This is a genomic window from Rhodococcus huquni, assembly GCF_055231055.1.
Genome location: NZ_JBUYWE010000007.1, coordinates 1 through 56781, shown reverse-complemented (window position 1 = coordinate 56781; position 56781 = coordinate 1). Strand labels below are relative to the sequence as shown.

Genomic DNA, 56781 nt, shown 5'->3' with positions numbered 1-56781 from the left:
CAAGAACCCCAAGACTTCTCAGGCCAGGGCAGCACGCAGTATCGTCGCCGATCATCGAGTCGCCATGACCGGTACACCTGTCGAGAACCGTCTCGACGAATTGCGTTCCATTCTCGATTTCGTCAACCGTGGGATCCTCGGGTCGGACTCGATGTTTCGTAAGCGATTCGTCGTCCCGATCGAGCGGGACAAGGACGAGAACGCGGTGGCGCGACTGCGAGCCGTCACGTCGCCGTTCGTGCTCAGGCGAGTCAAGACCGACCCTGCCGTCATCAGCGATCTGCCCGACAAGATCGAGATGACGATGCGTGCCAACCTCACGGCCGAGCAGGCCGCTCTCTACCGGGCGGTGGTGGACGACATGCTGGCGCAGATCAAGGACAAGAAGGGGATCAAACGAAAAGGTGTGGTGCTGGCGGCACTGACCAAACTCAAGCAGGTATGCAATCACCCCGCGCACTTCCTGCACGACGGCTCGACGGTGTTGAAGCGTGGGAGGCATCGGTCGGGCAAGCTCGGCTTGATAGAAGACATCGTCGACTCGGTGATCGCCGAAGGCGAGAAGGTGCTGCTGTTCACGCAGTTTCGTGAGTTCGGCGACTTGGTCGTGCCCTTCCTGTCGGAGCGTTTCGACACCAGCGTCCCGTTCCTGCACGGAGGAGTGACGAAGAGCGGACGCGACGCCATGGTGGCGAACTTCCAGTCGCCCGAGGGACCGCCCGTGATGGTGCTGTCCCTCAAGGCGGGCGGCACCGGTCTCAATCTGACGGCGGCCAATCACGTCGTGCACATGGACCGTTGGTGGAATCCTGCCGTCGAGAATCAGGCCACGGACCGCGCGTTCCGGATCGGGCAGCGGCGTGACGTGCAGGTGCGCAAACTGGTGTGTGTGGGCACGTTGGAAGAGAAGATCGACTTGATGATCGCCACCAAGCAGGAGTTGGCGGATCTCGCAGTCGGAACAGGCGAGAACTGGGTGACCGAGATGAGCACCGAACAATTGAGCGACCTGTTGCAACTCGGCGACGAGGCGGTGGGGGAGTGAGCCCCGCAGAGCGCGGACCGTACTTCGGGCAGTTCGGTAAGCCCCGAAAGGTGCGCGGCGGACTCGATGCAGTGTCGCGGCGAGGTGGATTCGGGCGCAGTTGGTGGGGTCGCGAATTCGTGGGCACCATCGACTTGATCGCCGACAAGAGTCGGATGGCCCGGGGTCGCACCTACGCGAGGTCGGGGCAGGTGTTGTCCCTCGATATCGCAGCAGGTGTCGTGTCAGGCGAAGTGCAAGGCAGTCAGATTCATCCGTTCACGGCAACGGTGACGATCCCCGTTCTCGACGACGACCGAATCAACGCGCTCACCGAGCAGGTTCGCAGGGCGCCCGGAAGTCTCTCGACGCTCGCGGGTGGAAAGGTGCCGCAGATTCTCGGTCCGGCGCTGTTGCCGAGGGGGCCGTCCGAGTTGCAGTTCGACTGCACCTGCCCGGATGTCGGCTGGCCGTGCAAACACGCTGCCGCCCTCGCCTATCTGACGGCCGAACGGATCGACGAAGATCCGTTGCAGATCCTGCGGCTTCGCGGGGTGGACCTCGACTTGCTCATGGAGGGTGTGGCCGACCCGGGGGGAGTGTCAGGCGAGCCGGGGGAGTTCGACGACGACTGGTTCGGAGACCGGGCGAAGCTGCCCGCGCTGCCGCGGCCGGAGTCGCGGCCGGCAATCGACGATCTCGACCCAGGGTTGCTGCGACGCGCGCTTCGGTCGCTGTGCGAGGACGACCGTGAACTCGAGGGCAAGGTCGGCGAGCTGAAGCGGCTGTACGACCGACTTCGGTGACTCGCGTGCCGAGGGGAGACTACGGCCGTCTGATGAGAATGGCGGCCAGCCCGAGAGCGGCGCCGTCTTCTACCACTGCTGCCTGCCAATCGGGGGCGTGGCGGCCTGCCCATCGTCTCCAGCGGGCGCCGCCGAACGACCCGGCCACGGCTCCGACGGCCCCGAGGCAAAGTGCCGCAGCAGTCGAGGTCTCGTCGCGGAGTGACAGTGCCCGGGCGCCGAGTGCGCCGGCGACCACTCGACCCGAGAGTGCGGGAGGTGACAGGCGCGACGGAATCCTGGGATGCTTGTCGGCAGCAATCTCACCGCTGACCAGCAGCGCGGAGGTAACAACGTTCCGAGTGCGCAGTGGTGTCGCCCTGCGGACCAGAAGTGCGGTGGCGAGCCCTGTCGAACTGCGAAGTCCGCTCGCAAATCCAATGGCGGTGAAACGGAGTGTTGCGGCGGCCGTCACCCGGTGGGGATCGCGGAGGGCGTTCATGACCCAGCAGTACCCGGAGCATCGACGAGCAAACCGGCGTCGCGAGGTATAGACATACATGGACATCCAACTATAGGATGAGCGACATAAATTGCGGGGTGCATCCGTGCTCCCCTGTAACACACTTCCGAGCAGGAAATCCTGAGCAAGGACGGGTCGCAATCATGGTTCGAGAGCTCTCCCACTTCATCGGCGGCAAGCAGGTCCCCGGCGCATCCGATCGGTTCGCGGACGTCTTCGATCCCAACACCGGCCAGGTCCAGGCGCGGGTCCCGTTGGCGAATCAGGAAGAGACCGAGGCCGTCATCGCCAACGCAGCCGAAGCGCAGCTCGAGTGGGCTGCGTTCAATCCGCAGAAGCGCGCCCGCGTTCTCATGAAGTTCGTTCAGTTGGTGCACGACGAGATGGATTCGCTCGCACGGCTGCTGTCGTCCGAGCACGGCAAGACCATCCCCGATGCAAAAGGCGACATCCTGCGCGGTCTCGACGTCATCGAGTTCTCGATGGGCGCCCCGCACCTGCTCAAGGGCGAGTACACCGAGTCGGCAGGTACCGGAATCGACGTCTACTCGATGCGTCAGCCGCTCGGCGTGGTCGCGGGCATCACGCCCTTCAACTTCCCGGCGATGATTCCGCTGTGGAAGGCCGGCCCGGCACTGGCGGCCGGAAATGCGTTCATTCTCAAGCCGTCCGAGCGCGATCCTTCGGTGCCCTTGCGCCTGGCCGAGCTGTTCCTCGAAGCGGGTCTGCCTGCCGGTGTCTTCAACGTCGTCAACGGCGACAAGGAAGTTGTCGACGTGTTGCTCACGGACGAGCGCGTCAAGGCGATCGGATTCGTCGGTTCCACCCCGATCGCGCAGTACATCTACGAGACCGCTGCCGCGCACGGCAAGCGCGCGCAGTGCTTCGGTGGCGCCAAGAATCACGCAATCGTGATGCCGGACGCAGATCTCGACGAGGTGGCGGACGCCCTCATCGGGGCAGGCTACGGCTCGGCTGGCGAACGGTGCATGGCAATCTCCGTGGCCGTGCCCGTCGGTGAGGAGACCGCTGATGCTCTCGTCGCCAAACTGAAGGAGCGAGTCGGCGGCCTCACGATCGGTCGTAGCGACGACGAAGGCGCCGACTTCGGTCCCCTGGTCAGCAAGGCCGCCGCCGACCGCGTGGACGAGTACATCCAGATCGGTATCGAAGAGGGCGCCGAGGCAGTGGTGGACGGTCGCGGCTTCACGCTGGAGGGCCACGAGGACGGCTTCTTCGCGGGCGCCACCCTTTTCGACAAGGTCACCCCCGAGATGCAGGTCTACAAGGAAGAAATCTTCGGCCCGGTGCTGTTGGTGGCCCGCGCCGCAGACTACGAAGAGGCCCTGCGACTTCCGTCCGATCACGAGTACGGCAACGGCGTTGCGATCTTCACCCGTGACGGTGACACGGCACGAGACTTCACCAACCGCGTCAACGTGGGAATGGTCGGAGTCAACGTGCCGATTCCCGTGCCGATCGCCTACCACACGTTCGGCGGGTGGAAGCGGTCCGGCTTCGGCGACCTCAATCAGCACGGACCCGACTCGTTCCGCTTCTACACCAAGACCAAGACGGTGACGCAGCGGTGGCCATCCGGCACGAAGGAACAGGCCGACCACTTCGTCATCCCGACGATGAACTGATCGGACTCGTCATGTTCACCTTGACCGATGACGAGCGGGCGATTCGTGACACGGCCCGCGACTTCGCGGCCGAGCACCTCGCGCCGAATGCAGTCGAATGGGATCAGACCAAGCACTTTCCGGTCGACGTTCTCCGCAAGGCGGCATCCCTCGGAATGGGCGGAATCTACATTCGCGAGGACGTGGGTGGATCCGAACTGACCCGCGTGGATGCGGCGCGGATCTTCGAGGAACTGGCGAAGGGCGACCCGTCGATCGCTGCCTACATCTCCATTCACAACATGGTGGCGTGGATGATCGATCGGTTCGGCAGTGACGAGCAGCGCCACACCTGGCTGCCGGATCTGTGCTCGATGGATCGGTTGGGCAGCTATTGCCTCACCGAGCCGGGCGCGGGAAGCGACGCCGCAGCGCTCAGTACCAAAGCTGTTGCCGACGGGGACGACTACGTTCTCGACGGCGTGAAGCAGTTCATCTCCGGGGCGGGAACTTCGGACGTGTACGTCGTGATGGCCCGCACCGGGGAACCGGGGCCGAAGGGTATCTCGGCGTTCATCGTGCCCAAGGATTCGCCGGGGCTGTCGTTCGGCCCCAACGAGGTGAAGATGGGGTGGAACGCTCAGCCGACGCGCCAGGTGATCTTCGAGGGCGTGCGCGTCCCCGCTGCCAATCTTCTCGGCGAACTCGGCGGCGGATTTCGCATCGCGATGTCCGGGCTGAACGGCGGACGACTCAACATCGCGGCCTGTTCGGTGGGCGGCGCGCAGACGGCACTCGACAAAGCCGCAGCATATCTGGTGGATCGCAAAGCATTCGGATCGTCGCTCATCGATTCTTCGGCGCTGCAATTTCAGCTTGCAGACATGCGAACGGAACTGGAGGCCGCCCGGACCTTGCTGTGGCGGGCGGCGGACGCCTTGCAGGTGGGCGCACCGGACGTCGTCGAACTCTGCGCGATGGCCAAGCGCTTCGGCACCGACACCGGTTTCGACGTCGCCAACAAGGCGCTGCAGATGCACGGTGGATACGGCTATCTTGCGGAGTACGGGATCGAAAAGATCGTCCGGGATCTGCGCGTGCATCAGATCCTCGAAGGCAGTAACGAGATCATGCGGGTGGTGGTCGCCCGTAGCGTGGTCTCGGCAGCGAAGAGCGCCACCGGAAAACAAGGAGCGGCATGACTGGTAACGAGGCCGAGGTTCTCATCGAAAAGCGTGACGGCCTCGGCCTGATCACTCTCAACCGCCCGAAGTCGATCAACGCGCTCAATCATGCGATGGTGCAGCAGATCGCGGCAGCCTTGCTCGAATGGTCGAACGACGACGACGTACGCGCGGTGGTCCTGTCCGGCGCAGGTGAACGCGGCTTGTGCGCGGGCGGCGACATCGTGTCGATCTACCACGACGCGAAGAGCGGTGGCACGGGGTCGCTCGATTTCTGGCGCGACGAGTACATCCTCAACGCCGCGATCGCCAACTACGCCAAGCCCTACATCGCACTGATGGACGGGATCGTGATGGGTGGCGGAGTCGGGGTGTCCGCGCATGGCAGCGTTCGCGTGGTCACCGAGCGCTCCATGATCGGGATGCCCGAGACGGGTATCGGTTTCGTTCCCGATGTGGGGGGTACCTATCTGCTCTCGCGGGCTCCCGGTGAGCTGGGCACGCACATCGCGCTGACCACAGCGCGGCTGAGCGCGGGAGATGCGATCGCGTGCGGCTTCGCCGATCATTTCGTGCCGTCCGAGAAATTGGACGAGTTCGTCGCTGCCGTGGCGAGTACCTCGGTGGAGGACGCTCTCGCTGCCTTCTCCCAGCCCGCGCCCGCTTCGGATCTGATTGCGCAGCAGAGCTGGATCGATGCCGCGTACTCGGCCGAGACGGCGCCGCAGATCGTGGGGCGGCTGCAGAGCAGCGGAGTGGCAGGAGCGGAGAAGGCTGCGGAGCAGATCCTCGCGAAGTCGCCAACCTCGGTGACGGTCACCCTTCGGGCACTGCGGCAGGCTCGCGAACTCGGCAGCCTCGAAGAAGTGCTGGACCAGGAGTTTCGGGTGTCCACAGCGGCCCTTGCTTCGCACGATCTCGTCGAGGGAATCCGTGCGCAGGTCGTGGAGAAGGACCGCAATCCGAAGTGGTCCCCGGCGCAGTTGTCGGATGTCGATGCCGAACAGGTGAATTCGTACTTCGCCCCACTCGGTGATCGTGAACTCGGATTGACACAGACATATGCGGCGCAGATCGGCAGCGCCGGGAATGACAATGCTCGGGAAGGACGATAATGAGTAAGAAAGTTGCGTTCCTCGGTCTCGGCCACATGGGTGGCCCCATGGCCGCGAACCTGGTTGCCGCAGGATTCGATGTGACCGGGTTCGATCTCGCGCCCGCTGCCCTCGAACAAGCCACGGCGGACGGTCTGTCGATTGCAGATTCGGCAGTCTCCGCGGTCGACGGTGCGGACGTGGTGATCACGATGCTGCCCAGCGGCAAGCACGTCCTCGGTTTGTACGACGAGATCGTCCCCGCCGTGAAGCCGGGAACGCTGTTCATCGACAGTTCCACCATCGATGTGGCGGATGCGCAGGCGGCGCACAAGCGTGCGATCGACGCCGGTCACAGCGCGGTGGACGCGCCGGTCTCGGGCGGCGTCGTGGGCGCGACCGCCGGAACTCTGGCATTCATGGTCGGTGGCTCGGTCGAGGAGTTCGAGTCGGCCAAGCCCCTTCTGGACGTGATGGGCCGCAAGGTCGTTCATTGCGGTGATGCGGGCGTCGGACAGGCCGCGAAGCTGTGCAACAACATGATTCTCGGCGTCTCGATGATTGCAGTGAGCGAGGCGTTCGTCCTGGGGGAGAAGCTGGGACTCACCAATCAGGCCCTGTTCGACGTCGCGTCGAACGCATCAGGCCAGTGCTGGGCGCTCACCACCAACTGCCCGGTTCCCGGCCCGGTACCGACGAGCCCGGCGAACAACGACTACCAGCCCGGATTCGCAGTCGCTCTGATGGACAAGGACCTGGGGCTGGCCACCAATGCGTTGCGTGCCAACGGCGTCGATGCCGAGCTGGGATTGCGCGCGGCCGAGCTCTACGGCAAGTTCAACGAGGCCGGATCCGGTGGACGCGACTTCTCCGCGATCATCGACGACATCCGGGATCGATCAGCAAAGAATTCCAGTGAGGTGGACAAGTGACCGAATTCGACAGCATCCTGCTCGAGCGCAAGGGCCGCGTCGGGATCATCACCCTGAACCGGCCCAAGGCACTCAACGCGTTGAACTCGGAGCTGATGCGTGAGGTCGTCGCCGCGACAGAAGAACTCGAGGCGGACGACGGTATCGGTGCAATCCTGATCACCGGCTCGGACCGCGCGTTCGCGGCCGGCGCAGACATCAAGGAGATGGCGCCGAAGACGTACATGGACATGTACCTGAACGACTTCTTCGCAGGCTGGGAACGGTTGGCGAAGGCGCGTAAGCCCACGATCGCGGCGGTTTCCGGCTACGCACTCGGCGGCGGCTGCGAACTTGCCATGCTGTGCGATGTCCTTCTCGCCGCCGACACCGCCAAGTTCGGACAGCCGGAGATCAAGTTGGGTGTCATCCCCGGTATCGGTGGCTCGCAGCGGCTCACTCGTGCGGTAGGCAAGGCGAAGGCCATGGAAATGTGTCTCACCGGCCGCAACATGGATGCCGAGGAGGCGGAGCGTGCCGGCCTGGTTTCACGCATCATCCCGGCAGCCGACCTGCTCGACGAGGCATTGAAGACCGCGACCACCATCGCCGAGATGTCGTTGCCTATCGCGATGATGGCGAAGGAAGCGGTCAATCGCTCGTACGAGACCACCCTCGAAGAGGGAATCCGATTCGAGCGTCGCGTCTTTCACTCGGCATTCGCGACCGAGGATCAGAGCGAGGGTATGGCTGCGTTCGTCGAGAAGCGTTCCCCTGAGTTCAACCACCGCTGAGTGTTCGACCACCGCCGACAGAGTCTGGCGGTCACCATCTTGTCGGCGCATCGCCGGTGTCGAAATCACCGGCGGTGCGCCGCAGTTGTGCCAGGATCCGGATCATCCGCGCGAGCTCGTCGTCTCCCAGTCCGGGCTGCGCAAAGACCTGAGCATTGAGACGTTCGGTCGATTCCACCGCCAGCGTGCGTCCGGCATCGGTGATCTCGACGAGCGTCGTCCTGCGGTCGCTGGGGTGAGGTACGCGCTTGACCAGTTCGGCAGCCTCGAGTCGATCTACGGCGTTGGTCACGCTCGTCGGGTGAACCTGCAGACGCGCACTCGCTTTCGCCATCGGCAGGGCCCCCGTCCGTGTGAACGTGAGAAGGGTCAGTAGCTCGTACCGTGCGAAGGTCAGACCTGCCGGTTTCAGCACCTCTTCGACACGCGCCATGTAGATCTGTTGCGCCCGCATCACCGAGGTGACGGCCGCCATGCCGTCGGCCACATCGCCCCAGCCGTGCGCGATCCACTGCCGGTGGGCCTCTTCGATCGGGTCCAGGGGGAGCGGTGACGGAGCCATGCCCCGATCCTCCCACGACCCTTCGATACGTACCGTCACGGTCGCCGAATTCGTGTCCGCTCGGTTCGCACCCGCAGCTCGAATCAGGCTGAGCAGAACTGTGGTTCCGGATGCTCGGTGTGGGCAGAATAGTGATCGATGACGCAGCAGTCATCGATGCGGGTGTGGCTGAGAGGCAAGGCACCGGCCTGCAAAGCCGTTCACACGGGTTCGAATCCCGTCACTCGCTCACGTCAGGGATCGACTACCTGTTCTGTTCTATTTCACCCTCATTTCCGGTCTATTCGGTCGCGAAGGATGTGCTTTCCGAACGAATTCGTATTCGGTGACTAATAGTGGGTATTCGGGCTCGCACAGGCGAAGAATGTCATTGATGTAACCCGATCTTGGGTCAATAGATGGTGTTGACCTGCGCGGTTGCGTACCTTCCGGCAATTGTATTTTGTGGCCGAAATGTAGTTTCCGTTTTCGAATATCCTGGTTTTCAGGCGGGTAGCGTCCCTTTGGTCCGAACTTCCCGATCTGTCAGGAGACAAATCATGCGTAGGACCCTAGCCGCAACGTTGACCGCAATTGCGCTGTCAATCGGAGGTGCGGGGGTGGCACAAGCTACCTCGTTCGAGCTTCCGGCGACCGCGAGCTCGACCGTCCACACGCAGGACACGCCGGATATCAACGACAACGACAACGACAACGACGACAACGGCAGTGACAAGACCGGGTTGTGGGGCCTACTCGGTCTCCTGGGTCTGCTCGGTTTGGGCGGCTTGAAGCCCAAGAAAGACAAGAACCCCATCCGAACTGCACCCCACACCCCTGATGTGGGTACGCGTCCGGCGAATCCCACGACTCGGACGACGACGACCAACCCCGCCGACCGCACGACGTCGCACCTGACTGACCCGACGAACCCCACCGACCCCAGGTAAGCGTCCAGCTCTGGGCCCCGGATATCTGAGCCCACGGAGCCGATCGGCCGCGTGTGAAACGACGCTTGGCCGATCGGCTCCGACCGGCCACTGCATTCCGGCAAGGCTGACTCCGGCGTCCGAAACGGTTCTCGCCGCGAGGGCTGCGCCGAAGGTGGCGGTCAGCTCACGTTGACGGTCGGCCGGTAGAGGTCGAACCACGCCGAGAAGTTCAGGGCCTGCTCGAGCGGCTGACGACTCATCATGTCGAGCTCCGCGACGTCGCGGGTGGCCGACTGTCGAAGACGGTCGACGTCGAGGAACTCGCGCCCCGGCGCGTTCGGGTCGGCGAGCAGGTCCATGACCTGCCCCTGAATTGCCTTGTTGTAGGACTGATTTTGAGTAGAGGGGTAAGGGCTCTTCACTCGATCGACGACGGATTGCGGAAGCAGATCTGCGGTGGCGGCGCGCAGGATCGACTTCTCACGCCCGTCGAATGTCTTCATCGACCACGGCGTGTTGAACACGTACTCCACGAGTCGGTGATCGCAGAACGGCACGCGCACCTCGAGGCTCGCAGCCATGCTCATTCGATCCTTGCGATCGAGGAGGATGCGCACGAATCGGGTGAGATGCAGGTAGCACAATTCGCGCATGCGCCGTTCGAACGGATCCGCGCTGCTCACATGAGGGACCTCGGCAATTGCCTTGCGGTATTCGTCGGCCGCGAACTGCTCGAGCTTCAACGACGAGACGAGCCCCTTGTCCATGGCGACCGGGGTGGCCCACTCCGCGTCGAGGGTAAGCCAGGGGAATCGATCGCCGTCGCGGACGTCCTTGTCGTAGAACCACTTGTAGCCGCCGAACACCTCGTCGGCGGACTCACCGGACAGTGCGACGGTGGAGCGCTCGCGGACTGCTTTGAAGAGCAGATACAGGGAGGGATCCATGTCCCCGAGCCCGATCGGCAAGTCGCGCGCCGAGACGGCCGCTCGGCGCACGTCGGCATCCGCGAGGTCGTAGGGGTCGAGGACGATGTTCTCGTGGCGCGTGCGTGAGTTCTCGGCGACGTCCCGGGCATACGGCCCGTCCGGTGTCGCCCGCATGTCGTCGGGTGTGAATCCTTCCTCGTGTCCGGTGAAGTCGACCGAGTACGTGTTGACGGTTTCCTTTCCGCGCAGTTGCTCGGCCGCCATCGCGGTCAGTGCGGAGGAATCGAGACCGCCCGACAGAAGCGTGCAGCGCGGGACGTCGGAGACGAGTTGCCGAGCGACGATGTCCTCGAGTAGTTCGCGGACGTGTGCCACGGTGGTCTTCTGGTCGTCGGTGTGCTCGCGTGCCTCGATATGCCAGTAGCGGTGAACGCGGCTACCGGACCGGTCGAGAGTCATGAGAGTGCCGGGCTCCAGTTCGTACATGCCCTTCCAGATGGCCGCACCCGGAGTCTTGACCATGGAGAACATTTCGCGAACACCGTCCGCATCGACCACGCGCGGCACCGACGGGTTCGCGAGAATCGCCTTCGGCTCGGACCCGAACATGAGTCCGTCGGCGGTGGGGTAGTAGTACAGGGGCTTGATGCCCATCCGGTCGCGGGCCAGCAGCAGTGATTCCGTCCGGTCGTCCCAGATGGCGAAAGCCACCATGCCGTTGAGCTTCTCGACGACCTCCGGGCCCCATTCGAGGTAGCCGTGGAGCACGACCTCGGTATCGGAGGACGTGTCGAAGCGATGTCCTCGTCGCGCCAGTTCGCGTTCGAGTTCTTTGAAGTTGTAGGCCTCACCCGAGTAGACGATCGTGACGTCGCCGGTCTCCGTGGACACCGTCATCGGCTGCACGCCGCCTTCCAGATCGATGATGGAGAGTCGGCGGTGGCCCATCTGTGCATGGCGGGCGGTCCATACGCCCCCGTCGTCCGGTCCGCGTTTGATCATCGTGGCCGCCATGGATTCACCGGTGTGTTCGAGGGCCCTGAGGTCACGCTCGAACGACACCCAACCGCTGATCCCGCACATTTCGACTCCATCCCGACGCAGTTCTTATTGTGCAAAGCTAACTACTGTTTACTCGCCGGTAGGTTCTGTCGTCAACAGGTGGATTCGACTGCCCCTCAGTCGTTTACCTTCTCTTGACCGGGGTATGACCCCGGCATTCGAGATCGCGAATCTGCTCTGCGTGAACAGTGCCGCGCACGTCTCCGGGTGGTGCAAGAATTCGAGATATGGACGCGCAACGCAGACTCACCTTGGTGGTCGGCGGTGGCTCGGCCCCGGCCGATTCGCCGGCCCCGCCCTTGCCACTCGTTCGAGAGGTGTACGGGCGAGTGCTGCGCGAGGAGCGCCTCGATCAAGAGCGGAGCCTGGACGACGTGGCGCGCACGGTCGGAATGTCGAAGCAGTACCTGTCGGAGGTCGAGCGCGGGCTGAAGGAGCCCTCGTCGGAGATGCTGCGGTCGGTGTGTGGCGCCCTGGACCTACCGGTCGATCAGCTTCTCTTTCGGTCGGTTCGCCGGATGAACCGCAGTCAGGGCCGGCCCGCTGTCAACGGCCCGACCCTGATGGCGGCGTGATTCCTGCGACGCTGCTAATCGCCGACGATCTGTGGGCGCAGTAGTACCCACACGGCGAATACGAGTGAGATGCCGAGCATGATCAGGCCGACCCACAGGTTCGCGCTGGTTCCCACGCTCATGTCCACGACGTTGTTGGATGGATTCGAGTGGGTGCGCTCACCGAACGCGGAGGGGAACAGACCGGCCAGGGTCAGCAGCAAGCCGTAGATGCCGAGCAGTGCGGCGATGATGCTCCGGATGTCGAGCAGCCGGGCCACCACGCTGGGAGTCTTGTCGGGAGTTGTCATTCTCTGGTCCCTTCGGATCGGAGTGGGTCAGTGGAAGATCACGTTGAGGATGACGACGAGGCCAAGTGTGAACCCGGCCAGCGGAACTGGACGCTTGTACCAGGGATTGGTCGCGTCTTCCGGGTCGTCGAACAGTTCCTGGGGAGTCTCGGAGTACACGAAGCCCACGAGTTCCTTCGCGGGCTTGGGCTGCGTCGTCAAACTGACCACGACGCTCACTGCGATGTCCACGATGAAGGCGGCCGACGCGGCCACGAACGGCATGCCCTGCCCAGGAAGGTTCAGGACACCGACCTCCTGAAGGATGAAGACGAACACCGCCGATCCGGTGCCCGCCACCAGTCCGATCCAGCCTGCCGCAGAAGTCATGCGCTTCCAGAACATACCCAGAATGAACGTCGCGAACAGGGGCGCGTTGAAGAAGCCGAACAGGGTCTGCAGGTAGTCCATGAGGTTGGAGTAACCAGACGCGATCAACGCCGTGAAGATCGCGAGGATCGTCGCCGCGACCGTTGCGACCCGGCCCACCGTGATGTAGTAGCCGTCCTCGCGGTCCTTCACGATGTACTGCTGCCACAGGTCGTAACTGAACACGGTGTTGAAGGCCGAGATGTTTGCGGCCATGCCGGCCATGAAGGCGGCCATCAGACCGGCAATCGCGACTCCGAGCAGTCCGTTGGGCAGGATGTCCCGCATCATCAACAGCATGGCGTCGTTGTAGGTGATGTCTCCGGTGCCGTTCTGCTTCAGGTTGATCATGTCCCCGATCGAGGCGGCCGCGATCATGCCGGGAACCACCACGACGAAGGGCACCAGCATCTTCGGGATCGCACCGATGATCGGTGCGCGGCGGGCGGCCGACATCGAACTCGATGCCATCGCGCGCTGGACCTCGACGAAGTTGGTGGTCCAGTAGCCGAACGACAACACGAAACCGAGGCCGAACACGATGCCGACCACCGAAAGGATCGGGGAGTCGAACCCGCTCAGTGCCTGACCCGGCCACGACGAAAGCTGTTCGCTCGCGGAGGCGGTGACGGTGCCGTCCGTCTCTGTGGGAACCACCTTCTCACGAAGCCCGGACCAGCCGCCGACCTTGATCAGACCGATGACGGTCAAGGGAACGAGCGCCGCGAGGATGACGAAGAACTGCAGCACCTCGTTGTAGATCGCAGCCGAGAGGCCGCCCAGGACCGTGTAGGTCAGCACGATCGCGGCGGCCACGATGAGCGAAACCCATAGTGACCATCCGAGAAGAACTTTCACGACCGTCGCCAGCAGGAAGAGGTTGACTCCGGCGATGAGGATCTGTGCCACCGCGAAGCTGATCGCGTTGACGAGGTGTGCCCGCGAATCGAAGCGTCTGCGCATGAACTCGGGAACGCTGCGGACTTTCGAGCCGTAGTAGAAGGGCATCATGACGATGCCCAGGAAGATCATCGCGGGGATGGCGCCGATCCAGTAGTAGTGCATCGTGGCGAGCCCGAGCTGTGCGCCGTTGGCCGACATGCCCATGATCTCCACGGCACCGAGATTCGCCGAAACGAAGGCGATGCCGGTGACCCACGCCGGCAGGCGGCGGCCCGACAGGAAGAAGTCGAGGCTCGTCGAGAGCTGCCGTCGGGCGACGTACCCGATGCCGAGAACGAAGATGAAGTACACGGCGATGAGTACGTAGTCGAGCGCGTTCGTGTTGAACGACAACACGCCTTCCGCCGCAAGGTTCGACGTCACGCGTCAACCTCCCCTGGTCGAGTGAGCTGGATCACCGATGTGATCGATGTGGGACGTAAAGTAACAGAGTCGAACAAATACTTACACCGTGTGGTGCGGTTGAGGGTGTTGATGTTTGGTAATGTTCGAAATCTGAGGATGGAATCGGAAGTGGGTGAGCATGCTCGCAGCAGAGCGGCATGAACGGATCACGGTTGCCCTGCGGAGCGACGGTGCGGTTCGAGTGGTGGAACTCGCCGAACAACTCGGCGTGTCCGAGATGACCATTCGGCGTGATCTGGACGTTCTGGACGAGCGGGAAGTCCTCAGAAAGGTCCACGGCGGCGCCATCGCTCGCGGCAATCGCGGAGTGGAGCCGCCTTCGACGGACAAGGCAGCGCGCCAGCACGCGGAGAAGGTTGCGATCGCGCGTGCCGCAGTGGGGGTCGTCGAGGACGGAATGACCATCGCGATCAGTGCGGGTACCACCACTCTGGAATTCGCGCGCCTGCTGCGCGGACGAGCGAGTATCACCGTCGTCACCAACTCGATCTCGATCTTCCAGGAACTGACGGCACACGCCGACGGCTCGGATCCGACCGTCTACCTGACAGGAGGTTCGAGGACCCCGTCGGATGCTCTCGTCGGGCCCATCGCGAACGCCACGTTGGACACGTTTCGCGTCGACGCCGTGTTTCAAGGCGTACACGGATTCGACGTCGATTCCGGCCTCACGTCACCGAATATCGCAGAGGCCGAGACGAATCGACGTCTCATCGCGACGGGGCGCCGGCTGTTCGTGCTCGCCGACAACACCAAGCATCGGGAGGTGGGTACCGCGATGTTCGCGAGGATCGCCGCCGTCGACACATTGGTGGTCGACGACGGACTGGACGAGTCGGCGCGCACCGAACTCACTCAGCACGGCATCAAGATCGTCGTGGCCGATACGGAGGCGTCATGACGAACGACCACGACTCCGTGTCCACCACGCTCGCAGACGGGCGTGGCATCACTTTCTACTCATTGCCGGGCAACACGGCACGGCCCGTCCGAGACGTCAGGCCATTGCCGCCGCGCCCAGTGAAGACATCCTCGGAGGTCCGATACGACAGAGCGACCGGTGACTGGGTGGCGATCGCGGCTCTCCGACAGGACCGCACGTACAAGCCGCCCTCCGATCTGTGTCCGCTGTGCCCGTCGCCACACGGCGATTCCAGTGAGGTGCCGGCGGCAGACTACGACGTCGTCGTGTTCGAGAACCGGTTCCCGAGCCTGTCCGGCGCCGGTACAGGCGCTCCGGGACTGCCGGCGCCCTCGCCGACCGAGCCCACGTCGGTTCCGGGTGTCGGCCGTTGCGAGGTCATCTGCTTTTCGAGTGAACACACCATGTCCTTCGCCGAGTTGTCGCACGCGCACGCCCGGCTCGTCGTCGATGTGTGGTCCCAGCGGACCGAGGCCATGCTCGGTATGGACGGAATCGAGCAGGTGTTCTGCTTCGAGAATCGCGGCGAGGAGATCGGTGTGACGCTGTCGCACCCGCACGGTCAGATCTACGGCTACCCGTACGCGACCCCGCGTACCGCGTCGATGCTGCGCCGGGCGGAAGCGTATTCGAACGAGGAGTCGGGGCAGAATCTGTTCGCGCGCATCCTCTCGAGTGAAGTGTCCGACGCGGTTCGGGTGGTCACGTCGAACGACTTCTTCACGGCGTTCGTGCCGTTCGCCGCCCGGTGGCCCGTCGAGGTGCACATCTACCCGAATCGGCACGTGCACAACCTCACTCAACTCACCGATCCCGAGCGCGACGCACTCACTTCGATCTACCTCGACGTTCTCAGGCGGTTCGATCGGTTGTACCCGACGTCGCTGCCGTACATCTCGGCGCTGCACCAGTACCGTCCGGAAGCGATTCAGCGCCACGGCTACTTCCATATCGAACTCATGTCGGTGCGCCGGTCGGCCACGAAGCTCAAGTTCCTCGCCGGTTCGGAATCCGCGATGGACGCGTTCATCACGGATGTCACTCCCGAAGGGATGGCGGCGTCGCTTCGAGCGGTAGGCGATCAGGGAGACGCAGCGTCGTGAGGCGAGTAGTGGCGCGGGCGCCCGGTCGAATCAATCTGATCGGCGAGCACACGGATTACAACCAGGGCTATGCGATGCCGATCGCGTTGACCGAGACGACCACCGTCGACTTCGTCCCGGACGACTCGTCCACCATTCGACTCGAGAGTAGTGAACAGGGCGCCGGGATCACGTTCGATTTACACACCGCGCCGGGAGACGTGGGCGGCTGGTCCGCCTATCCGGCAGGGGCCGTGTGGGCACTCACGTCGGCGGGATATCCGGTCGTGGGTGGAACGATGACGGTGAGCAGTGAGGTGCCGATCGGCGCCGGATTGTCGTCTTCCGCGGCGCTCGAGTGCGCGGTCCTGCTCGCCATGAACGCGGTGACGGGCACGTCTCTGGACCGTCTCGAACTCGCACGTATCGCGCAGCGAGGGGAGAACGACTTCGTGGGCGCACCGACCGGTCTCATGGACCAGCTCGCGTCGTTGTACGGAGAATCGGGCCGGGCCCTGCTGATCGACTTCGACACCTCGGCCGTCTCCCCGGTCAGCTTCGATCCGGGCGCAAAGGGTTTCTCACTGGTGGTGATCAATTCGAATGCTGCGCACCATCATTCGACGGGCGAGTATGCCGCGAGGCGAGAGTCGTGCGCGCGAGCGGCACGGACTTTGGGAGTCGACTCCCTGCGCCGGGTTCAGCACGAGGATCTCGAACGCACGTTGAATCGCATCGACGACGCCACGGATCGTCGACGGGTACGGCACATTCTGACCGAGAACCAGCGGGTTCTCGACTGCGCAACCACGCTGTCGTCCGGCGACTTGGCTGCGGTCGGCGAGCACATGACTCGGTCACACGCATCGATGCGTGACGACTTCGAGATCACGACACCCCACATCGATCTCATCGCCGAATCTGCCGTGCGCCACGGCGCGCTCGGTGCGCGGATGACCGGGGGAGGGTTCGGAGGCTGCGTGATCGCCTTGGTGCGCACCGACGACGTCGCGACCCTCGCCGACGCGGTGCGTCATGACATTCGCGAAGGCGGCTACCCGGCACCCGACGTCTTCCTCGCCCACGCCGGAGACGGCGCCCACACCACCCCCGTGCGCGGTTGAGGAGTCTCGGGACTCGCTAACCACTCACAGGGGCGTTGGGGATGAGGTGGTCGGCGAGTCCGTAATCGATCGCGGCCTGGGCTGTGAAGATGCGGTCCCGATCAGTGTCTTTCCGCAGGTCGGCCGCGCTCTGTCCGGTGTGCTTCTCGAGGATCTGTTCCGTCTGCGCACGTATCCGCAGGATCTCGGCCGCCTGGAGCGCGAGATCGGAAATGGTGCCCTGTCCCTGTGACGAGGGTTGATGCAGCAGTACCCGAGAATGCGGGAGAACGTAACGGTGGCCTGCGGTGCCCGCGGCAAGGAGAACCGCCGCCGCCGACGCTGCCTGTCCCATGCAATACGTGGCAATCGTCGGACGGAGAAACTGAATCGTGTCGTAGATCGCGAGCATTGCCGTCGTCGAACCGCCCGGTGAATTGATGTAGATGCCGATCTCGCGGTCCGGACTCTCGGCCTGCAGATGGAGCAGTTGGGCCATGATCACGTTCGCGACTCCGTCGTCGATCTCGGTTCCGAGAAAGACGATGCGCTCGTTGAGGAGTCGAGAGAAGATGTCGAACGATCGTTCGCCTGTCGGCGTGCGTTCGATGACGTTGGGAATCGTGTATTGAGACATGATCACAGTCCGATCCGGGGTGCTGTGGTGTGTGGCGCGATATCGGCGAGGGACGTGACGACGCGGTCGACGATTCCGTACTCTTCGGCCTGTTCGGGGGTGAACCAGCGGTCACGATCGCTGTCGGCGGCGATCTCCTCCACCGTGTGCCCGGTCTCGTCCGCGAGAATCCGGTTGGACTGCTGCTTCATCACTTCGAGGCTCTCCGCCTGGATCGCGATGTCGACGGCAGTTCCTCCGATGCCGGCCGAAGGCTGATGCATCATGATCCGGCTGTGCGCGAGGCTGATCCGCTTGCCGTGCGTGCCGGAACACAAGAGGACCTGACCCATGCTCGCCGCGAAGCCCATCGCCACGGTCACCACATCGTTGGGAATCAGCTTCATGGTGTCGTAGATCGCAAGGCCTGCGAACACCGATCCGCCGGGGGAATTGATGTAGACGACGATGTCTCGCTTCTCGTCCTCAGAAGCAAGAAGCACGAGTTCGGAACATGCCCGTTCGGCCATCGCATCGTCCACTTCACCTGTGAGGGACACGATGCGCCGCCGAAAAAGCCTGTCTGCCAATACGTCGCGATAGCCGCGGTCGGAAAGTTCTGTCGATGTCATGCCTCATTGGTACCGCCGAATCGTCACGACGAGCCCATATGTCTGCTCAGGGCAGACGGACATGCAGTTCCCGGCTATTGCTCGGGGGCGTCGGTTCTGGCGAGGCCCGCTCTGATGGTTGCTGCGGTGCCCTCGGGGTCGGAGCCTCGACGCAGCAGGAACCCTTTCACGAAGCGCAGTACGTCGCCCTTGTGCCGGGGCACCACATGCAGGTGGGTGTGGCCCACGGTCTGAAACGCAGCCTTGCCGTCGTTCACGACGAGGTTCGCGCCGTCCGCGTGCAGGTCCGATATCCGGGCGGCCCGAGCCAAGGTGTGCCCGACTCGGAACATGCGTGCTGCCGAGTCCGCGGGCGTCGCAGTGAGGTCGTCGTAGTGCAGCTTCGGTATGACGAGGGTGTGGCCGCGGGACACCGGCCGAATGTCGAGAAACGCCAGAACGTGTTCGTCCTCGTACACCCGTCTCGCGGGGCTCGTTCCGGACACGATCTCGCAGAACACACAGTTGGTCATCAGCTCACTCGAGGCCCTTCTCGGGTTGGAAATCTGCCGTTGATCTCACGCTCTTCATACCAGAGGTGACAAAGATCGCGTCGGTGCCGAGCGTCACCGCATCGAACTCGGTGACCAGGCCTTTCCAGGTCCGATCATGTCGATTCGCGGGCCGGGACGTGAACACTTCGTACGTCACGGTGAACGCACGGCGTCGCCGATCCGATCGTGCTGATCAGCAGCAGAATCGGACGAATCGGCCCACTAACGTACGCCGTGTGCACGTCCTGTTCCTCTGTAGCGGCAACGTCTGCCGATCACCGATCGCGGAGCGGCTGACGCATGCCTTCGCGCGGGAGCACGGATTGCGAAATCTGACCGCCGAGAGCGCCGGTACACGCGCGCTGGTCGGATTCCCGATCGAGCCGGTTGCTGCTCGTGTGATCGAGGGACTCGGCGGCGACGTCGACGAGTTCAAGGCGCGCAAGCTACGTCCCGACATGATGGGGCAGGCCGACCTGGTGCTCGCCATGACCGAGCAGATTCGTGATCAAGCGGCAGGGTTGGAGCCGGAGGCTGCGGACCGGGCGTTCACTCTCGGCGAGGCCCACGCCATCGCGAAGCGAACGCGGGCGAGCACTGTTCGGGAGCTTGCCGAAGCCCGACGCGGATACATCCCACACGAGGACCTCAACATCAGCGATCCGGTCGGGCTGAGGGCAGGGGCATACGAACAGGTGGGGGAGCGGATCGCGTCGATCCTGCTACCACTGCTGCGCGGTTTCGATCTCGCTCCTGCCGAGCCGGCCTCGGGCTACCCGGCGCCCTGGAATCGGTAGTCGGAGAACCGTTCGTTCACCTGGTCCGCAGTCAGGCCGAATTCTTCGAGTGTGTACTTGTGGGCGGGCTTGCGGGCGCCGCTTCGGCTCTCGTTGTGCATGGTTTCCATCGCTGTCCGAGCAGACGCCGACAGGTCGAGGTCGAAGGACGAATAGATCCCTTCCACGGTCGCAAGGGGATCGGCCACGAAGTCGTGATAGTCCACGTCCACGAATTGCCTGGGGTCGTATTTCGTGCGCGCCTGGGTGAACCGATCGAGCCCGCGAGCCCACAGGTCGAGTTGCCCGCGGCCGATGACGTCACCATGAAACTTCTCCGACCACCCGCGGGTCGCCTGCTCGGCAAGGCTGCACACGGACGGGATGATCGTGGCGGGCGGCCGGTGCGTCTGGATGATCAGCGCGTCCGGGTACACCGCCATCAGTTCGTCCAACGCGAAGAGGTGACTCGGGTTCTTCAGAACCCAACGCTTGTCTCGGTCGGGGAGACCGATCAACTGCAGGTTCTTCTTGTGGCGCGCATAGGCGTTCGTCCAGTCCTGGCCGTCGAGCCACTGTGAGTAGGTCGGCAGATGCGCCAGGCATTCGTAGGACACCGACTTGAACGTCTGTCGCAGAAGTTGCCAGCATTCCTCGACCTCGCCGGCCGACATGTAGTGCACCCCCATGAATTCGGGATGCTCGATGTGGTGCTTGCCGAACCCCTCCTCGATCTTCTGGAACACGGGGTCGGACTCCCACGTCTCACGCGGCGGCCGGGGCTGCGGCATCTCGGTCAGCCACATCTCGAGTCCCTGGTGTGAGGGGTCCGCGGTGAGGAGCCGGTGGAGTGCGGTGGTGCCCGTACGCGGGAGCCCGGTGACGAAGATCGGCCGGTCGAGAGCTACTTCGGCATGCTCGGGATGTTGCTTCCATGCTGCTTCGCTCAGCAACCGCGCGACGAGGGCGCCACGCAGAAACACTCGGGACACCTTGCTGCCCAGAGGAGTCAGCTGCTCGTCGGTGCTGTACGAATCCAGTAGAACTCCGAGTGCCTCCGTGTAGTCGTCGGCCCCGAAGTCGTCGAGTCCCGTCATGCGAGTGGCAGATGCGTGCAGATCCTCGACCGTTCCGACTGTTGTTCGTTCGCTCATCGTGGTCCGTTCTTCGGTGTCGTCTGGGTCTTCAGTGGTGGAATTCGCCGCAGTTGACGTCGAGGCACTGTCCCGTGATTGCATTCGCCATCGGCGACGCCAGGAAGATCGCCGCGTCCGCGACCTCTTCGGTGTCGGGGAGACGTTTGAGGTCGGTGCTCGCGGCAGTGTGCTCGTAGATCTGGTCGACGGTGGTGCCGTACTTGTCCGCCTGGTGGGCGAAGTACTGCTTCAGTGTCTCGCCCCAGATGTAGCCGGGCGCGACGGAGTTGACTCGAATCCCCTGTGGCCCGAGTTCGGTCGCCAAGGATTGAGACGCCGCCAGCAACGCGGACTTCGCGATCTTGTACGAGCCGTAGCGTTCCTGCGAATGCCGGATGACCATCGAATTGATGTTGACCACGGCACCCTTCGACTCCGCGAGAGCCGGGGTGAACAGCTGCGTGAGGCGTAGGGCACCGAGCACGGTCAGTTCGATGCTGCTCCGAATGTGATCGAAATCTGTTCTGGCGAGTGGCTTCATGGACGGAATCGAGAAGGCGTTGTTGACGAGCGCATCCACCCGTCCGAATGCGGCAAGTGACTCGGTGACCAGATTCTCCGCCGAGGCCTGATCGGTGATGTCGGCCGCGACGGTGACCGAGCGGGCGCCCGTGTCTGCAATCTCCTTCGCCACTTCGTCCAGGCGTGACGAGGTGCGGGCGGCGAGCACCACGGAGGCACCCTGTTCGGCGCAGCGGAGCGCAAGCGTGCGTCCGAGTCCCGGGCCGACCCCCGAGATGACGACTACCTTGTCCTGCAACAGATTTACCATGGCGCTCATCCCAACATTCTGTCGGCTACGGCGGCCTGACGTGCGGCTATGCGTGCCGCGTGCTCGTCGGCCGTGATCTTGTTCATCGCTTGGTGCGGGAGTTTCTCGGCGACCTCGTCGAAACGTACGACCTCCACGCTGGGGCCGTCCTCTGGGGTGAACTCGCGGGAGACACGCTGCCATCGGAACTGCAGGTAGCCGCGGTCGTGTCCGAGGGTCTCTATCCAGTTGGCGACACCCGGATTGCGATCGGAGACCACGAGCCGAATCATTCCGTCCGGATCGACCTGCGCCTGAGTGTTGTTGAGCGACGTCTGATGGTTGATGTAATCGAGCGAGATGTACCACATGCTGCCCAGCTGAAATCCCTGGTACGGGGCATCGGACTTCGGGACCGTCACGATCATCGCCTCGTCGGGTCCGAGTTCGTAGTGTCCGACCGAGGAGTATTGGGTGGCAAGGCCGCCCGGCGTCAGTCGGGGCTCGGTCATCGTGTTCACCGGCAGCTTCAGATAGAACCACTCGGGGAACTGCAGCCACGTCTTCACCCTGGATACGAGGGCCTTTCCGGCCCGCGCATAGCGCTTCTCGACGCTCTCGCGGGTGAGCGGTTCGGGAGCAGTCCCTGCGGTGTCGGCCCGTGCGATTCGGATGGTGCCGCGTTGCTGACTCCAGTCGCTGTACACCTCGCGCACCACGAGCTGCGACGAGTCCGGGGCGAGGGTGAAGTAGTTGCGGACACCTTCGGAAGGCTTCGGTCCGAATCGGATCTCGTACGACCCGTCGGCAGCGATGTCGATGTCCCGGTCGTCGAAAGCGGTGACGCTGCCGGGGACGTTGGCGGACGTGTAGTTGCCGCTCAGGACTTGAAAACTGAGATCCGCGGTGGTGCCTCGGGTCCCGGTGACGATGTACTCGACGTCGTCGCTGATGCGGGCGCCGAAGTACAGCGTGTCGGGATTGTCCAGGCCCATCTTGGTGAACGGCCCCGTCCCGGAAATGAAGAAGGGGTGGGTCTTTTCGGTGGCCCAGGCCGCATGGGTCGTCGCGAGAATGCCACCGGCGAGGTACTGGTACCCCTCGAGAAGGTCCTTCTCGTCGCGGATGTGGGGGGCGCTCTCGATCAACTTCTCGGCCTCGGACAGGGCTTCCGCGAACGGATCGGTCAGCACACCGTGCTCCTCACGACTGAATTTCGACGGTTGAATTTCGGTACTGGTACAAATATGTACCTAACTGGTAGAACTGATATGACAATAGAACGTGTTCTAAGGAGAGGTCAATGGTGGCAGCCGGATCCGCGCGCCGATCGCCGCCCACCGAGCGGGTTGTTCAGGTGTTGGACTTTCTGGTAGCTCGAAAGGGTCAGCAGTTCGGTCTGTCGGAGCTGGCTCGGCAACTCGACATCAGCAAGCCCACGTGCCTGGGGATTGTGTCCGCTCTCGTCGACGGGGGTTACCTGATCCGAGATCCGCTGTCCAAGACCTACGCACTCGGACCGGCTCTCATTGCGGCAGGGCGTGCCGCGCAACAGGGGTTCGCGGCCGGCCCGATCGCCCGTGAGCACCTCGCCGAGTTGGGTGAGCGTTTCGGTACGACGTGTACGGCCTCGGCTGTCGTCGGGGATCGGATCGCCGTGCTCGAGCTGACCAGCCCGCCAGGAGTCCGACCGACCGTGAAGGTGGGTGAGGTGTACCCGTTCGCGCCGCCGGTGGGGCTCATGTACGTGCTGTGGGACGGCGACGATCGGCTCGAGGCATGGCTCAGGCGTGAGCCGACGCTGCCGGTGGAGTTGGATCGTGAACGGCTGCAGCGAGTGGCAACCGAGTGTCGAAGGGATGGCTACCTGGTGGAAACGCTCACTCCGGTCGGGCGGCAACTCCACGCACTGATGGCCGGCGTCGCGGCGCATGCCCTTCCTGCGGATCTGCGGAACGTGCTCGGTGAAATGGTGTCGAGCCTCGGTGAGCGTGTGTACCTGCGCGACGTGGACGCCGATTCGGCAGGCGAGCATCCGGTCAGTCTCATCGCGGCACCCACGTTCGACGCAGAGGGGCACCAGGCGATGGTGCTGACTCTGTATGTGGGCGCCACGATCTCGGACGAGGAGATCCGAGTGCGTGGCGAGGCCCTTGCGGCCGCCGCCGACGTCGTGACCGCGGAAGTCGGTGGACGACGGCCGTAGTGATATTTCGTCGGGATTCGGCCCGGGCATTGACCAATTTCTGAAACGCGTTCTATTGTCGAACCTGTAACCATTTCGACCGCATCGGTTCAAATATGGACCGACTGTTTCGGAACTTCAGGAGTCGCCGGTCATGACGTCCCCACCGCTGTACGAGCTGTCCCACCTCGGTGCCCTGGAGGCGGAGGCGGTCCACATCTTCAGGGAGGTGGCGGCCACCTTCGAACACCCTGTCCTGCTGTTCTCGGGTGGCAAGGACTCGGTCGTGATGCTCCACATCGCGGCTCGGGCGTTCTGGCCCGCTCCGATCCCGTTCACTGTCATGCACGTCGATACCGGGCACAACTTCGACGAAGTGATCGAGTTCCGGGATCGGACGGTGGCCCGTTACGGGCTCCGCATGGTGGTTGCGAGCGTTCAACAAGACATCGACGCCGGCCGATCGGTCGAGGAGTTGGGCGTCGGGGCGAGCCGCAACCGGCTACAGACCTCCACCCTGCTTCGTGGAATTCGTGAGGGTGGATTCGACGCGGTCTTCGGCGGAGCCAGGAGAGACGAGGAGAAGGCCCGCGCGAAGGAGCGGGTGTTCAGCTTTCGGGACGAGTTCGGTCAATGGGACCCACGCGCCCAGCGTCCCGAGCTGTGGAATCTGTACAACGGCCGGCATCGCAAGGGTGAACACATCAGGGTGTTCCCGCTCTCCAACTGGACCGAGCTGGACATCTGGCAGTACATCCGCGACCAGAACGTGGATTTGCCCTCGCTCTACTATGCGCATCGCAGATGCGTGGTTCCTCGCGACGGAATGCTGTTGGCGCACACGCGGTTCCTGCAACTGCGCAGCGACGAGAAACCCACTGAAGCGATGGTGCGGTTCCGGACGGTGGGAGACGCGACCTGCACCGGATGCGTCGAATCGAGCGCTGCGACACCGGACGAAGTCGTCGTGGAGGTCGCAGCCAGTCGGGTCACCGAGCGGGGCGCCACCCGAGCCGACGACCGGATATCCGAAGCCGGCATGGAAGATCGCAAGAAGGAAGGGTACTTCTGATGCCGCGACTGTTACGGATCGCGACCGCGGGCAGTGTGGACGACGGTAAGTCGACTCTGATCGGCCGCCTGCTGTACGACTCCAAAGCGATCTTCGAGGATCAGCTCGAGGCCGTCGAACGCACGTCCAGGGCGCGTGGATCCGATCATGCCGATCTCGCGTTGCTCACCGACGGACTGCGAGCCGAGCGGGAGCAGGGCATCACCATCGACGTCGCGTACCGGTACTTCGCGACCCCGCAGCGCAAGTTCATCATCGCCGATACCCCTGGTCACGAGCAGTACACCCGCAACATGGTGACGGGAGCGTCCACGGCCGATCTCGCATTGATCCTGGTCGATGCACGCAAAGGCGTTCTCGAGCAGACGCGGCGGCACGCCTTCATCTCGAGCCTTCTCGGTATCCCGCACCTCGTGGTGTGCGTGAACAAGATGGACCTGGTCGACTGGTCACAGGAACGCTTCGAGGAAATCCAGGAGGAATTCCGGCGCTTCGCAGTCAAATTGGACGTCCACGACCTCACGTTCGTTCCGGTGTCGGCGCTGCACGGTGACAACGTGGCGCAGCGGACCGTGAACATGGACTGGTACGAGGGTGGTTCGCTGCTGCACGATCTCGAGCAGGTGCACGTGGCGTCCGACCGCAACCTCATCGATGCCCGTCTGCCCGTCCAGTACGTGATCAGGCCGGGAGCGCGAACGGCCCCCGAGTTCCACGACTTCCGCGGTTACGCGGGGACGGTAGCGGGGGGAGTGTTCAAGCCTGGGGACGACGTGGTGGTTCTGCCGTCCGGCTTCACCTCGACGGTGGCGGCGATCTGGGGCCCGGGTGGTACTCCTGTCGAAGAAGCGTTCGCGCCGTCGGCCGTCACCGTTCAACTGACGGACGATCTCGATGTCGCGCGGGGAGACGTCCTGTGTCGCCCCAACAACCGGCCTCAGATGTCCAACGAGGTCGACGCAATGGTGTGTTGGCTGACGGAACGGTCGTCGCTGTCTCCGGACGCCCGATACACCCTCTTGCACACCACCCGGGCAACCAAGGCATCCGTGGTACGTCTCGACTATCGCTTGAACGTCAACACATTGCACCGAGACGAGTCGGCGCAAAGTCTGTCGCTCAACGAGATCGGTCGGGTTCAGCTGAAGACGAGCAACCCGCTCATGTTCGATCCGTACCGGCGCAATCACGGAACCGGAAGCTTCGTCCTCGTCGACGAAACCACCCACGACACGGTCGCGGCCGGAATGATAACGGGGCCGACCCTGTCCGAATCGAAGGTGGTGTGGCACGCGACCGGCGTCTCCCGGGAGGATCGAGCGACCAGGGGAGCGACCGTGTGGCTCACGGGGTTGTCGGCCTCGGGGAAGTCCACGGTGGCTGTCGAGCTCGAGCGACAGCTGGTCGCCGCGGGTGTACCCGCCTATCGGCTGGACGGTGACAACCTTCGGCACGGACTCAACGCAGACCTCGGGTTCTCCGCGCGCGATCGCGGCGAAAACGTGCGCCGAGTCGGTGCCGTAGCGCAGCTGTTCGCGGATTCGGGAGTGATCGCCGTGGCCTCGCTGATCAGTCCCTACCGTGAGGCCAGAAGAGCCGTGCGACAACAGCATGCGGATGCGGGGATTCCCTTCCTGGAGGTTTACGTCGACACCCCGGTGGAGCAATGCGAAGCCCGTGATCCGAAAGGTATGTGGGCAAAGGCTCGAGCAGGAGAGATCACCGGATTCACCGGGGTGGACGACCCCTACGAGGCTCCGGAGAATCCGGAACTCGTACTCCGACCCGAGGACGGCTCTCCGGCGGAACTCGCGGCCAGGATCATGTCGGAGCTCGATCTGTGAGCGAGGATGCGGCCCTCGCAGCCGAACTTGCCAGGGGAGCAGGCGAAGTGCTCCTCGAAGTGCGTGGCGAGGCCCTACGCGGTGAGTCGAGCGGACGCGAGCTGTCTCGGCGCGGCGACGTAGCGGCGAACGAACATCTCATGGCGAGGCTGCGGGCAGTCCGGCCGGACGACGCCGTGCTGTCGGAGGAATCGGCGGACGATCGAACTCGTCTGGACCGGCCGCGAGTGTGGATCATCGATCCGCTCGACGGATCGAAAGAGTACGGGATGCACGGCCGGGACGACTGGGCCGTGCACGTGGCGCTGTGGGAGCGGGGTAGGGGCATCACGGCCGCGGCGGTGGCCCAACCCAGCTTGTCAGTCGTCCATTCGAGTGACGACGAGGCGCCGAGCTTATCCACGAGCGGTACGCGACAGATCGTGGTGAGTGGCAGCCGGCCGCCCGGGTTCGTAAATGCGGTAGCCGCAGACGTCGGTGCCGAGATCGTCACGATGGGGTCGGCGGGCGTGAAGGCGATGGCGGTTCTCCGCGGAGAGGTCGACGCCTACGTCCACGCGGGTGGCCAGTGGGAATGGGATTCCGCCGCGCCTGTGGGAGTGTGCCGGGCTGCGGGGCTTCATTGTTCACGTATAGACGGCAGCGAACTCCGGTACAACGAAGCACATCCCTATCTACCCGACCTGGTGATCTGCCGACCGGAATTTGCCGACGAACTGCTTGCCGCAATCGCCGTGCACGCGCAGGGGACGGTGGACAGCGCACGTGTCGCCATGGCGCGTGAGTACATCGACTCCCTCCTCTCTCACGACGCGACGAAGGTGCGTCTCGCAGCCGATGCCTGGCGAGTGGAGAACGGTCGCCGGACCGGAGAGTCGGGTCGGCAGATCAGCGACGAACTCGAGCACGGCGAGCAGTACACGTCGATTCGTGAGATCCGGGATCTGGAATTTCACGAATGGGGGAGCAGCGTGGTGGCGCGGTATGCCCTCGATGTCGGCGCCGCTTCGACACGGACCATCACAGTGCACGTCACGGAGTACTTCGAAATTCCCGGTGGCGAGATCGAGTCGATCATGGCGATCATAGAACCGGCGGTGCCCACCACGGGCACCGATGAGGTCGCCGAGAACATGCACGCGAAAGCGACGAGAGGTGCTGTGTGACTGCAAGCGAACTCGTGACGGCATTCTGTGCGGAATGGGCCGACGCGGACCCGGAGGCCATCGCCGAGTATTTCACCGAAGACGCCGTCTATCACAACATTCCGATGGATCCGGTGGTCGGGCGTGATGCGATCCGGACGTTCGTCGCGGGGTTCGTCGCAGCTTTCGGAAACATCGACTTCAAGGTACGGCGCCAAGTCGTGGACGGTGATGTCGTGATGAACGAGCGCGTCGACGTCTTCACTCTCGACGGAGCGGAAGTGGAACTGCCGGTCGTCGGTGTGTTCGAGGTACGGGGAACTCGGATCGCCGCATGGCGTGACTATTTCGACATGGCACCGATCACGAGAGCGGCAGAGGAAAAGCGGCCGGGCGACAGAAGCCGGTGAAGACGCGAGATTCTCACGCGAGAATCGTGTGGGGGTAGTCGGGCGCTCGGTGCTGGAACGAGAGGATGGCGGGATTCTGGACCACGCCGTCACGAATCTCGATCGCGCGGCGGATGGTCGCGTTCTCCTCCCAGGCGTCGGTACCCGACAGGACGACGTCCAAGTAGGGCAGCAGCGCTTCGCTGTTCTCCCACGTTGCCGAATTCCAGAGGTAGGAGGGACTGTGATCGACGCCGTAGTAGAGCACATTGTCTCCCACCACGAATGTGGGTGAGTCGAACGTCGTGGGTCGTGCCCAATCGAAACCCATTCCCTCGTCGCACGAGACGTCGACGACGAGGGTTCCGGGCCGGAGCCGATCGAGATCGTCGTCGCCGAGGAATGCGAGTGGCGAATCGGTGTCCTGCAGAACGCAATTGACGATGATGTCGTGGTCGGCGAGGAACCCGGCGAGCGGCACCTTGCCTGCCTCGGTGTTCGCGTAGCTGCGGCGGGGTGTGGCGTCGTCGTGGGCGAACTGCACCATCCGGGCCGAGTGGATCGGTGAAGCCACAGCGCTGATTCCCCGCACCGTGAGTACATCGACATCGTGCACACCGTGCGCGTTCAGAGCAGTGACCGCACCACGAGCAGTGGCGCCGAAGCCGATGACCACAGCACGGAGTCGGCGCCCGTAATCACCCGTCGACCCGGCGAGTTGCATCGCGTGCAGAACGGAGGAGTAACCGGCCATCTCGTTGTTCTTGTGGAAGACGTGCAAGCTGAGCGAACCGCCGGGCGTCCAGTGATTCATTGCTTCGAAGGCGATCACACTGAGCTTCGAGTCGATCGCCTGCTGGGTCAACGCCTGATCCTGTACACAGTGCGGCCAGCCCCAAAGGACCTGTCCGGTGCGCAATTCGGCAACATCGCGTGCGAGGGGCTTGTTCATCAGGATCACGTCGCACTCGGCCACCAGTTCTTCTCTGGTGTGCAAACCGGCGACCAGTTGCGCGAGATGGTCGTCGGACACACCGAAACGCTCGCCGTAGCCGTATTGAACGTGGATGGAACGACGAAGTGCAGGATCGATACGGTCGAAATGGGCCGGATGTATCGGCAGACGGTGCTCGTTCTCCTTGCGGGATTCCGAGATGATGCCGAGCGTGAGCTGGTGCACGAATGCCCCTTACCTCGACCTGGGTCGAGTCTTGACACGGGTCGAGATAGGTTCGAGGTGTCCGTGGAGCAGGCGGCCGCGAGCATGGCCGGCGCTGGTCGAGAACGGGCGCTGGTAGAGAAGCAGTGCGCTGTCGAAGATGAAGCATCGATCGAGAACGAGGCACCTGGTGCGGGTCTGCAACCATCCAGAACAGTTCGACCGTCTCTGATGTTGCGACTGACCGTTGTGGTGCCCCCGGCAGGATTCGAACCTGCGACCTTTCGCTCCGGAGGCGAACGCTCTATCCCCTGAGCTACGGGGGCGCACCGGTTGTCCGGTGTGCCGATTGGGCTGCGTAAGCGTAGCGCATCGGCGGTTCGTTGGACCAAATCGGGGTGTCGCCGCGTTGCGACGACACCCCGGTTCGGGTTCAGTTCATCGGAAGTGGGGCAGCGCCGCGTTCGGCGAGCATGTTCGTCATGAGCGTTGCCTCGTTCTGCTGCGTGTCGACCATCGTCTGCGCCAGCTGGCGCACCACCGACTGCGATGCGTGCTGAGCGCCGTATTCCATCATCGGCAGCCCGCCCTGGTGATGGCGCAGCATCAGCTGCAGGAACTCCACGTCGGCGGCAGGCCCCGTCGCCTGACGTAGTCGAGACATGTCCTCCGAGGACGCCATGCCGGGCATCTTCGCCATCGGACCCGACTCGTGGTCGTCGGACGACATGCCGTGATCGTGGCCACTACCGTGTTCGGCCTCCATCCACCCCATGTATCCGCCCGAAGGCAGGAGGGGCTGATCCCACAGCGACAGCCAGCCCTGCATCTGTCCCAGCTGATTCTGCTGAGTGGTCAAGATGTCGTATGCGAGGCCACGAACAGCGGGGTCGGTGGTGTTCGTCAGGGCGATGGCCGACATTTCCACAGCCTGGCTGTGGTGAACGCTCATGTCCTGGGCGAATCCGACGTCGACGGACCCGGCTTCGGGCGTGTTCTGCGACGAATCCTCGAGCGGTATACGAGCAAGGAATCCGAGCGCGAATCCGAGCACGATCGCACCGATGACGCCGACCACGAGCAGCCCTGTGCGCTGGTTACGGGCCGCGCCGCGAAGGCCCCCGCCCGACGCCGACGAACCGGATTCGTCGGCGTCGGGGACCTCGGGGCGTGCGGACATCACTGGCCTGCGGGCGGAACCTGACCGCCGTCGGCGGGTACCTCGGCGCCGGCCGGGGCCTGCTGCAGGTCGGACGGAAGCTCCATACCCGGCGGGAGCTGCATGCCTGGGGGAAGGCCACCGGCAGCGCCGCCGCCCTGTGTCTCCGACTGGTCGGGGGCGATGCCGTGTCCATCCATCGGAACCGCGTCGGGTCCGGGCGCGGACGGATCGAAGGGCGGCGGGTTCTCGGGATCGAATCCGGAGCCCGGGATGCTCGAGCAGCTCGCGCCGATCTCCGGGTACGTGTTCTTGTTGAGGCGCAGCGCGGTGATGAACTGGTCTACGCGGTCGTCGTCGACGCTGTCGACCTTCAGCTGGTGGCCCCAGGACTGCAGGGCGACCGGAGTGTCGAGTCCGGGGTACGGCGACATCAACGTGTACGCCTCGCCGTCGACCTTGTCCGAGAGAGTGCTGAGGTCGTCACCCGAGACCTCGTCCGGGTTGTATGCGATCCAGATTGCGCCGTGCTCGAGCGAGTGGACGGCGTTCTCGGTACGGATCGCCTGGTCGTAGACGGTGCCGGTGCATGTTGCCCAGATTCCGTCGTGTGGACCACCGAACGGCGGCGACTGGTCGTAGGCGACGCGCTGAGTGGGCTGCACGTGGATGCCGGCGGGGTACTCGACCTTGCTGACGCCCTCGATGTTGTCCGAAGGATCAGGGGTCTGCTCGCTGGGAGCGTACTTCGCGGCCTCTTCCTTGGCCTGGTACTTCGGGAAGAGATTGACAGCCAACACTGCGACCAGGGCAGCGACTGCGGCCACGGCTGCGATCGTCAGCCAGGGGATCTGCCGTGGCGCTTTCGCGCTGCTCGACTTGTTGCCGCCGCTCCGCTGTTTGGCGGCCTTGATGGCCTTGGCCGATTTCGCGCCCGACTTCTTACCGGGACCGCCACTTTCCGTACCGCTTGGCATGTGTTGCGCTCTCTCGTTCTGTGGTTACGTGCGCCGCGCCCCGAGCTCGGGGAAGTCAGGGCGATGCCTACTGTACTTTCCGGGGCCACGCATGGTCGGAAGGAAGGCATCGAACCGAAGGCGAATCACCGTGACACGGGTCCTGCCCATAGGATGAGTACCTGTGACTCCTGCTGACCTTGCCGAATTGTTGCGCGGTACCGCCGCGACCGTGCTCGCCGACCGTGACCTCGACGCATCCGTGCTTCCCGAGACTCTCACGGTGGAGCGTCCGCGTAATCCGGAGCACGGCGATTACGCCACCAACGTCGCGATGCAGGTGGCGAAGAAGGTCGGGGTCAATCCACGTGAGTTGGCGTCCTGGCTGGCCGAGGCGTTGACTGCCACCGAGGGCATCGAGAGCGCCGAGATCGCAGGTCCGGGCTTTCTCAACATTCGTCTTGCTGCCGATGCGCAGGGCGCGATCGTCGCCGACATTCTTGCTGCAGGGGCGGATTACGGAACCGGGTCCGTGCTGGCAGGCACCAAGATCAACCTCGAGTTCGTGTCCGCGAATCCGACGGGGCCGATCCATCTCGGCGGTACGCGGTGGGCTGCGGCCGGCGACGCTCTCGGGCGCATCCTCGGAACCCAGGGCGCCGAGGTCACTCGCGAGTACTACTTCAACGATCACGGTGCTCAGATCGACCGCTTTGCGCGCTCGCTGATCGCAGCGGCGAAGGGTGAGCCTGCTCCGGAGGACGGCTACGCCGGCGCCTACATCTCGGACATCGCCGATCAGGTGCTCGCGAAGCATCCGGACGCACTCGCGTTGCCGGCCGACGACGCCCAGGAGACCTTCCGCGCCGAAGGCGTGGAATTGATGTTCGCGCACATCAAACGCACGCTGCACGAGTTCGGCGTCGACTTCGACGTGTACTTCCACGAGAACTCGCTCTTCGAGTCGGGGGCCGTCGAAAAGGCCGTCGAGACGCTGAAGACGTCGGGCAATCTCTACGAGAAGGACGGCGCGTGGTGGCTCGAGAGCACCAACTACGGGGACGACAAAGATCGGGTCGTCATCAAGAGCGACGGAAACGCGGCGTACATCGCGGGTGACATCGCGTACTTCCAGGACAAGCGTTCGCGTGGATTCGACCTGTGCATCTACATGTTGGGTGCGGACCACCACGGCTACATCGGCCGACTGAAGGCGGCTGCCGCAGCCTTCGGTGACGATCCGGCGACCGTCGAGGTCCTCATCGGACAGATGGTGAACCTTGTACGCGACGGCGTCACGGTCAAGATGAGCAAGCGTGCCGGCACCGTCATCACTCTCGACGACCTGGTCGAGGCGATCGGCGTGGATGCAGCCCGGTACTCGCTGATTCGGTCGTCGGTCGATTCCAGCATCGACATCGACCTCGAAGTGTGGACGAGCGACGGTAACGAGAACCCCGTGTACTACGTGCAGTACGCGCATGCGCGGCTCTCGTCCATCGCGCGTGGGGCCGCCGAACTCGGGATCAGTTCGGAGAACCCGGACTTCTCGCTTCTCACCGGTGAACAAGAGGGTGAGCTCGTACGCACTCTCGGCGAGTATCCCCGGGTCGTGGCCAGTGCCGCCGACCTGCGGGAACCGCACCGGATTGCCCGCTACCTCGAAGAGCTTGCCGGCGCGTACCACCGCTTCTACGGAGCGAACCGAATCCTTCCACAAGGCGACGAGGAGGCCGGGCCGATTCACACCGCGCGACTGGCGCTGTGTGCGGCCAGCCGTCAGGTGCTGGCCAACGGGCTGAGCCTGCTCGGCGTCAGCGCACCGGAGAAGATGTGATGAGCGCACACCCCGCCGGCCCGAAGCACGCCGACCAGATCCATGCACCCGGGCTTCCCGCTCGGCCCGCCTCGTCGGCCGAGTACGCACAATTGCCCGCACACGTGTGGCCGCGTAACGCCGAACGAGGCGACGACGGCATCGTTCGTCTCGCCGGAGTACCCGTCACGGACCTCGCCGAGCAGTACGGAACCCCGCTGTTCGTGATCGACGAGGACGACTTTCGTTCCCGGTGCCGCGACATGCGAGCCGCGTTCGGGCCGGATGCCAAGGTGCACTACGCATCGAAGGCCTTCCTGTGCGGAGAGATCGCACGCTGGGTCGAGGACGAAGGCCTGTCCCTCGACGTGTGCTCCGGTGGAGAACTCGCCATCGCGTTGCACGCAGGCTTTCCTGCGGAACGAATTGCGATGCACGGCAACAACAAATCCGTAGCCGAGCTGGAAGCGGGAGTGGCTGCCGGAGTCGGTCACGTCGTACTCGACTCCGTCTACGAAATCGATCGCCTGAACGCTGTCGCGAGTTCCGCAGGCGTAGTGCAGGACGTGCTGATCCGCGTCACCGTCGGTGTCGAGGCACATACGCACGAGTTCATCTCGACCGCACACGAGGACCAGAAGTTCGGGTTCTCGCTCGCGGGCGGCGCTGCGATGGACGCCGTGCGACGAGTGTTCGAGGCCGACAATCTGCGTCTGGTCGGCTTGCACAGTCATATCGGTTCACAGATCTTCGAGGTCGACGGTTTCGAAGCCGCGGCCCACCGCGTGATCGGTCTGCTCCGCGAGGTGGTCTCCGAGTTCGGCGTCGAGCGGACCGCGCAGATCTCCGTGGTCGACCTCGGTGGTGGCATGGGAATCTCTTACGTCCCCACCGACGATCCGCCCACCGTGACCGATCTGGCGGCCAAGCTCAGAGACATCGTCCGAAACGAGTCCGAGCTGGCAGGGCTTCCCGAGCCGACGCTCGCGGTCGAGCCGGGCCGGGCGATCGCCGGCCCGGGCACGGTGACGCTCTACGAGGTCGGCACGATCAAGGACGTGGCCGTGGACAACGCGTTGACTCGGCGGTACGTCAGTGTCGACGGCGGCATGAGCGACAACATTCGGACTTCGCTCTACCAGGCCGACTACGAAGCCCGCCTCGTCTCGCGTGTCAGCGAGGGGGAGCCGGTGGTGGCCCGTATCGTGGGCAAACATTGCGAATCCGGCGACGTGGTGATCAGGGACACCTGGATTCCGAACGACGTCGACGCCGGAGATCTCATGGCGGTGGCCGCGACCGGTGCATACTGCTATTCGATGTCCAGTAGATACAACTTGCTGGCTCGGCCTGCCGTGGTGGCCGTACGTGACGGACGATCCCGCGTGATCCTGCGCCGGGAAACAGTGCAAGACCTGCTCAGCTTGGAGGCACAACAGTGACGAGCGAATCGACGCAGCGTCCCATCGGCGTGGCCGTACTGGGGTACGGCAACGTGGGCAGCGAAGTCGTTCGAATCCTGCTCAACCAGACGGACGATCTCGAGGCACGGGTGGGAGCACCGCTGGCTCTGCGGGGAGTGGCTCTGCGGAGGATCAGCGCCGATCGTGGCATTCCGGAAGACCTTCAGACGACCGACGCGGAGGCTCTTGTAGCACGCGCGGACGTGGACGTGGTCGTCGAGCTGATCGGCGGAATCGAGATTCCGCGCAAACTCGTCCTCGCTGCGCTGAATTCCGGCAAGTCGGTCGTGACTGCCAACAAGGCGCTTCTCGCCGAGCACACCGGTGAACTGGCAGAGGCGGCGGAAGCGCAGCGCGTGGACCTCAACTTCGAGGCCTCCGTGGCCGGTGCGATCCCCGTGATCCGGCCGCTCACCCAGTCGATGGCAGGTGACCGGATCACCAAGATCGCCGGAATCGTCAACGGCACCACCAACTACATCCTGTCCGCCATGGACGACACGGGCGCCGATTACGACGAGACCCTGGCAGAGGCCGGTCGGCTCGGCTATGCGGAGGCGGACCCGACTGCGGACGTGGAGGGATACGACGCCGCAGCCAAGGCTGCAATTCTCGCGTCGATCGCCTTTCACACGCGCGTCACGGCTGCGGACGTGTACCGCGAAGGTATCTCCGAGATCACTGCGGACGATCTGGCTTCGGCGCGCGCACTCGACTGCACCATCAAGCTGCTGTCGATCTGCGAGCGCATCACCACCGCGGAGGGCAAGGAACGCATCTCTGCGCGCGTGTACCCGGCGCTGGTTCCCTCGACCCATCCGCTCGCCACGGTCAACGGGGCCTTCAATGCCGTGGTGGTCGAGGCCGAGAACGCCGGCCGCCTCATGTTCTACGGACAGGGTGCGGGCGGCGCACCGACCGCCTCGGCAGTCATGGGTGATCTCGTGATGGCTGCTCGCAACAAGGTGCACGGGGGACGCGGCCCGCGCGAGTCGAAGTACGCGAAGTTGAGGATTGCGCCCATGGGCGACATTCCTACTCGCTATTACGTGAACATGCAGGTCGCCGACCGTGCAGGCGTTCTCTCCGCAGTGGCGGCGGAGTTCGCGCAGCACGGCGTCAGCATCTCGACGGTCCGCCAGGAAGGCGAGGGCGAAGGCGCTCGTCTGGTGGTCGTCACCCACATGGCCCTCGACTCCGCGCTGTCGGAAACCGTCGAGGCACTGAGCAAACTCGAATTCGTCACCGCTGTGACCAGCGTGCTGCGACTGGAAGGCACCGAACAATGACCGGCACTGGCAATACTCTCGCGACCTCTGCGGTTCACAAGCCGTGGCCCGGCCTGATCGAGGCGTATCGCGACCGTCTGGCGATCGGTCCGGACTGGAAGACCATCACTCTGCGTGAGGGTGGGACGCCGTTGCTTCCCGCAGGTCACCTGTCCGAGATCACCGGTTGCGACGTGTACCTCAAGGTGGAGGGTCTGAACCCCACCGGTTCGTTCAAGGACCGCGGAATGACGATGGCGGTCACGGACGCGCTTGCGCGCGGACAGCGTGCCGTGTTGTGTGCATCGACCGGCAACACGTCCGCATCGGCCGCTGCCTACGCGGCGAAGGCGAAGATGAGCTGCGCCGTGCTGGTGCCGCAGGGCAAGATCGCGATGGGCAAGCTGGCGCAGGCCGTCATGCACGGTGCCCGCATCATCCAGGTCGAAGGTAACTTCGACGACTGCCTCGAGTTGGCTCGCAAGACCACGGCGGAGTTCCCGACGATCGGTCTCGTCAACTCGGTGAACCCGGTCCGGATCGAGGGACAGAAGACAGCGGCCTTCGAGATCTGCGACGCGCTGGGCAAGGCTCCCGACGTCCACGCGCTTCCCGTCGGAAATGCCGGCAACATCACTGCGTACTGGCGCGGCTACACCGAGTACTTCGCGGACGGACTGACCGCGGTCAAGCCCCGGATGCTGGGCGTGCAGGCGGCAGGTGCTGCCCCGCTCGTGAACGGTGCCCCCGTCAAGGACCCCGAGACCATCGCGACCGCGATTCGCATCGGCTCGCCTGCGTCGTGGAACAGCGCGGTTGCCGCGAAGGAGGAGTCGGAGGGTGCGTTCCGGGCCGCCACGGACGAAGAGATTCTCGAGGCGTACCGGCTCATCGCCGCGACCGAGGGAGTGTTCGTGGAACCGGCATCCGCCGCGAGCGTCGCCGGATTGCTCGCCGCACGCAAGGAAGGCTGGCTCGATTCCGGTCTCACCGTGGTGTGCACCGTGACCGGTAACGGTCTCAAGGATCCGGACACTGCGTTGGCGGGAATGCCTGAGGTGAAGCCGATTCCGGTCGATCCGGTCGCAGTCGCGTCTGCGCTCGAGTTGGCGTAGTGGCTCACCCCGCGCCTTCGACTCCGCAACCTCGGACAGATGCAATGACACAAACCCTGCCCATCGACATCACAGTGACCGCTCGCGTGCCCGCGTCGAGTGCGAACCTCGGGCCCGGCTTCGACACTCTGGGGCTGGCTCTCGGTCTGTACGACGAGATCATGGTCACGACAACGGGTTCGGGGCTCGACATCACCGTCGAGGGTGAGGGCTCCGAAGACGTGCCGTGGGGCCCGTCGCACCTCGTCGTCCGCGCGATCGAACGCGGCCTCGAGGCTGCGGGGGTGTGGGCGGATGGACTGAAAGTAGTGTGCCGCAATGCTATTCCGCACTCGCGGGGGCTGGGGTCGTCCGCCTCGGCGGTAGTGGGCGGACTCGCAGCGGCCAACGGTCTGGCCACTCGACTGGACCCACGGTTCGCGTTGTCCACCGAACAACTCGTGCAGATGTCAGCGGAGTTCGAGGGGCACCCGGACAACGCTTCCGCGAGTGTCCTTGGCGGCGCGGTGGTGTCGTGGAGTTGCCCTGCGGAGGGCGCAGACGCGCCGCGAAGCTACTTCGCGGCGCGACTCGATGTGCACCCGGACATCAGGGCCGTGGCACTGGTGCCCAACGAGCGGTCGTCGACTGCGCACACCCGAGGATTGTTGCCGGAATTGGTTCCGCATCGCGATGCGGCGTTCAACGTCAGTAGGGGAGCGTTGGCGGTGGTGGCGCTGACGGAGCGCCCGGACTTGTTGATGCCTGCCACCGAGGATCTATTGCACCAGCCACAGCGGGCTCCCGCTCTGCCGTTGACGGCGCGATGGATCGAGATCCTGCGAGCCGAGGGTTTCGCTGCGACCATTTCCGGAGCCGGCCCCACGGTTCTGGCTCTGACCACGGCTTCTCTGCCCGACCGTCTCCGTGAGCAGGCCGAATCCGAGGGGTTGCGAGTTCTCGATCTGAAGATCGCGAACGGCGTAGAGGTCGGTTGACACGCCGAGAATTGGCGTGAATTCTTGCCCGGGCGAAGAATGGGCGCTATTCTGAGCCTTGTCCGTACATCGTGCGCGTCAGACGCCGGTGCTTCACCAGGGCAATCTTCCAAGACTGATCGACTCCGATCGGGTTGGGCGGTCCTGGCATGATCCTCCGCACTCACCAGTTGTGATGGATTTGCGAACACGCGCCTGTTCGAAGGTGTCGTGATGGCGGGCAGCCGACAGTTTTCGACAGGCAACTACGTACGGCACATCCGAGTTCAGACCTCAACTGAATTGCGGGACGAACCCTCGGCTCAGCGCAGCGCGAGCGAGGGAAGGAAAGGACCTCCGTGACCGATACGGACCTCATCGCCACCTCCACGCCGGCATCCGCGACGGGTGCCCCCACTGCAGAGAGCGGCGATTCTTCAACTTCCAACGATGCTTCGAGCAAGCGCGCCGAGTCTCGTCGTGGAACCGGACTCTCCGGAATGGTGTTGACCGAACTCCGGGCTCTCGCCGGTGAACTGGGTATCAAAGGCACCTCCGGGCTTCGCAAGGGCGATCTGATCGCCGCCATCAAGGAGCGTCAGGGTGGTGCCGCGGCGCCCGCCGCATCTGTGCCCGAGAGCGCCGCGCCCACGCGCCAGCCGTCGCGGCGAAATCAGGCCGCACCGGCCGACGCCGGCGGAACGGCGACCGAGGATGCCGCCAAGGACGCGAACGCGTCGGTCGCGCAGAAGACGACCGAACCCGCTTCGGGCGAACAGGGCAATGGCCCGTCGCAGCAGGGGCCGGACGGCGACCAGGACGGGTCCCGTCGTGGACGTCGTCGTGGGGGATCGCGTCGAGGCGGCCCCGACCAGGGTGAGCAGTCCGGCGAAAGCGCCCAGGGCGATCAGGATCGGCAATCGGGTTCCAAGCAGTCCGGCGGCAACGATCAGTCCGGCGGCAACGATCAGTCGGGCAAGCCGAATCAGAACAAGCAGGATCAGAACAAGCAAGACGGTGACCAGGGCGACAACCGGGGTCGACGCGATCGCGGTGACAACCGGGACCGTGGCGGCAACCAGGACCGTGCCGGCAACCAAGAGCGTGGCGGCAACCAGGACCGCGAGGGTCAGGACCGCAACCAGGGTGACAACCGTGGCCGCAACCAGGGCAACCAGGGCGGAAACAACGGTCCGCGTGACGGCCGTGGAAACGACGACGACCAGGAAGGCGGCCGCGGCCGTCGGGGTCGCCGGGTCCGTGAGCGTCGCCGTGGACGAGACCGTGATCGTGGCGGCGACGGAGACAATCGCGACACCGAGATTCGCGAGGACGACGTTCTGCAGCCCGTCGCCGGCATTCTGGACGTCCTGGACAACTATGCGTTCGTCCGCACGTCGGGTTACCTCGCAGGTCCGAGCGACGTGTACGTGTCGATGAACCTGATTCGCAAGAACGGTCTCCGTCGTGGTGATGCGATCACCGGTGCCGTGCGAGTCGGCCGTGAAGGTGATCAGTCCGGCGGCAACCAGCGCCAGAAGTTCAACCCCTTGGTGCGTATCGACACCGTCAACGGCGGTGACATCGAGACCGCGAAGAAGCGCCCCGATTTCGGCAAGCTGACCCCGCTGTACCCGAACCAGCGCCTGCGCCTCGAGACCGAGCAGAACATTCTCACGACGCGCGTCATCGATCTCGTGATGCCGATCGGCAAGGGCCAGCGTGCGCTCATCGTCAGCCCGCCCAAGGCCGGTAAGACGAGTGTGCTGCAGGCAATTGCGAACGCGATCGCCATCAACAACCCCGAGTGCTACCTCATGGTCGTACTCGTCGACGAGCGTCCCGAAGAAGTCACCGACATGCAGCGCTCGGTGAAGGGCGAGGTCATCTCCTCCACCTTCGACCGCCCGCCGGGAGACCACACGTCGGTTGCCGAGTTGGCGATCGAGCGTGCCAAGCGTCTGGTGGAGGCGGGTAAGGACGTCGTCGTCCTTCTCGACTCGATCACGCGTCTGGGTCGTGCGTACAACAACTCGTCGCCGGCCTCCGGTCGAATCCTGTCCGGCGGTGTCGACTCCACGGCGCTGTACCCGCCGAAGCGTTTCCTCGGCGCCGCGCGCAACATCGAGAACGGTGGTTCGCTCACGATCATCGCCACCGCAATGGTCGAGACCGGGTCGACCGGTGACACCGTGATCTTCGAGGAGTTCAAGGGCACCGGTAACGCCGAGCTCAAGCTCGATCGCAAGATCGCCGAGCGGCGCGTGTTCCCGGCGGTCGACGTCAACCCCTCGGGCACGCGTAAGGACGAGCTGTTGCTCAACCCCGACGAGGCAGCCGTACTGCACAAGCTGCGACGGGTGCTGTCCGGTCTCGACTCGCATCAGGCCATCGACCTCCTGATCGACCGGCTGAAGAAGAGCAAGAACAACCTCGAATTCCTCATGCAGGTGTCGAAGACCGCCCCCGGGGCGATCGACGACTGACCTGCCGGGAATTACTCGGCTCACCGCTGTGTTGAACACGCCGGTGAGCCGAGTTGCCGATTGGGATCGCAGATGCCCGATCTGGCATACTTGGCGGCCATATTCCGGTTCCGGTTCACGGCTTCGAACGGCGAAGTCGACCCGGCGACCATTGAAAGGGACACACCATGAAGCAAGGCATCCACCCCGACTACGTGGCGACCACCGTCGTCTGCGGTTGCGGAAACACTTTCGAGACTCGTAGCACCAAGGAGACCGGGCGTTTCAACGTCGAGGTCTGCTCGCAGTGCCACCCGTTCTACACCGGCAAGCAGAAGATTCTCGACACCGGTGGACGCGTTGCTCGGTTCGAGGCTCGCTACGGCAAGCGTGCTGCCAAGGGTGCAGACAAGTCCTAGCTGTTCTGCCGACGCCCGACCTGCGATGATCGCAGGTCGGGCGTCGGTTTTTTTGTGTCCGTAACCGACTTACGCGCAGAGCGGAGCTAAACATGGCAGGGATGTCCCAGCCCTCGGCCATCGACGACATCCTGTCGGAGCATGCCGGCCTCGAACAGCAGCTGGCCGATCCTGCCCTGCACAACGATGCTTCGGCCGCGCGTAAGGCCGGTAAACGGTTCGCCGAGCTCGCACCGATAATGGCTACCTATCAGAAGCTGAAGGCCGCGCAGGACGACGTCGCTGCGGCGCGTGAGCTTGCCGACGACGATTCGAGCTTCGCCGCCGAGATCCCTGAGCTCGAGCAGCAGGTCGAAGAGCTCGACAAGACCCTCACCGACCTACTCGCACCTCGGGATCCGCACGATGCGGACGATGTGGTGCTCGAAGTGAAGTCGGGGGAGGGCGGCGAAGAATCGGCGCTGTTCGCGTCCGACCTCGCTCGGATGTACGTGCGCTACGCCGAACGGCACGGTTGGCGAGTCGAGATCCTCGACGCCACCGTGTCGGATCTCGGTGGGTACAAAGAGGCGACGCTGTCGATCAAATCGAAGGGGGACGCTCGCGACGGAGTGTGGTCGCGCCTCAAGTTCGAAGGCGGCGTGCACCGGGTGCAGCGCGTTCCGGTGACCGAATCACAGGGACGTGTGCACACTTCTGCCGCGGGCGTGTTGATCTACCCGGAACCGGAGGAAGTCGAAGAGGTCCAGATCGACGAATCGGATCTTCGGATCGACGTCTACCGTTCGTCGGGCAAAGGTGGGCAGGGCGTCAACACGACCGACTCGGCGGTACGTATCACCCACCTTCCGACCGGAATCGTGGTGACCTGCCAGAACGAGCGTTCGCAGCTCCAGAACAAGGCGCGTGCCATGCAGGTGCTGGCCGCCCGTTTGCAGGCGGCAGCCGAAGAGGAAGCCGAGGCGGAAGCTTCGGCCGGCCGACAGAGTCAGATACGCACGGTCGACCGCTCGGAGCGCATTCGCACCTACAACTTCCCCGAGAACCGCATCGCGGACCACCGGATCGGGTTCAAGTCCCACAACCTCGACGCAGTACTCGACGGCGAGCTGGACGCCCTGCTCGATGCGCTCGGAAAGTCCGATCGAGAGGCGCGGCTCGCCGCCGAGTGAGTGGGTAGGACCGGTTACTCAGCTTCCGGCGGGGCCGGCGGCACGTCCGCGAAATCCCAGCCCGGGAACAGGAAGCAGGTCTGCCCCTTCGCGTTCATGTACGCGCCGTGCACCACGCTCAGAACCTGCCCCGGACCGGTGACTCCGAGGGCCTGTGGAATGGACGACTCTCCGACGAACGGTGCGGGGTTCACCGGAACCCCACCGCCCTGGAACGTGTTGAGGTTGAGCCAGTTGACGTGGGCTCCGGCCCCGCCGCCGTCCTCACCGATGGCGTAATACTGCTGGTCGAACGGGACCACATCCTGTTCGTTGTGGGTGACGCCCAATACCTGTCCCATGCCGTCGGCGCAGCCGAGCGGGTTCGGCTGGACCTCGAAAGGCTCGGCGGTTGCCAGTGCCGGGACGCCCAATGCTGCCGCTGCGGCAATTGCGACCACGGCCCCGGATCTACGTACCGTTCGGATCTTCGACATCTGACGAACCTCCTGAATCGTGTCGGGCACGTGGCCCCGTGTACACGCCGCACGCTAGCGACTTCGGCGGCCCGTTGCGTCCGATTCGCCCAGACTCGTTGCCGACTCGAAATGTCCGATTCATCCGGGATTCGCGGACCCCGGACGGTCGCTCGTGGCCAACGCGGGCGACGTGGCAGGCTGTACACGTGAGCCGCCAACCTCTTCGCCTCGCTCTGATCGAGGCATCCGAGCAGCTCGAGGCTGCAGGTGTTCGTAATGCCCGTATCGACGCCGAACTTCTCGCTGCGCATCTCCTCGGTATCGAACGCACCCGGTTGGGGCTGACCCCGCTGGTCGACGAGTCGGTGATCGACGCCTACCGGGTGATGGTGGCCAAGCGGGCCGAGCGCGTGCCCCTCCAATACATTCTCGGAACTGCGGCGATGGGCAACATCGACGTGGAGGTGGGGCCGGGAGTCTTCGTTCCGCGCCCCGAGACGGAGTTGCTGTTGGCTTGGGCGTTGGCCTTCCTCGGCACGTGCGATCAGCGCCCGCCCGTCGTTCTAGATCTGTGCACGGGCACCGGGGCGCTCGCACTCGCGATCGCGCAGGCGCGCCCTGACGCGGTGGTTCATGCGGTGGAGAAGGAACCGCACGCACTGGCGTGGGCGCGTCGAAATGCCGGGGCGCGCGAAGACGCTGGGGACACTCCGATTCATCTGCACCAGGGCGACGTCACCGACCGCACGTTGTTGGCGAGCCTCGAAGGTGGTGTGGATCTGATCGTGGCGAATCCGCCGTACATTCCGGACGGCGCCGTGCTCGAACCCGAGGTTGCCGACCACGATCCGCACACCGCTCTGTTCGGCGGCGAGGACGGCCTCTCCGTCATCAAACCGATGATCGTCAATGTTGCCAGGTGGTTGCGAATCGGGGGTGCCGTCGGTGTGGAACACGACGACAGCAACGGCTCCGGCGTCGCTGCCCTGTTCTCTGCGCGGCGCGTGTTCGGCGATGTGGCAGAGCATCCGGATCTGGCGGGCAAGCCCCGGTTCGTCGTGGCCAAGCGCATCGCTACCGATGTGGAAGCGCAGCGGGGAGAGGCACACGCGGAGGGCTCGCACGTCGAGGGTGAAAGGATGGAGTCGTGAGCACCGTTTACGACTGTGGCAGTCCCGATTCTCGAACGGCAGGTTTGTCCGCCGCCAAGAACTCGCTCGAGGCGGGTCGGCTGGTCGTACTACCCACCGACACCCTCTACGGCATCGGTGCGGGCGCCTTCGACGGTGATGCGGTCGCAAGTCTGTTGCGCGCCAAGGGGCGCGGTCGGGATATGCCGGTTCCGGTCCTGGTCGGCTCGTGGAACACGATCGACGGCCTCGTGTACAGCGTTCGGCCGCAGGCTCGCGACTTGATCAGGGCGTTCTGGCCGGGCGGGCTGAGCCTGGTCGTCGAGCAAGCTCCCTCTCTCGCTTGGGACCTGGGTGACACCCGCGGAACCGTGATGCTGCGGATGCCGCTGCATCCGGTCGCTCTGGAGTTGCTGCGCGATGTCGGGCCCATGGCTGTTTCCAGTGCCAACGTATCGGGTCGGCCGCCGGCCACCACGGTCGCCGAGGCCCGCGAACAGCTCGGCGGATCGGTCAGCGTGTACCTCGACGGTGGTCCGGCGGAGAAGGCGACGGCATCCACGATCGTCGACCTCACCGGTGACCGACCGCGTGTGTTGCGGGCCGGTGCGATCGGGACGGGCGACGTTGCCGATGTCCTCGGCGTGACGGCCGAGAGCCTCGTGGAAGGCGACGTTCCCGCATGAGCGGTCCTCGCGAGTATGCACACCCGTTCGACGAACCCTTAGCGGTGTCGTGCGACACCGCCCCGCACCCGCACCGGTAGCGTCTTCGAGGTGATCGAAGCGCAATCGGCGAGCCTCGTGCTGGCTCAATCGAGTGGGGGAGCGGGTGTTCCCCTACGTGAACTCCTGCTCGTGCTCTTCACTGCGGCAGTGGTCACGTACCTTGCGACCGGGACTGTGCGCATCTTCGCGTTGAAGTTCGGGGCAGTGGCCATACCGAGGGATCGCGACGTTCACGTGACGCCGACACCGAGACTCGGTGGCATAGGTATGTACCTGGGGATGCTGGCGGCGCTGCTGTTCGCGCAGCAACTGCCGGCCCTCGCAAGAGGCTTCGAGTTCACCCAGGACATTCCGGCGGCGCTCGTGGCGGGCCTGGTGATCGTTCTGGTCGGGGTGGTGGACGACCGGTGGGGTCTCGATGCGCTCACCAAGTTCGTGGGCCAGGTGACGGCAGCCGGGATCCTCGTCGTGATGGGCGTCAGTTGGTTCATCATCTACGTTCCACTCGGCGACACGACCGTGATTCTCGATCAGTTGCAGGCCGGTCTGATGACGGTCGGGGTGGCCGTGGTCACGATCAACGCGATGAACTTCGTGGACGGGTTGGACGGTCTCGCCGCCGGCCTCGGCCTGATCTCCTCCCTTGCCATCTGTGCCTTCTCGGTCGGCCTCCTTTACGACCAAGGGGGAGACGTCAGCGCGTACCCGCCGGCCTTGATCGCGGCCGCGCTGGCCGGTGCCTGTCTCGGGTTCCTGCCACACAACTTCCAGCCGGCCCGAATCTTCATGGGTGATTCCGGGTCGATGCTGATCGGATTGATGCTTGCCGCAGTCTCGACGAGTGCGTCCGGTCGTATTCCGTTGACTGCCTACGGCACCCGGGATCTGCTCGGCCTGTTGTCGCCGTTGCTTCTGGTGGGAGCGGTCATGTTCATTCCCATCCTCGACTTGTTGCTGGCCGTCGTCCGTCGGACGCGGGCGGGTGTGAGCCCGTTCAGCCCGGACAAGATGCACCTTCACCACCGGTTGTTGCAGATCGGCCACTCGCATCGTCGGGTCGTCCTCTTGATCTACTTGTGGGTCGGTGTCCTCGCGTTCGGCGCGGTCGGGTCGGCTCTGTTCGACCGGCGGGTGGTCGTGTTGCTCGCTGCGGCCGGCTTGGTGTTCGCGCTCGTCGTGACCGCTGTTCCGTCGTTTCGTAAGCAACAGCACGATCGATGACAGAAGCGGCGCGTTCTCGACCCACCTCGCGCATCCACTACCCTTGGCTACCGTGACTTCCACCTCGCAGCCCGTTCCCGACTCGACAGCCGCTCTGCGGTCGGGGGTGCGTTACGGCGTTCTCGGGATGCTGGCTCTGGCCGTGGTCGGGGCGATCGTGGCAACTCTCGTCGCCGGCACGCCTGGTCTGTACGGTGCGCTGCTCGGTGCCGCAGTGGGTGGCGGATTCGTTCTCTGCACCGCGCTCGGTGTCCTGTTCACGGCGAAATTGCCCGCGACGACGGCCGGTGCGGTGATACTCGGTACCTGGTTGCTCAAGATGATTCTGGCGATCACGGTGCTGGCGATTCTCAAGCCACTCGACTTCTACGACAAGATGTCGCTCGTGCTGGTGATGGTGTTCTCACTCATCATCGTTCTGGGTGCCGAGACGTACGGCGTGTTGGGTACGAAGGTTCCCTACGTCGAACCGCAGGGCGACCAGGAAGCCGATTCGTAGTAGTACTACGAGTTGTAGTAAAATTGAATCCGACCGGACCCCGTCTACACGACGTCGTAGGTGTCTTGATAAGGTTCCGGTCAAGCGAGAGCAATGTGGCTGTTCAGTCACTCGCTACTCGTAGGTAGCACCTACACGGTGCTGCCGAGTCGACGAGGGTCGCCGACACCGACAGACGCGGGAACTTATCCGGTTCGCAGCTGCTGACGAATACGCGAGTCGAATCTTGTCGACTTGATTGATCGTCAATGTCCGATCGAACCGCAGTCAACGATGGCTGGGGACCGACTACGGGAGAGACCGCTGAGCGTCACCTTCATGGCCGCGGAGGAATTCCATCCGCCGTCACTAGACGATTTTTACCCGCCCGCGGTGCTGTTCGAAGGTAGCCCATTCGAACTCGACCGGCTGATGCTGATTCGCATCCTGCTGTCGGTGGTGGTGGTCGCATTCTTCGCGATCGCGCTGCGAAGCCCCAAGATCGTTCCGCGCGGACTGCAGAACGTCGGTGAGATTGCCCTCGACTTCGTTCGCATCAACATCGCAGAAGAAATTCTCGGTAAAGAGCAGGGCAAGCGCTTCCTGCCGGTGATCACCACGATCTTCTTCCTGGTGCTCGCGAGCAACCTGGGTAGCGTCATCCCCTTCTTGAATATTTCGCCCAACGCCCGTATCGGCATGCCTCTGGTGCTCGCCGTGCTCGCGTACATCGTGTTCAACTACGTGGGCATCAAGAAGTACGGCTTCTTCAAGTACGTGAAGAGCAGCATCGTGGTTCCCGGCGTGCCCTTGCCGCTGCACTTCCTGCTCATCCCGATCGAGTTCATCTCGACCTTCATCCTGCGGCCGTTCACGCTCATGGTTCGTCTCATGGCCAACATGCTGGCCGGCCACATCCTGCTGGTGCTGTTCTTCAGTGCCACTCAGTACTTCTTCTTCGTCTCCGGCGGCTTCCAGGCCGTCTTCGGAGTGGCGTCGCTCGCAGCCGGTATCGCCTTCACGTTCTTCGAACTTCTGGTGATCTTCCTGCAGGCATACGTCTTCGCGCTGCTGACCTCGGTCTACATCGACCTTGCGCTGCACGCAGACGAGCACTGACCAACACACGACCAGCTAGACCAAGAACTGAGCCTCACGTCGAATCCGGCGTAGGTCAACAGAAAGGGAACGGAACACCATGAGCCTCGCTTACCTTGCGCAGGAAGCCACCGAGACCACCTCCAAGGGTTTCGGCGCCATCGGCTACGGCCTCGCCGCGATCGGTCCCGGCATCGGCGTGGGCATCGTCGTCGGTAAGGCGATCGAAGGAATGGTTCGCCAGCCCGAGATGGCCGGACAGGTCCGCACCACGATGTTCCTCGGTATTGCATTCACCGAGGCCCTCGCGCTGATCGGCCTCGTCGCCGGCTTCATTTTCTAAGACACCGACATGGCAGCCAACATCGCACTTCTCGCGGCAGAAGGGGAGGACCACAATCCTCTCGTCCCCGCGACGTACGACATCGTATGGTCGATCGTTTGCCTGCTGGTCGTCGGCTTCGTCTTCTGGAAGTACGTACTTCCGATGTTCCAGAAGGTCCTCGCCGAGCGCACCGAGCAGATCGACGGCGGCATCAAGCGAGCCGAAGAGGCTCAAGCCGAGGCGAAGGAAGCGCTCGAGCAGTACCGGGCCCAGCTCGCCGAAGCTCGTACCGAGGCTGCGCAGATCCGCGAGGATGCGCGCACCCAGGGCCAGCAGATCATCGACGAGATGAAGACACAGGCTCAAGAAGAGAGCGACCGGATCGTGGCGTCGGGCAGCACACAGCTCGCGGCACAGCGTCAGCAGATCGTCACGGAACTTCGTGGCGATATGGGACGCACCTCGGTGGATCTCGCAGAGCGCATCGTCGGGGAGTCCCTCGCCGACGACGTGAAGCGGGCCGGCACGGTCGACCGCTTCCTGAACGAGCTCGACTCCATCGGCGCAAAATCCGCAGCAGGGAAGTGAGCACCATGTACGCAGCGAGCCGTGAAGCATTGGCGCAGACGCGTTCTGCGTTGTCTGCGGCCCTGGGATCCGTCCCGGGCACCGCGGCCTTCGCCCAGGCCGGAGCAGATCTGTTCTCGGTCGTCGAGACGCTCGACGTTCAGCGCAACCTGCGGAGTGCGCTGTCGGACAGCTCGACGTCCGGAGCCGCTCGCGAGGGCCTGGCCGAGCAGGTTTTCAGCGGAAAGGTGTCCGACGCGGCACTCTCCGCAGTCAAGGCCGCGGTCGCCGAGGACTGGTCGACCACGTCCGATCTGCTCAACTCGCTCGTACGCCTCGGACGGGAGTCGCTGCTCAAGGCGGCTGCCGACCAGGGACAGCTCGATACGGTGGAGGACGAACTCTTTCGTCTCGGCCGCATCGTGGCTGGTGACTCGAGCCTCGAGCAGGCACTGTCCGACCGTTCGGTACCGGCGAAGGGGAAGCGTGAGCTTCTCGCCAAGCTGCTGTACGGCAAAGTCACCGCAGTCACCGAAGCTCTGGCCGTGCAGGCCGTCGGCCGTCTGAAGAAGTCCGCACCCGCGGATGCCTTCGACGAGCTTTCGACGCTTGCGGCCGAGCAGCGGGATGCAGTGGTCGCGAAGGTGCGCAGCGCCTCCGCGTTGACTGCCGAGCAGGCGGATCGGCTGGCCGCCACCCTCACCCGTACTTACGGGAAGCCGGTGACGGTCCACGTGGAGGTCGATCCCGAACTCCTCAGCGGCTTGGTCGTCCGAGTGGGCGACGAAGTGATCGACGGAAGCGCAGCGGGGCGACTCGCGGCACTCCGGAAGTCCTTCAAGTAGTCCACGCCGAACAATTACTCCAGATCTTTCCGAAGACCAGATACCGAGAGCAGGAAAAACATGGCGGAGCTGACGATCTCCTCCGACGAGATCCGTAGCGCGATCGACAACTACACCGCGAGCTACTCCCCGGAGGCCTCCCGCGAAGAGGTCGGCGTTGTAACCGACACCAGTGACGGCATCGCGCACGTCAGTGGCCTGCCTTCGGCTATGGCCAACGAGTTGCTGGAGTTCCCCGGCGGTGTGCTCGGCGTTGCCCTCAACCTCGACGCCACCGAAATCGGTGCCGTCATCTTGGGTGACTACCAGGACATCCAGGAAGGCCAGGAAGTCAAGCGCACGGGCGACGTGCTCTCGGTTCCGGTCGGCGACAACTTCCTCGGCCGCGTGGTCAACCCGCTCGGTCAGGCCATCGACGGCCTCGGCGACATCGAGAGCAGCGAGAACCGCGTTCTCGAGCTCCAGGCCGCTTCGGTCCTCGAGCGCCAGCCGGTCGAGGAGTCCCTCGCAACGGGCATCAAGGCCATCGACGCGATGACGGCCATCGGCCGTGGACAGCGTCAGCTGGTCATCGGTGACCGTAAGACCGGCAAGACCGCGGTCTGCATCGACGCGATCCTGAACCAGAAGGCGAACTGGGAGACCGGCGACCCGGATCAGCAGGTCCGTTGCATCTACGTCGCAATCGGCCAGAAGGGCTCCACCATCGCAGGCGTCAAGTCTGCGCTCGAGGAGAAGGGCGCGATGGAATACACCACCATCGTCGCCGCACCGGCATCCGATTCGGCCGGCTTCAAGTGGCTCGCTCCGTACACCGGCTCGGCCATCGGCCAGCACTGGATGTACGAGGGCAAGCACGTTCTGATCGTGTTCGACGACCTCACCAAGCAGGCCGAGGCCTACCGTACGATCTCGCTGCTGCTGCGTCGTCCGCCGGGACGTGAGGCTTACCCCGGTGACGTCTTCTACCTGCACTCCCGTCTGCTGGAGCGTTGCGCGAAGCTGTCCGACGAGCTCGGCGGTGGTTCGATGACCGGTCTGCCGATCATCGAGACCAAGGCCAACGACGTCTCGGCCTTCATCCCGACCAACGTCATCTCCATCACCGACGGTCAGGTGTTCCTCGAGTCGGACCTCTTCAACAAGGGTGTTCGTCCCGCCATCAACGTCGGTATCTCGGTCTCCCGTGTCGGTGGTGCCGCACAGACCAAGGGTCTGAAGAAGGTCGCCGGCTCCCTGCGTCTCGAGCTCGCTCAGTTCCGTGAGCTGGAGGCGTTCTCCGCCTTCGCCTCCGACCTGGACGCCGCCTCGAAGGCTCAGCTCGAGCGTGGTGCCCGTTGGGTCGAGCTGCTCAAGCAGGACCAGTACTCCCCGGTGGCCGTCGAGGACCAGATCGTGTCGATCTACCTCGCCGGTGACGGCGCGTTCGACAGCGTCCCCGTCGCCGACGTTCGTCGCTTCGAGGCCGAGCTCCTCGAGGACCTGCACCGCAACGCTTCGGGTGTCTACGACAGCATCAAGGGCGGCAAGGCGCTCGACGACGAGAACAAGTCCGCGCTGCACGCCGCGACGGACAAGTTCAAGGAAGGCTTCCTCGCATCCGACGGAAGCCGTGTCGTGAACGAGGCCGATGCCGACGCTCTCGGTGCCGAAGAGGTCGATCGCGAGCAGGTCAGCGTCAAGCGCAAGACCGTCAGCAAGTGAGCGGTCCGGCCATGACACTGCGACACACGAAGGGAGAGTGAGTGACCGATGGCGAACATTCTCGAACTGCGTTCTCGTATCAAGTCGATCAACTCGACCAAGAAGATCACCAAAGCGCAGGAGATGATCGCGACTTCGCGCATCACCAAGGCCCAGGCTCGCGTCGCGGCTTCCAAGCCGTACGCAGAAGAGATCACCAAGGTGCTCTCCGAGCTGGCCAGCGCCTCGTCCTCGCTCGACCACCCGCTGCTCAACGAGCGGGAGAACCCCACCCGCGCTGCGGTCCTGGTCGTGACCAGCGACCGCGGCATGTGCGGCGGTTACAACTCCAACGTCCTCAAGCAGGCAGAAGAGCTTCTCCAGCTTCTTCGCAGTGAGGGCAAGGACCCGATCGTGTACGTGCTCGGCTCCAAGGGGCTCGGGTACTACACCTTCCGGGGTCGTGCACTCGGTGGATCATGGACCGGGTTCTCGCAGGAGCCGGGCTACTCGGACGCTGCCAAGGCCAGCCGGCATCTCGTCGAGTTGTTCATGGCCGGTTCGGGTACCGACGTGGAGGCTGCGAACGGCGAAGGCACGATCGAGGGCGTCGACGAGCTTCACATCGTCTACACCAAGTTCGTGTCGATGCTGACGCAGACGCCGGAGGTTCGCCGGATGGCTCCGCTGGAGGTGTCGGTGTCCGAAGAGCATGTCGAGCTCGGTGAGGACATGCTGGCGAACGGACACAACGACGGCGGCAGCGATCCGGTTGCGGGCTACAACTTCGAGCCCGAGCCGGACAAGCTGCTCGGGGAACTTCTGCCGAAGTACGTCAGCACTCGTATCTACTCCTCGCTGCTCGATGCTGCTGCGTCGGAGTCCGCTGCTCGTCGTACTGCCATGAAGGCAGCGACGGACAACGCAAACGAATTGGCGAGCACGTTGAGCCGTCAGGCCAACCAGGCTCGCCAGGCCCAGATCACCCAGGAAATCAGCGAGATCGTCGGTGGCGTGGATGCGCTCGCCGCGAACGCAGGAAGTGACTAAACAATGACCGCAGCAGTAACCGAAAACAACGGGGCAGGCTCGGCTTCGACCGTCGCCGGTCGCGTCGTTCGGGTCATCGGTCCCGTCGTGGACGTTGAATTCCCGCGTGGCGCTGTTCCTGAGCTGTTCAACGCCCTCCATTCCGAGATCGCACTGTCCTCGGTGGCCAAGACGCTGACACTCGAGGTTGCACAGCACCTCGGTGACAACCTCGTGCGCACCGTCTCCATGCAGCCGACCGACGGCCTCGTCCGCGGCAACGTCGTGACCGACACCGGAAAGCCGATCTCGGTTCCCGTCGGTGACGTCGTCAAGGGCCACGTGTTCAACGCCCTGGGCGATTGCCTCGACACTCCCGGCCTCGGCCGTGACGGCGAGCAGTGGGGCATTCACCGGAAGCCACCAGCCTTCGACCAGCTCGAGGGCAAGACCGAGATCCTCGAGACCGGTATCAAGGTCATCGACCTTCTCACCCCGTACGTCAAGGGTGGAAAGATCGGCCTGTTCGGTGGTGCCGGTGTCGGCAAGACCGTTCTGATCCAGGAGATGATCACCCGTATCGCCCGTGAGTTCTCCGGAACCTCGGTGTTCGCGGGTGTCGGTGAGCGTACGCGTGAGGGCACCGACCTCCACCTCGAGATGGAAGAGATGGGCGTCCTTCAGGACACGGCCCTAGTCTTCGGTCAGATGGACGAGCCGCCGGGAACGCGTATGCGTGTGGCTCTGTCCGCACTGACCATGGCGGAGTACTTCCGCGATGTGCAGGGCCAGGACGTGCTGCTCTTCATCGACAACATCTTCCGTTTCACGCAGGCAGGTTCCGAGGTTTCGACCCTGCTGGGTCGTATGCCTTCGGCCGTGGGCTACCAGCCGACGCTGGCAGACGAGATGGGCGAGCTGCAGGAGCGAATCACCTCGACTCGAGGCCGCTCCATCACGTCGCTGCAGGCCATCTACGTGCCCGCCGACGACTACACCGACCCCGCACCGGCAACGACGTTCGCGCACCTCGATGCGACCACCGAGCTCTCGCGTCCGATTTCGCAGATGGGTATCTACCCCGCTGTGGACCCGCTGACCTCGACTTCGCGCATCCTGGAGCCGGGCATCGTCGGTGCCGAGCACTTCCGCGTTGCCAACGAGGTGAAGCGCATCCTGCAGAAGTACAAGGAGCTGCAGGACATCATCGCCATCCTCGGTATGGACGAGCTGCAGGAAGAGGACAAGGTCCTCGTCGGCCGCGCACGTCGTCTGCAGAAGTTCCTGGGCCAGAACTTCATCGTCGCCGAGAAGTTCACCGGTGAGGTCGGCTCGGTCGTGTCGCTGCGCGACACCATCGAGGCGTTCGATCGCGTCTGCAAGGGCGAGTTCGACCACCTGCCCGAGCAGGCGTTCAACAGCTGCGGTGGACTCGACGATGTCGAGGCTGCTGCCAAGAAGATCGCCGGAAAGTAGTCCACGATGGCTGAAATGACCGTAGAACTCGTCGCTGTGGAGCGGCGGTTGTGGTCGGGTTCGGCGACTCTCGTCAGTGCACAGACGACAGAGGGCGAGATCGGTGTCATGCCCGGGCATGAGCCGGTCCTCGGCCAGCTGGTCGAAGGCGGCGTGGTCTCGATCACGTCCGCCGACGGCGAGCGCGTCGTTGCTGCAGTGCACGGCGGGTTCCTCTCCGTGACCGCAACGACAGTCACGGTTCTCGCCGAGTCCGCGGACCTGGTGGAGGACATCGACGTAGAGGCGGCCAAGGCCGTTCTAGCGGATTCTGCGGAGGATTCGGAGGCGGTCGAGGCCGCCAAGGGACGCCTCCGTGCCGTAGAGCGCGCATAGGTCTCCGAGGGAAGCCGCGACGGAGCCACGAGCTGTGACAATCGGAATGACGTTGTTGATCATTCTGCTTGTGCTGCTCGCTGGCGCCGTCGCGGCTTTTCTGTATCGTCTGGTCGTTCTCCGGAAGGGTGGAACGGCCGCAATTCTTCGTGAGAGCCCCGCTGTTGCGGACAGCGGCTGGCGCCACGGACTGATCAGGTACGGCGAGTCGACCCTCGTCTTCTTCAAACTTTCGAGCCTGCGCCTCGGTCCCGATTCACGCATTTCGCGTCAGGGTATCGAGGTCGAATCCAGGCGTGCACCTGTCGGTTCCGAGTTCGACATCATGACCGAAGAGATCGTGATTCTGTCGGTGATCGACGGCGAAAAGCGGTACGAAATCGCCTTGGACAGTGGCGCTCTCACCGCGTTTCTCTCATGGATCGAGTCGCGCCCCTCCGGCCGCTCGATGCGCGGCCGCCCATCCTGAGCCTCAGGCTCCTCCGCGTCCCGGGGTCCAGAGAACGTCTCCGTCGGGATTGGCGAGGCGGCCCATGATGAAGAGCAGGTCGGACAGCCGGTTGAGGTACTTGGCAGGCAGGACGTTCGTGGTCTCGGGGTTTGCCTCGACTGCCGTCCACGCCGAGCGTTCGGCGCGACGCGATACGGTTCGCGCCACGTGCAACAGCGCAGCGAGTGGCGTCCCTCCGGGAAGAATGAACGAGTTCAACGGCTCCAACCTGGTGTTGAGCTCGTCGCACCAGCCCTCGAGCCGGTCGATGTAGGGCTGCGTCACGCGTAGCGGGGGATACTTCGGTTCTTCCACCACCGGAGTGGACAGATCTGCGCCGGCATCGAAGAGATCGTTCTGCAATTGCAGCAGAATCTCCCGCAATTCCGCCGGTGGGTGCCCCAGCGCGATCGCAGTTCCGATCGCCGCGTTGGTCTCGTCGCAGTCCGCATACGCACCCAGTCGCGGGTCGTTCTTCGACACACGCGAGAAGTCGCTGAGTCCGGTGGTTCCGTCGTCGCCGGTACGGGTATAGATCTTGGTGAGGTGGACTGCCATACCGTTACGGTACCGGCGACCGGTACTGCCTCGGGTAGCTCTAGGCTGTGCGTTGTGAGTGAGCGCTTTCTCGTTACCGGCGGTAGCCGACTCGTAGGTGAAGTGTCCGTCGGTGGCGCCAAGAACAGTGTTCTGAAGCTGATGGCGGCCGCGTTGCTCGCCGAGGGCACCACTGTGGTTACCAACTGTCCGGACATCCTGGATGTGCCGTTGATGGCGGATGTGCTGCGAGGGCTCGGGTGTGACGTCGAGTTGGAGGACTCGATGGTGCGCATCACGACTCCGGCGAATCCCAAGTACCACGCGGATTTCGCGGCGGTCCGGCAGTTCAGGGCCTCCGTGTGTGTCCTTGGCCCGCTGGTGGCTCGTTGTCGTCGCGCGGTGGTCGCCCTCCCCGGCGGCGACGCGATCGGATCCCGGCCACTCGACATGCATCAGTCGGGACTACGACTGTTGGGGGCTCGCAGCGAGATCGAGCACGGCTGTGTAGTGGCCGAGGCGGACGATCTCCGTGGTGCCAACATCCGTCTCGCATTTCCCTCTGTCGGAGCCACCGAGAACATTCTGATGGCCGCGGTCCTCGCACAAGGCGAGACTGTCATCGACAACGCTGCACGTGAGCCCGAGATCGTGGACCTGTGCGCGATGTTGATTCAGATGGGCGCAAAGATCTCCGGGGCAGGTACTTCGACACTCACCATTCAGGGAGTCGAGAAGTTGTCACCGACCACCCATCGCGTGATCGGTGACCGCATCGTGGCGGCGACGTGGGGGATAGCGGCCTCGATGACCCACGGCGATATTCGGGTTCGTGGGGTGAACCACAAGCATCTGTCCCTCGTGCTGGACAAGCTGCGAAGCGCCGGCGCGGAGGTGACGCCGGAGTCCGACGGCTTCCGAGTCGTCCAGGACTCGCGCCCGACTGCGGTCAATTTCGCGACGTTGCCCTACCCGGGATTCCCGACAGACCTTCAGCCGATGGCGATCGGACTTGCCGCGATCGCCGATGGCACGTCGATGATCACGGAGAACGTCTTCGAGGCTCGCTTCCGATTCGTGGAGGAGATGATTCGGCTCGGTGCGGATGCGCGGACGGATGGTCACCATGCCGTCATTCGCGGGGTGAACCAGTTGTCGAGCGCACCGGTGTGGTCTTCGGACATTCGGGCCGGCGCCGGTCTCGTGCTTGCGGGCCTGGTCGCGGAAGGCGTGACGGAAGTGCACGACGTCTATCACATCGACCGTGGCTACCCGCAGTTCGTGGAGATCCTTCAGCAGCTGGGCGGCCGCATCGAACGAGTCGGCAGTTCCGAGAGCTGAATCGGGTGCGGGGGAGACCGCATACGTCGTCTTGTCGATCCGCGTCGCGCACCTTGCGACGCGGATCGACGCGTTTCTGCAGGTGAGAAGCCGATGCCAACGGAGAAGGCACCCGTACGTGCCGGTAAGTGTCGGGCGTCACAGTGGAGATGGGGCGACGGGGAGGCGATTCTCGGGCACGGGAGGGTGTGGTGACCTGCGAGAACGGGAGCAGGGGAGTGCGTGACCTGGCGATTTGGTGTGGGGATCTTCGTCGCGTAACTTAATTCAAGTCAGAGCGACACGGACGCCGACCAGGTCTTCAGGACATGGCAACGAGGTCGTACGGAGTGCCTGACAAACTCTAGTTAGAAGGTCTACCCACCAAGAGTCGGATGTTGCATCCGAGACCAAGCTGGGTTAGGCTGGAAAAGTTGCTCCAATTCGCCGGAACATGGTTCTGGTGTGGGGGCATGCGCGTGTTCTTTGAGAACTCAACAGTGTGTCGATGAATGTCAGTGCCAAATGTTTTTTGGTACTCCGCATCATATGTGCCGGCTCTTCTTTATGGGGGGTTGGTTGTGTGGTGTGGGTATTTGCTGGCTCTTTTCCTTCTTCCGTCGGAGGAGGGTCAGTGTTTTTATGCTAGTTTGAGTTTTTTTGCTAGTGATTTGACTCGATGTCTATGACTGATTTGTGGCTTCGGCTGCGTAATCTAGAGTCTTCAACGGAGAGTTTGATCCTGGCTCAGGACGAACGCTGGCGGCGTGCTTAACACATGC

At 63.9% G+C, this 56781-nt stretch carries 56 protein-coding genes and 2 tRNA genes (1 of these 58 only partly in view); 41 read left to right on the top strand and 17 right to left on the bottom strand.

What is annotated here, in order from left to right; genetic code table 11:
• Positions 1-1045: the final stretch of a DEAD/DEAH box helicase gene (locus tag ACZI8R_RS14255; protein ID WP_463380292.1), read on the top strand. 1781 nt of this gene lie to the left of the window's left edge; only the last 1045 of its 2826 coding nucleotides appear in the window; its start codon lies beyond the left edge, outside the window; the stop codon is at positions 1043-1045.
• On the top strand, positions 1042-1830 hold the full coding sequence (locus ACZI8R_RS14250; RefSeq protein ID WP_463380291.1) for an SWIM zinc finger family protein: 789 nt from the start codon (positions 1042-1044) through the stop codon (positions 1828-1830). Before ACZI8R_RS14255 ends, ACZI8R_RS14250 begins: the two co-directional genes overlap by 4 nt.
• Positions 1831-1849: 19 nt before the next feature.
• Here the strand turns inward: ACZI8R_RS14250 and ACZI8R_RS14245 are convergent, their stop codons facing one another.
• A complete protein-coding gene (locus tag ACZI8R_RS14245) occupies positions 1850-2311 on the bottom strand; it encodes a hypothetical protein (RefSeq protein ID WP_463380290.1) in 462 nt (153 codons plus the stop codon).
• Positions 2312-2475: 164 nt separating this feature from the next.
• Here ACZI8R_RS14245 and ACZI8R_RS14240 point away from each other — a divergent pair, with 164 nt between their 5' ends.
• Genes ACZI8R_RS14240 through ACZI8R_RS14220 form a run of 5 tightly spaced genes read left to right on the top strand, consistent with a single transcriptional unit; the run spans position 2476 to position 7940 of the window.
• The gene (locus ACZI8R_RS14240; RefSeq protein ID WP_463380289.1) at positions 2476-3978 is read left to right on the top strand and encodes a CoA-acylating methylmalonate-semialdehyde dehydrogenase; all 1503 of its coding nucleotides are present in this window, start codon (positions 2476-2478) and stop codon (positions 3976-3978) included.
• Positions 3979-3989: 11 nt separating this feature from the next.
• Entirely contained in the window at positions 3990-5159 is a 1170-nt protein-coding gene (locus ACZI8R_RS14235) for an acyl-CoA dehydrogenase family protein (protein WP_463380288.1), read from the top strand.
• Positions 5156-6256: an enoyl-CoA hydratase/isomerase family protein gene (locus ACZI8R_RS14230; RefSeq protein WP_463380287.1), complete on the top strand. Its 1101-nt coding sequence runs from the start codon at positions 5156-5158 to the stop codon at positions 6254-6256. The genes ACZI8R_RS14235 and ACZI8R_RS14230 overlap by 4 nt, the downstream gene beginning before the upstream one ends.
• A complete protein-coding gene (gene mmsB / locus ACZI8R_RS14225; RefSeq protein WP_463380286.1) occupies positions 6256-7167 on the top strand; it encodes a 3-hydroxyisobutyrate dehydrogenase in 912 nt (303 codons plus the stop codon). Before ACZI8R_RS14230 ends, mmsB begins: the two co-directional genes overlap by 1 nt.
• The gene (locus ACZI8R_RS14220; RefSeq protein ID WP_463380285.1) at positions 7164-7940 is read left to right on the top strand and encodes an enoyl-CoA hydratase; all 777 of its coding nucleotides are present in this window, start codon (positions 7164-7166) and stop codon (positions 7938-7940) included. Before mmsB ends, ACZI8R_RS14220 begins: the two co-directional genes overlap by 4 nt.
• A 31-nt stretch (positions 7941-7971) precedes the next feature.
• Here ACZI8R_RS14220 and ACZI8R_RS14215 read toward each other — a convergent pair whose 3' ends face one another.
• Entirely contained in the window at positions 7972-8502 is a 531-nt protein-coding gene (locus tag ACZI8R_RS14215) for a MarR family winged helix-turn-helix transcriptional regulator (protein ID WP_463380284.1), read from the bottom strand.
• Between the two features lie 158 nt (positions 8503-8660).
• On the opposite strand from ACZI8R_RS14215, the gene ACZI8R_RS14210 reads away from it, so the two are divergent.
• Positions 8661-8731 (top strand) — tRNA-Cys (locus ACZI8R_RS14210).
• Between the two features lie 169 nt (positions 8732-8900).
• The gene (locus tag ACZI8R_RS14205) at positions 8901-9431 is read left to right on the top strand and encodes a WGxxGxxG family protein (RefSeq protein ID WP_463380283.1); all 531 of its coding nucleotides are present in this window, start codon (positions 8901-8903) and stop codon (positions 9429-9431) included.
• Positions 9432-9592: 161 nt separating this feature from the next.
• Here ACZI8R_RS14205 and asnB read toward each other — a convergent pair whose 3' ends face one another.
• Positions 9593-11425: an asparagine synthase (glutamine-hydrolyzing) gene (asnB, locus tag ACZI8R_RS14200; RefSeq protein WP_463380282.1), complete on the bottom strand. Its 1833-nt coding sequence runs from the start codon at positions 11423-11425 to the stop codon at positions 9593-9595.
• 206 nt (positions 11426-11631) lie between these two features.
• On the opposite strand from asnB, the gene ACZI8R_RS14195 reads away from it, so the two are divergent.
• Positions 11632-11979 carry a helix-turn-helix domain-containing protein gene (locus tag ACZI8R_RS14195; RefSeq protein ID WP_463380281.1) on the top strand — a complete coding sequence of 116 codons (348 nt, stop codon included), beginning with the start codon at positions 11632-11634 and terminating at the stop codon, positions 11977-11979.
• A 14-nt stretch (positions 11980-11993) separates the two neighbouring features.
• Here ACZI8R_RS14195 and ACZI8R_RS14190 read toward each other — a convergent pair whose 3' ends face one another.
• The gene (locus ACZI8R_RS14190; RefSeq protein ID WP_463380280.1) at positions 11994-12269 is read right to left on the bottom strand and encodes a hypothetical protein; all 276 of its coding nucleotides are present in this window, start codon (positions 12267-12269) and stop codon (positions 11994-11996) included.
• A gap of 27 nt (positions 12270-12296) precedes the next feature.
• The gene (locus ACZI8R_RS14185; protein ID WP_463380279.1) at positions 12297-14003 is read right to left on the bottom strand and encodes a sodium:solute symporter family protein; all 1707 of its coding nucleotides are present in this window, start codon (positions 14001-14003) and stop codon (positions 12297-12299) included.
• A 160-nt stretch (positions 14004-14163) separates the two neighbouring features.
• Here ACZI8R_RS14185 and ACZI8R_RS14180 point away from each other — a divergent pair, with 160 nt between their 5' ends.
• Genes ACZI8R_RS14180 through galK form a run of 3 tightly spaced genes read left to right on the top strand, consistent with a single transcriptional unit; the run spans position 14164 to position 17173 of the window.
• The gene (locus ACZI8R_RS14180) at positions 14164-14946 is read left to right on the top strand and encodes a DeoR/GlpR family DNA-binding transcription regulator (protein ID WP_463380447.1); all 783 of its coding nucleotides are present in this window, start codon (positions 14164-14166) and stop codon (positions 14944-14946) included.
• A complete protein-coding gene (galT, locus tag ACZI8R_RS14175) occupies positions 14943-16070 on the top strand; it encodes a galactose-1-phosphate uridylyltransferase (RefSeq protein ID WP_463380278.1) in 1128 nt (375 codons plus the stop codon). The genes ACZI8R_RS14180 and galT overlap by 4 nt, the downstream gene beginning before the upstream one ends.
• On the top strand, positions 16067-17173 hold the full coding sequence (gene galK, locus ACZI8R_RS14170; RefSeq protein WP_463380277.1) for a galactokinase: 1107 nt from the start codon (positions 16067-16069) through the stop codon (positions 17171-17173). Before galT ends, galK begins: the two co-directional genes overlap by 4 nt.
• A 16-nt stretch (positions 17174-17189) precedes the next feature.
• Here the strand turns inward: galK and ACZI8R_RS14165 are convergent, their stop codons facing one another.
• The 3 genes from ACZI8R_RS14165 to ACZI8R_RS14155 form a co-directional block, all read right to left on the bottom strand.
• Positions 17190-17789 (bottom strand): ATP-dependent Clp protease proteolytic subunit, encoded by a 600-nt coding sequence (locus tag ACZI8R_RS14165; protein WP_463380276.1) that lies wholly within the window; start codon positions 17787-17789, stop codon positions 17190-17192.
• Between the two features lie 2 nt (positions 17790-17791).
• On the bottom strand, positions 17792-18400 hold the full coding sequence (locus ACZI8R_RS14160; RefSeq protein ID WP_463380274.1) for a ClpP family protease: 609 nt from the start codon (positions 18398-18400) through the stop codon (positions 17792-17794).
• Positions 18401-18474: 74 nt separating this feature from the next.
• Complete coding sequence (locus ACZI8R_RS14155; RefSeq protein WP_463380273.1) at positions 18475-18912, bottom strand: HIT family protein; 438 nt, start codon at positions 18910-18912, stop codon at positions 18475-18477.
• Between the two features lie 257 nt (positions 18913-19169).
• Here ACZI8R_RS14155 and ACZI8R_RS14150 point away from each other — a divergent pair, with 257 nt between their 5' ends.
• Positions 19170-19730 (top strand): arsenate reductase/protein-tyrosine-phosphatase family protein, encoded by a 561-nt coding sequence (locus tag ACZI8R_RS14150; protein ID WP_463380272.1) that lies wholly within the window; start codon positions 19170-19172, stop codon positions 19728-19730.
• Here ACZI8R_RS14150 and ACZI8R_RS14145 read toward each other — a convergent pair.
• From ACZI8R_RS14145 to ACZI8R_RS14135, 3 genes are read right to left on the bottom strand one after another with little or no spacing between them, the layout of a single operon-like run.
• Complete coding sequence (locus ACZI8R_RS14145; protein ID WP_463380271.1) at positions 19706-20863, bottom strand: sulfotransferase family protein; 1158 nt, start codon at positions 20861-20863, stop codon at positions 19706-19708. The two genes, ACZI8R_RS14150 and ACZI8R_RS14145, sit on opposite strands and share 25 nt — an antisense overlap.
• Before the next feature lie 31 nt (positions 20864-20894).
• Positions 20895-21686 (bottom strand): SDR family oxidoreductase, encoded by a 792-nt coding sequence (locus tag ACZI8R_RS14140; protein ID WP_463380270.1) that lies wholly within the window; start codon positions 21684-21686, stop codon positions 20895-20897.
• Positions 21683-22849, bottom strand: a complete 1167-nt coding sequence (locus ACZI8R_RS14135; protein WP_463380269.1) for a hypothetical protein — start codon at positions 22847-22849, stop codon at positions 21683-21685. The genes ACZI8R_RS14140 and ACZI8R_RS14135 overlap by 4 nt, the downstream gene beginning before the upstream one ends.
• 110 nt (positions 22850-22959) lie before the next feature.
• On the opposite strand from ACZI8R_RS14135, the gene ACZI8R_RS14130 reads away from it, so the two are divergent.
• From ACZI8R_RS14130 to ACZI8R_RS14110, 5 genes are all read left to right on the top strand, one after another.
• Positions 22960-23862 (top strand): IclR family transcriptional regulator, encoded by a 903-nt coding sequence (locus ACZI8R_RS14130; RefSeq protein ID WP_463380268.1) that lies wholly within the window; start codon positions 22960-22962, stop codon positions 23860-23862.
• A gap of 133 nt (positions 23863-23995) precedes the next feature.
• Complete coding sequence (gene cysD, locus ACZI8R_RS14125) at positions 23996-24913, top strand: sulfate adenylyltransferase subunit CysD (protein WP_463380267.1); 918 nt, start codon at positions 23996-23998, stop codon at positions 24911-24913.
• Positions 24913-26757 (top strand): adenylyl-sulfate kinase, encoded by a 1845-nt coding sequence (gene cysC, locus ACZI8R_RS14120; RefSeq protein WP_463380266.1) that lies wholly within the window; start codon positions 24913-24915, stop codon positions 26755-26757. Before cysD ends, cysC begins: the two co-directional genes overlap by 1 nt.
• Positions 26754-27923, top strand: a complete 1170-nt coding sequence (locus tag ACZI8R_RS14115) for a 3'(2'),5'-bisphosphate nucleotidase CysQ (protein WP_463380265.1) — start codon at positions 26754-26756, stop codon at positions 27921-27923. Before cysC ends, ACZI8R_RS14115 begins: the two co-directional genes overlap by 4 nt.
• Positions 27920-28312, top strand: a complete 393-nt coding sequence (locus ACZI8R_RS14110; RefSeq protein WP_463380264.1) for an SgcJ/EcaC family oxidoreductase — start codon at positions 27920-27922, stop codon at positions 28310-28312. Before ACZI8R_RS14115 ends, ACZI8R_RS14110 begins: the two co-directional genes overlap by 4 nt.
• Before the next feature lie 13 nt (positions 28313-28325).
• Here the strand turns inward: ACZI8R_RS14110 and ACZI8R_RS14105 are convergent, their stop codons facing one another.
• The 4 genes from ACZI8R_RS14105 to ACZI8R_RS14090 form a co-directional block, all read right to left on the bottom strand.
• Positions 28326-29471: a N(5)-(carboxyethyl)ornithine synthase gene (locus ACZI8R_RS14105; protein ID WP_463380263.1), complete on the bottom strand. Its 1146-nt coding sequence runs from the start codon at positions 29469-29471 to the stop codon at positions 28326-28328.
• A gap of 229 nt (positions 29472-29700) precedes the next feature.
• Positions 29701-29776: transfer RNA gene (locus tag ACZI8R_RS14100), tRNA-Arg, on the bottom strand.
• A 107-nt stretch (positions 29777-29883) separates the two neighbouring features.
• Positions 29884-30630, bottom strand: coding sequence for a DUF305 domain-containing protein (locus ACZI8R_RS14095; RefSeq protein WP_463380262.1), 747 nt, complete (start codon positions 30628-30630; stop codon positions 29884-29886).
• The gene (locus ACZI8R_RS14090) at positions 30630-31586 is read right to left on the bottom strand and encodes a thioredoxin-like domain-containing protein (protein WP_463380261.1); all 957 of its coding nucleotides are present in this window, start codon (positions 31584-31586) and stop codon (positions 30630-30632) included. The genes ACZI8R_RS14095 and ACZI8R_RS14090 overlap by 1 nt, the downstream gene beginning before the upstream one ends.
• Positions 31587-31749: 163 nt before the next feature.
• On the opposite strand from ACZI8R_RS14090, the gene argS reads away from it, so the two are divergent.
• The 8 genes from argS (at position 31750) to prfA (ending at position 42239) form a co-directional block, all read left to right on the top strand.
• Positions 31750-33402 carry an arginine--tRNA ligase gene (gene argS / locus ACZI8R_RS14085; RefSeq protein ID WP_463380260.1) on the top strand — a complete coding sequence of 551 codons (1653 nt, stop codon included), beginning with the start codon at positions 31750-31752 and terminating at the stop codon, positions 33400-33402.
• On the top strand, positions 33402-34823 hold the full coding sequence (gene lysA / locus ACZI8R_RS14080) for a diaminopimelate decarboxylase (RefSeq protein ID WP_463380259.1): 1422 nt from the start codon (positions 33402-33404) through the stop codon (positions 34821-34823). The genes argS and lysA overlap by 1 nt, the downstream gene beginning before the upstream one ends.
• Positions 34820-36133 (top strand): homoserine dehydrogenase, encoded by a 1314-nt coding sequence (locus ACZI8R_RS14075; RefSeq protein WP_463380258.1) that lies wholly within the window; start codon positions 34820-34822, stop codon positions 36131-36133. The genes lysA and ACZI8R_RS14075 overlap by 4 nt, the downstream gene beginning before the upstream one ends.
• Complete coding sequence (gene thrC, locus ACZI8R_RS14070) at positions 36130-37227, top strand: threonine synthase (RefSeq protein WP_463380257.1); 1098 nt, start codon at positions 36130-36132, stop codon at positions 37225-37227. Before ACZI8R_RS14075 ends, thrC begins: the two co-directional genes overlap by 4 nt.
• Positions 37228-37271: 44 nt before the next feature.
• Positions 37272-38204 (top strand): homoserine kinase, encoded by a 933-nt coding sequence (gene thrB / locus ACZI8R_RS14065; protein ID WP_463380256.1) that lies wholly within the window; start codon positions 37272-37274, stop codon positions 38202-38204.
• 338 nt (positions 38205-38542) lie between these two features.
• On the top strand, positions 38543-40669 hold the full coding sequence (gene rho / locus ACZI8R_RS14060; protein ID WP_463380255.1) for a transcription termination factor Rho: 2127 nt from the start codon (positions 38543-38545) through the stop codon (positions 40667-40669).
• Positions 40670-40836: 167 nt separating this feature from the next.
• The gene (gene rpmE / locus ACZI8R_RS14055) at positions 40837-41067 is read left to right on the top strand and encodes a 50S ribosomal protein L31 (protein ID WP_463380254.1); all 231 of its coding nucleotides are present in this window, start codon (positions 40837-40839) and stop codon (positions 41065-41067) included.
• 92 nt (positions 41068-41159) lie between these two features.
• Positions 41160-42239, top strand: a complete 1080-nt coding sequence (gene prfA, locus ACZI8R_RS14050) for a peptide chain release factor 1 (protein ID WP_463380253.1) — start codon at positions 41160-41162, stop codon at positions 42237-42239.
• Positions 42240-42253: 14 nt separating this feature from the next.
• On the opposite strand, the gene ACZI8R_RS14045 is transcribed toward prfA, so the two are convergent.
• Positions 42254-42715 carry a hypothetical protein gene (locus ACZI8R_RS14045; protein WP_463380252.1) on the bottom strand — a complete coding sequence of 154 codons (462 nt, stop codon included), beginning with the start codon at positions 42713-42715 and terminating at the stop codon, positions 42254-42256.
• Positions 42716-42903: 188 nt separating this feature from the next.
• Between ACZI8R_RS14045 and prmC the strand changes: the two genes are divergently transcribed.
• The 13 genes from prmC to ACZI8R_RS13980 all read left to right on the top strand — a co-directional run bounded on the left by prmC (position 42904) and on the right by ACZI8R_RS13980 (position 54121).
• The gene (gene prmC / locus ACZI8R_RS14040; protein WP_463380251.1) at positions 42904-43848 is read left to right on the top strand and encodes a peptide chain release factor N(5)-glutamine methyltransferase; all 945 of its coding nucleotides are present in this window, start codon (positions 42904-42906) and stop codon (positions 43846-43848) included.
• Complete coding sequence (locus tag ACZI8R_RS14035) at positions 43845-44513, top strand: L-threonylcarbamoyladenylate synthase (protein ID WP_463380250.1); 669 nt, start codon at positions 43845-43847, stop codon at positions 44511-44513. Before prmC ends, ACZI8R_RS14035 begins: the two co-directional genes overlap by 4 nt.
• A gap of 90 nt (positions 44514-44603) precedes the next feature.
• Entirely contained in the window at positions 44604-45776 is a 1173-nt protein-coding gene (locus tag ACZI8R_RS14030) for a glycosyltransferase family 4 protein (RefSeq protein WP_463380249.1), read from the top strand.
• A 43-nt stretch (positions 45777-45819) separates the two neighbouring features.
• On the top strand, positions 45820-46275 hold the full coding sequence (locus ACZI8R_RS14025; RefSeq protein WP_463380248.1) for a Cg1360 family ATP-synthase-associated protein: 456 nt from the start codon (positions 45820-45822) through the stop codon (positions 46273-46275).
• 273 nt (positions 46276-46548) lie between these two features.
• Positions 46549-47373: a F0F1 ATP synthase subunit A gene (gene atpB / locus ACZI8R_RS14020; protein ID WP_463380247.1), complete on the top strand. Its 825-nt coding sequence runs from the start codon at positions 46549-46551 to the stop codon at positions 47371-47373.
• Between the two features lie 79 nt (positions 47374-47452).
• Complete coding sequence (locus ACZI8R_RS14015; protein WP_378580886.1) at positions 47453-47695, top strand: ATP synthase F0 subunit C; 243 nt, start codon at positions 47453-47455, stop codon at positions 47693-47695.
• A 9-nt stretch (positions 47696-47704) separates the two neighbouring features.
• A complete protein-coding gene (locus tag ACZI8R_RS14010; protein WP_463380246.1) occupies positions 47705-48265 on the top strand; it encodes a F0F1 ATP synthase subunit B in 561 nt (186 codons plus the stop codon).
• Positions 48266-48270: 5 nt separating this feature from the next.
• The gene (locus ACZI8R_RS14005; RefSeq protein WP_463380446.1) at positions 48271-49089 is read left to right on the top strand and encodes a F0F1 ATP synthase subunit delta; all 819 of its coding nucleotides are present in this window, start codon (positions 48271-48273) and stop codon (positions 49087-49089) included.
• 60 nt (positions 49090-49149) lie between these two features.
• Positions 49150-50793, top strand: a complete 1644-nt coding sequence (gene atpA, locus ACZI8R_RS14000; RefSeq protein WP_463380245.1) for a F0F1 ATP synthase subunit alpha — start codon at positions 49150-49152, stop codon at positions 50791-50793.
• Between the two features lie 48 nt (positions 50794-50841).
• The gene (locus ACZI8R_RS13995; protein ID WP_463380244.1) at positions 50842-51822 is read left to right on the top strand and encodes a F0F1 ATP synthase subunit gamma; all 981 of its coding nucleotides are present in this window, start codon (positions 50842-50844) and stop codon (positions 51820-51822) included.
• 3 nt (positions 51823-51825) lie between these two features.
• Positions 51826-53277, top strand: coding sequence for a F0F1 ATP synthase subunit beta (gene atpD, locus ACZI8R_RS13990; protein ID WP_463380243.1), 1452 nt, complete (start codon positions 51826-51828; stop codon positions 53275-53277).
• Positions 53278-53283: 6 nt separating this feature from the next.
• Positions 53284-53652 (top strand): F0F1 ATP synthase subunit epsilon, encoded by a 369-nt coding sequence (locus ACZI8R_RS13985; RefSeq protein WP_463380242.1) that lies wholly within the window; start codon positions 53284-53286, stop codon positions 53650-53652.
• A 46-nt stretch (positions 53653-53698) separates the two neighbouring features.
• The gene (locus tag ACZI8R_RS13980; RefSeq protein ID WP_463380445.1) at positions 53699-54121 is read left to right on the top strand and encodes a DUF2550 domain-containing protein; all 423 of its coding nucleotides are present in this window, start codon (positions 53699-53701) and stop codon (positions 54119-54121) included.
• 3 nt (positions 54122-54124) lie between these two features.
• Here ACZI8R_RS13980 and ACZI8R_RS13975 read toward each other — a convergent pair whose 3' ends face one another.
• Positions 54125-54700, bottom strand: coding sequence for a cob(I)yrinic acid a,c-diamide adenosyltransferase (locus ACZI8R_RS13975; protein ID WP_463380241.1), 576 nt, complete (start codon positions 54698-54700; stop codon positions 54125-54127).
• Between the two features lie 54 nt (positions 54701-54754).
• Here ACZI8R_RS13975 and murA point away from each other — a divergent pair, with 54 nt between their 5' ends.
• Positions 54755-56020, top strand: a complete 1266-nt coding sequence (murA, locus tag ACZI8R_RS13970) for a UDP-N-acetylglucosamine 1-carboxyvinyltransferase (protein ID WP_463380240.1) — start codon at positions 54755-54757, stop codon at positions 56018-56020.
• Positions 56021-56781 lie beyond the last annotated feature (761 nt).

Coding starts and splice junctions, on each gene's coding strand:
- atpD (WP_463380243.1), top strand. CDS start 51,826: ATGACCGCAGCAGTAACCGAAAACAACGGGGCAGGCTCGGCTTCGACC.
- ACZI8R_RS14195 (WP_463380281.1), top strand. CDS start 11,632: ATGGACGCGCAACGCAGACTCACCTTGGTGGTCGGCGGTGGCTCGGCC.
- ACZI8R_RS14215 (WP_463380284.1), bottom strand. CDS start 8,502: ATGGCTCCGTCACCGCTCCCCCTGGACCCGATCGAAGAGGCCCACCGG.
- ACZI8R_RS13975 (WP_463380241.1), bottom strand. CDS start 54,700: ATGGCAGTCCACCTCACCAAGATCTATACCCGTACCGGCGACGACGGA.
- ACZI8R_RS14230 (WP_463380287.1), top strand. CDS start 5,156: ATGACTGGTAACGAGGCCGAGGTTCTCATCGAAAAGCGTGACGGCCTC.
- thrC (WP_463380257.1), top strand. CDS start 36,130: ATGACCGGCACTGGCAATACTCTCGCGACCTCTGCGGTTCACAAGCCG.
- ACZI8R_RS14240 (WP_463380289.1), top strand. CDS start 2,476: ATGGTTCGAGAGCTCTCCCACTTCATCGGCGGCAAGCAGGTCCCCGGC.
- ACZI8R_RS14180 (WP_463380447.1), top strand. CDS start 14,164: ATGCTCGCAGCAGAGCGGCATGAACGGATCACGGTTGCCCTGCGGAGC.
- atpA (WP_463380245.1), top strand. CDS start 49,150: ATGGCGGAGCTGACGATCTCCTCCGACGAGATCCGTAGCGCGATCGAC.
- ACZI8R_RS14205 (WP_463380283.1), top strand. CDS start 8,901: ATGGTGTTGACCTGCGCGGTTGCGTACCTTCCGGCAATTGTATTTTGT.
- galT (WP_463380278.1), top strand. CDS start 14,943: ATGACGAACGACCACGACTCCGTGTCCACCACGCTCGCAGACGGGCGT.
- ACZI8R_RS14160 (WP_463380274.1), bottom strand. CDS start 18,400: ATGACATCGACAGAACTTTCCGACCGCGGCTATCGCGACGTATTGGCA.
- cysC (WP_463380266.1), top strand. CDS start 24,913: ATGCCGCGACTGTTACGGATCGCGACCGCGGGCAGTGTGGACGACGGT.
- ACZI8R_RS14190 (WP_463380280.1), bottom strand. CDS start 12,269: ATGACAACTCCCGACAAGACTCCCAGCGTGGTGGCCCGGCTGCTCGAC.
- ACZI8R_RS14015 (WP_378580886.1), top strand. CDS start 47,453: ATGAGCCTCGCTTACCTTGCGCAGGAAGCCACCGAGACCACCTCCAAG.
- lysA (WP_463380259.1), top strand. CDS start 33,402: ATGAGCGCACACCCCGCCGGCCCGAAGCACGCCGACCAGATCCATGCA.
- cysD (WP_463380267.1), top strand. CDS start 23,996: ATGACGTCCCCACCGCTGTACGAGCTGTCCCACCTCGGTGCCCTGGAG.
- ACZI8R_RS13985 (WP_463380242.1), top strand. CDS start 53,284: ATGGCTGAAATGACCGTAGAACTCGTCGCTGTGGAGCGGCGGTTGTGG.
- ACZI8R_RS14145 (WP_463380271.1), bottom strand. CDS start 20,863: ATGAGCGAACGAACAACAGTCGGAACGGTCGAGGATCTGCACGCATCT.
- thrB (WP_463380256.1), top strand. CDS start 37,272: ATGACACAAACCCTGCCCATCGACATCACAGTGACCGCTCGCGTGCCC.
- mmsB (WP_463380286.1), top strand. CDS start 6,256: ATGAGTAAGAAAGTTGCGTTCCTCGGTCTCGGCCACATGGGTGGCCCC.
- ACZI8R_RS14235 (WP_463380288.1), top strand. CDS start 3,990: ATGTTCACCTTGACCGATGACGAGCGGGCGATTCGTGACACGGCCCGC.
- ACZI8R_RS14155 (WP_463380273.1), bottom strand. CDS start 18,912: ATGACCAACTGTGTGTTCTGCGAGATCGTGTCCGGAACGAGCCCCGCG.
- ACZI8R_RS14095 (WP_463380262.1), bottom strand. CDS start 30,630: ATGTCCGCACGCCCCGAGGTCCCCGACGCCGACGAATCCGGTTCGTCG.
- prfA (WP_463380253.1), top strand. CDS start 41,160: ATGGCAGGGATGTCCCAGCCCTCGGCCATCGACGACATCCTGTCGGAG.
- rpmE (WP_463380254.1), top strand. CDS start 40,837: ATGAAGCAAGGCATCCACCCCGACTACGTGGCGACCACCGTCGTCTGC.
- ACZI8R_RS14130 (WP_463380268.1), top strand. CDS start 22,960: ATGGTGGCAGCCGGATCCGCGCGCCGATCGCCGCCCACCGAGCGGGTT.
- ACZI8R_RS14140 (WP_463380270.1), bottom strand. CDS start 21,686: ATGAGCGCCATGGTAAATCTGTTGCAGGACAAGGTAGTCGTCATCTCG.
- ACZI8R_RS14045 (WP_463380252.1), bottom strand. CDS start 42,715: ATGTCGAAGATCCGAACGGTACGTAGATCCGGGGCCGTGGTCGCAATT.
- ACZI8R_RS13995 (WP_463380244.1), top strand. CDS start 50,842: ATGGCGAACATTCTCGAACTGCGTTCTCGTATCAAGTCGATCAACTCG.
- ACZI8R_RS14165 (WP_463380276.1), bottom strand. CDS start 17,789: ATGTCTCAATACACGATTCCCAACGTCATCGAACGCACGCCGACAGGC.
- ACZI8R_RS14005 (WP_463380446.1), top strand. CDS start 48,271: ATGTACGCAGCGAGCCGTGAAGCATTGGCGCAGACGCGTTCTGCGTTG.
- ACZI8R_RS13980 (WP_463380445.1), top strand. CDS start 53,699: ATGACGTTGTTGATCATTCTGCTTGTGCTGCTCGCTGGCGCCGTCGCG.
- ACZI8R_RS14090 (WP_463380261.1), bottom strand. CDS start 31,586: ATGCCAAGCGGTACGGAAAGTGGCGGTCCCGGTAAGAAGTCGGGCGCG.
- ACZI8R_RS14245 (WP_463380290.1), bottom strand. CDS start 2,311: ATGAACGCCCTCCGCGATCCCCACCGGGTGACGGCCGCCGCAACACTC.
- atpB (WP_463380247.1), top strand. CDS start 46,549: ATGGCTGGGGACCGACTACGGGAGAGACCGCTGAGCGTCACCTTCATG.
- asnB (WP_463380282.1), bottom strand. CDS start 11,425: ATGTGCGGGATCAGCGGTTGGGTGTCGTTCGAGCGTGACCTCAGGGCC.
- ACZI8R_RS14010 (WP_463380246.1), top strand. CDS start 47,705: ATGGCAGCCAACATCGCACTTCTCGCGGCAGAAGGGGAGGACCACAAT.